This is a genomic window from Nonomuraea sp. KM90 (assembly GCF_052246675.1).
Lineage (GTDB): Bacteria > Actinomycetota > Actinomycetes > Streptosporangiales > Streptosporangiaceae > Nonomuraea.
Map to the genome: position 1 here is coordinate 167,976 of NZ_JBQQCB010000008.1, position 54,819 is coordinate 222,794.

The window sequence follows — 54,819 nt, forward strand, 5'->3', positions numbered from 1 at the left end:
GAGGTCAGCGTGACCAGCACGCTGGTGGTGAGATAGTCGCTGACGCCGCGGTTCCACGCCTTCTGGTAGTTCTCGAAGCTCCAGTGCAGGGGCAGCGCGAACGGGTCGCCGAACAGCTCGGCGTTGGTCTTGAACCCGTTGAGCGTCATCCACAGCAGGGGATAGAGCACGACCACCGCGAGGGCCAGCAGGAACGCCCACATGAAGACCCGGGCGATCACCCCGAGGAAGCTCAGGCGCGTCACCATTCCACCCTTCTCCTGCGGGTGACCCAGAGCTGCGCCACCGCGATGCCGAGCGTGATCACGAACAGGACGGTGGCGATGGCGGCGGCGTAGCCGAAGTTGTTGCGGACGAACCCGCTGCGGTACAACCAGGTGCCCAGCACCTGCGTCGAGTTGTTCGGCCCGCCGGCGGTCATCACCATGACCTCGTTGAACACCTGGAACGCGCCCGAGATCGTGACGATGGCCATGAGCCCGGTCATCTCCCGCACGAGCGGCACCGTCACGCCGAAGAAGCGGCGCACCGGGCCGACGCCGTCGATGGCGGCGGCCCCGTAGATCTCCGTGGGGATGCGCTGGATGGCGACCGCGAACAGCAGCGTGGAGTAGCCGAAGCCCTGCCACTGGCTCATCGCGATGATCGCCGACATGGCCGTGCTCTCCTGCCCCAGCCACGCCTGGGCCAGGTCGCCGAGGCCGGCCGCCTTGAGCGCGTGGTTGAGCGGGCCCAGGTTGGGCTCGTAGACGAAGTAGAACAGCAGGCCCGCCACGGTCAGCGAGATCGCCGACGGGATGAAGTAGACCGCCCGCAACACGCGCTGCCACCGCTCGCCGCGCACCCCCTCGATGATCGCGGCCAGCAGCAGCGCGCCGAACACCTGGAACACGATGGAGACCACCGCGTACAGCACGTTGTTGCCGAACGACGACCAGAAGACCGGGTCCTCGACGAGCTTCGTGTAGTTGGCCAGGCCGACGTACTCCTGGCTGCCGCTGTAGATGTCCCACTTGAGCGTGCTGAACTGCAGGTTCTGGACGAGCGGCAGGTAGACGAACGCTCCGACCAGCACGAGGGCGGGCAGGACCCACGCCAGGCCGAGGGTCCTTCGCAGGGTGGCGCGCACGGAGGGCCTCCCTACCTGGCCTCGGCCGAGGCCTGACGCACGCTTTCGAGCACCTTCTCGGCCGTCATGCCGCCGCTGATGATCGCCTCGCCGCCGGCCAGCCACGCGTCGGCCACCTCGGGCACGGTGACGGTGTCGAGCCAGATGGCCAGCTTGGGCGCCTTGTTGACGAGTTGCACGCCCTCGTAGACGGCCTTGCTGGAGGTCTCGGGCGTGACCGCGCCGACGACCGTGCTGGGCTGCCCGTACGGCGGGGAGGACAGGGTCTTGGCGTTGTCCAGGCTCGTGGCGAACTTCATGAAGTCCACGGCCAGCGCGACCCGGGGCGACCTGGCGTTGATCAGGTAGCCCTCGGGCGAGCCCTCCAGCACCGCCGGGTCACCCGCGGCGCCCTGCGGGACCGGGAGCTGGAAGATGCCGAAGTCGTCCGGCTTCACCCGGGCCGACGTGGCGTTGTCGAACTCCAGGATCTCCTGGTAGTACATGGCGGCCTTGCCGTTGGCGAACGCCTCCTGGGCGGAGCTGTAGAGCACGCCGTTCGTGCCGTCGCGGGTGTCGGTGCACTGGTCGACCAGGGTCCTGAACTGGCCGAGCGCCCTGACGTAGCCCGGGTCGTCGAGCTTGGCCGTGGCCGGGTCGAAGTCGGCCTGGAGGGTGGCCTCGGGCACGTTGTAGGCGAAGAGCTGCTGCAGGTAGTGCAGGGCGGGCCAGCCGTCCTTGTTGCCGAAGGCGATGGGCTCGTACCCGGCCTTGCGCAGGGGGCCGCAGGCGGCGATCAGCTCCTCGAACGTGCCGGGCACCTTGACCCCGGCCTTGTCGAAGGCGCTCTTGCTGTAGCCCATGAACTTGCCGTTGCCGTAGAGCGGGATCCCGTAGTTCTTGCCGTCGCGGGCGAAGGCGGCCAGCGAGCCCGGGCTGAAGGTCCGGCCCCATTCGGTGTCCGGGCCGATCACCTTGGTGAGGTCGGCCGCGCGGCCCCCGCGGATGTAGTTGTCCGCCCAGTTGCCGGTCCAGGTGAAGTAGACGTCGGGCAGCGCGTCGGAGGCGGTGAGCGTCTTGAGCTTGTCCTTGATGCTCTGGTCGGTCTCCTGGATGAGCTCGATCTTCACCTGCGGGTGCTGCTTCCGGTACGCGGCCGCGAGGTTCTCGAAATAGGGGCCCGTGGGCTCGCCGGCGAACTTGGTGAGGATGCTCAGCGTGCCGGAGAACTCCGGTTTGGCCGCGGCGTCGGCCGCCGGGGCCGGTGCGGCACCGCCGCCGCCTCCGGAGCAGGCGGCCAGCGTGAGGGTCCCGAGGAGTGCCGCGAACGTCGACAGTGCGCGAGGGCGCATGGGCTTCCTTTCTCTTCCAGGAGCCTTGGTGTTGGCCGACCATACAGCTCGTCTGATACCGGTACCAGACCCGTAAGCCAAGATCTTTCTTTCGTTAACCCCGCGTGACCTCGCAGAGCTCGAACAAATCCCTGCTCAGCTTAGGTGTGGAGGCGGGCGAGGTTGACGGCGCGCGGCGCGCTGTGCCAACGTGACTGCCGCGTGATACCGGTATCAGACCGCATGGACGGCGCCGGTCGCGGCATTTCCCCGGAAAGGATGCGATGATGCTCGGATTCGACGAGCCGGAATTTGTCTCCCAGGTGGCGAGCGCGGTGGCCCTGCGCCCTGAGATCGAGGAGCTGGTCGACCGGCTCGTGGACCGGGGGTTCGATCAGCTGCTCCTGGTCGGCGCGGGCGGCACATATGCCCAGATGTGGCCGTACGAGCACCTCGCCCGGCGGCTGTCCACGCTCGACGTGCGCGCCGCGATCGCGGCCGAGCTGATCGTCTCCGGTGACGCCCGGCTCGGCGAGCGCACGGTGGCGGTCTTCACCTCCGTCTCCGGCACCACCGACGACAGCGTCCGCGCCATCGAGTACTGCAGGTCCAAGGGCGCCTACACGATCGCCTTCACCGGCCACGCCGACTCGCCCATCGCCGAGAAGGTGGATGCGGCGCTCGTCTCCAAGCCCAAGACCTGGCCGTTCGACATGCAGCTGCTGCTGTTCACGGGCCGGCTGCTCGCCCGCAGGGGCGAGTTCGACGGTTACGGGAAGCTGGCCGACGAGCTGGCCGGGCTGCCCGGGATCCTGGTCGAGGTGGCCAGGCAGGCCGAGCCGGTGGCCGCCGCGTTCGCCGAGGCCCACAAGGACGCCGCCTACCACTTCCTCATCGGCGGCGGGAACCTGTGGGGCTTCACCTACCTCTACTCCATGTGCATCCTCGAGGAGATGCAGTGGCTGCGCACCACCAGGGTGCACAGCGCGGAGTTCTTCCACGGCTCACTGGAGCTGCTGGAGGAGGACACGAGCGTGATCGTCTTCCAGGGCGAGGACGAGACGCGGCCGCTCACCGACCGCGCCGAGGCGTTCGCCCGCCGCGTCTCCAAGGACGTCACCGTCTTCGACACGCGTGACTACCCGCTCACGGGGATCAGCACCGAGTTCCGCGGCCTGCTCGCGCCGCTCGTGCTCGACACCGTGATGAGCCGGGTCAGCAAGCATCTGGAGCGGGTCCGCGAGCACTCCCTCGACCTGCGCCGCTACTACCGGGTCATGGACTACTGAGCGATGAGAGTGCTCGGCTTCGGCGACAACATCGTCGACCGGTTCGGCGACCGGGGCATCGACTACCCGGGCGGCAACAGCGTCAACGTCGCCGTCTACGCCCGCCGCCTCGGCGCCGAGGCCGCCTACCTGGGCGTCTTCGGCAACGACGACCTGGGGCGCTTCCTGCGCGAGTCGATCGCCGCCGAAGGGGTGGCCGTGGAGCGCAGCGTCGTACGGGCGGGTGAGAGCGGCGTCTCGCACCTGCGCGTCGACGACGGCGACCGCGTCTTCCTCGGCTGGAACGGCGGCGGCGTCACCGTGCGCGAGCCTCTCGTGCTCGACGACGACCTGCTCTCCTACGTGCGCGGCTTCGACCTCGTGCATTCGAGCGTCTACTCCCGCAGCGAGCCCGAGCTGCCCAAGCTGGCCGCGCTCGGCACGCTGGTCAGCTTCGACCTGTCCAGCGAGGAGGACTACCGCGACGCCGGCTACCTCGACCGCGTCTGCCCGCACGCCGACCTGGTGCTGCTGTCCTGCTCCCACCTCGACGAGGAGGCCACCGCCGGCCTGCTCGCCGAGGCGGTACGTCGGGGCGCCCGGCTCGCGCTCGGCACCCGGGGCGTGCACGGCGCGCTCGCCCACGACGGCCGGGTCACCCTGTCGGCCCCGGCCCGCCTGGCCGAGGACATCGTGGACACGATGGGCTGCGGCGACGCCTTCCTCACCGGGTTCGCCGTCTCGCTGCTGCGCGACGGCTGGGCCGCCGGCTCCCCCGCGGGGCCCGCCATGATCGAGCGGGCCTTGCGGCAGGGCGCCGAGGCGGCCCGGGATCAGTGCTTCGTCGAGGGCGCCTTCGGCCATGGCCGGCGGGCTCCCGTGACTAGCATGTGATGGGCCGAACAGGAACGAGGGACGGGATCCATGCCAGCTGACCGTGGCCAGGCGGGGCCGACCATCTCCGAGGTGGCGGCGGAGGCCGGCGTGGGCCGCGCCACGGCGGCCCGGACGCTGGGCGGCTACGGATACGTCAGCCCCGAGCTGCGCGCGCGGGTGCTCGCGGCCGCCGAGAAGCTCGGTTACCGGGCCAACGCCCTGGCGCGGAGCATGTCCACGGGCGTGAGCCACACCCTGGGCGTGATCGTCGCCGACATCGGCAACCCGTTCTTCGCCGGGCTGCTGCGGGGAATCTCCGACACCTCGCGGGCGCGGGGGTTCGACGTGATCGTGCTGAGCACGTACGAGAACCTCCAGGAGGAGGTGGCGGCCACCGACGTGCTCATCGACAAGCGCGTGGACGGCATGATCGTCTCCTCGGCGGCCCTCGACCGCAACCAGGTCGCCCACCTCAGGGCCGCCATGGACCGAGGCATCCCGGTCGTGCTGGTCGACCGCGCGGTCGCCGCGCTCGACCTCGACGCGGTGGTCATCGAGAACCGGGAGGCGGCGCGCGAGGCGGTCGAGGTGCTCATCGCGGCCGGGCACCGCCGCATCGGGTTCGTCTGGGGGCCACCGGTCGCGAAGGTCCCCTCGACCAGGCGGGAGCTGCTGGCCGCCGCGAGCCACAACCTGTGGACGGACGGGGAGCGGCTGCGCGGATACCTCGACGCGCTCGACGACGCGCACATCCCGTTCGATCCGGAGCTGGTGATGGTGGGGCCCAAGACCGAGGAGCGGGTGGTGGGCGAGGTCGGCCGCATGCTCGCGCTGCCCGACCGGGTCACCGCCGTGTTCTGCACCGAGACCGACGGCATGACGGGCACGCTGCGCGCCCTGCGGAAGGCGGGGCTGTCCTATCCGGACGACGTGGCGCTGATCGGGTTCGACGACAGCGCGTGGGCCGCCGTCATGGAGCCACCGCTGACGATGATCGCCCAGCCGGTGCACGAGCTGGGCGCGAAGGCCGCGCAGGTGCTCCTCGACATCCTCGGCGGGGCCGCGCCCGCCCGCGAGATGCACACCCTGCGCTCACGCCTCATCCAGCGCGCCTCGGTGGCTGCTCCTCGGGAGGTCTGACCTGCCGGCGTGCTCGTTCTCCCGGCGGCCTCAGGTGGCGCGGGCCGCGGCCCTGCTGCTGGCGATCAGCTCGTGGTGCCGGACGACCTCGGCGATGATGAAGGTCAGGAACCGCTCGGCGAAGACCGGATCGAGCTTGGAGTCCTCGGCGAGCGCGCGAAGGCGGCGGATCTGGGCCGCCTCCCGCTCGGGGTCCGCCGGGGGGAGCTGATATTCGGCCTTGAGCCGGCCGACCTCCTGGGTGCACTTGAACCGCTCGGCCAGCAGGTGGACGAGGGCGGCGTCCAGGTTGTCGATGCTCGCTCGGAGCCGCTGCAGCTCTTTGCGGACGAATATCTCCTCATCAGGCCGATCTTCAGAGGCTTTCACCACAAAAATGTCCCCCTTGGGCGGTATATGGCCTTTGAAGGGGAAATGTTACCCGCCAGCCATCAGGTCGGCGAAGGCACGAGCCGCCGTGCCCGAGGCGAACAGCCGCTCCAGCCGCGCCCTGGCGAGCTCACGGCGGAACGGCCCGGCCAGCGTGGCGTCGCCGGACTCGTGCAGCATCTCGGTCATCCAGCGGGAGAACTCCTGGTGGTTCCAGACCCGCTTGAGACACGTGGCCGAGTACGCCGCCAGCCGCCCGTCGTCACCCTCGCGCAGCGCCGCGCGCAACGCGTGGGCCAGCACGTTCGCGTCGGCGATGGCCAGGTTCATGCCCTTGCCGCCCATCGGGGTGATGATGTGCGCGGCGTCGCCGACCAGGAAGAGCCGGCCGTGGCTCATCGGGTCGACGACGAAGCTGCGCATCTCCACGACCGCCTTCTCCGTGATCGGCCCCTCGGGCAGGCCCGCGTCACCGAGCCGGAGCCGCAACTGCGCCCAGATCCGCTCGTCGCCCCAGTCGTCGAGGGCGTCGTCGGGCGCGCATTCGAGATAGAAGCGGCTGGCCCCGGGCCCCCTGGGGAACTGGGCCGCGAAGCCCGCCGAATGCACCGCGAGGAGCGGGTGGCGCGGCGGCGGGACGTCGGCGAGCACCGTGAACCAGCCGATGCCGTGGTCATAGGTGTACGTGGTCAGCGCCCCCGCGGGCACGGCGGTGCGGCTGACACCGTGGTAGCCGTCACAGCCGGCGACGTAGGAGCAGGCGATCTCGCGTACGACGCCGTCCGGGCCCCGGTAGCTGACGACCGGGGAGGCGCCGTCGAGATCGTGCGGGCGCACCTCGCCCGCGTCGAACCGCAGGTCTCCCCCGCCCTCCAGGAAGGCCGCGACGAGCCGGCCGACGAGGACCTGCTGCGGCACGATCCGGCCCGCCCTGCCGTCGGCCAGGCCGGGGACGTCGAGGTAGCGCGGCTCGCCGTCCACGCGGATCTCCAGCATGCCGTCGCGCGGCGTGCCCGCCAGCACGCTGTCGGCCAGGCCCCAGTCCTCGAAGACGCGCGCGCCCGCGTGTTCCAGCACGCCCGCCCGCTGCCGCCGCTCCACGTAGGACCGGGTCTGCCGCTCCAGCACCACGCAGGCGACACCGGCCCGCTGGAGCAGGTTGGCCAGGGTCAGGCCGGCCGGGCCGGCTCCGATGACGACGACCTCGGTGCTCTCGCGCATGCCGGTCTCCTGGGGGGTGAGAGATCCCTACGGCTCGGCATCCGACACCAAGATCGACGCATCCGCAAGCCTGCCAGGTCACGAGGGGTCCGCGCCCTCCTCCCGCACCGCCGGCACGCCGCGGGCGAACTGCTGGAAGCGCTTTCCTACTTTTCACCCCGCCGCAGCGCACAGGAGTCGTTTCCGTATAAGGCGCCCGGGTAGCCCGCTCAGGAGGGCCCGCTCTTCCCGGGGTTCCGTGCCCCGGACCGGGGGGCGGGAGCCAGCCCGCCCCGTAGGCGGCGCTGTAGATCCTCGGTCAACACATCCACGCCACAGGGCGGACTCAGTCGTGTGGAGGAATCGTGCAACACGACGAATTCATCGGAAAAGTACAGGCACGCGCTCACCTCCGCGGCCGTGAGCAGGCCGAGCGGGCGAGCAGGGCGACACTGGAGACGCTCGGCGAGCGCATTCCCGAAGGGCTCGCCGAACATCTCGCCGCCCAGTTGCCGCACGAGATCGCCGAGAACCTCCGGCGTACCGAGGTCTTCGGCGGCCTCGGCACCGGGGAGCACTTCGGACGGGAGGAGTTCGTGCAGCGGGTCGCCGGCCGCGCCGGCGTCGACAAGCCGCAGGCCACCTACATCGCGCGGGTGGTGCTGGAGGTCACCGCGGAGGCGACGCAGGGCCATGTCATGGACAAGGTCTGCGACAGCCTCCCGCAGGACCTGCGCCCGCTCGTGACGGCCGGCAGCCGGGGCCACCTCTGACGGATCAGGCGCCCAGGTCCCGGACGATGTTGTCCAGCCGGTGGGCCAGGCCGTCGAGGGCCTGGTCCGTCGGGGCGTCGTCCGGGAGCTGGGCCAGCACCTCGTCCCGCCGCGCGATGACCAGCCCCTTGTGGGCGTCGTCCACCTCAGTGGCCGGCATGACCACGCACTCACCCCGCACGAACACCAGCGTGGCGTCCGGCTGCTGCGAGTCCAGCAGTTGGCGGACGCATTCTCTGTCGATCAGCGACATGGACATCTCAAGCTCCTCCGTCGGCTCCCGCCTGGCGTTTACCCAGCTGGGAGCTGTGAAACCTCAACCGAACGTGGGCGGGCCGCCGTTCGAGCGGGACCGCCGCACGCTGAAGGCGACCAGGTAGACGGCCGCGGCCAGCGCCACCACGGCGGGCGGGACGGCCAGCGCGGGCCGGGCGGCGAGCAGCGCCAGCACGGTCAGCACCACCCCGGCGAGCAGCACGAGGCCGGCGGCGAGCAGGCGCAGGCTCAGCTTGTTCGCGGGCGGCGGGGATTGCGGCCACTGCCCGTGACCGGCTCCGGGCACGCCCGGCACGCCGGTGTCGCTCACCGGCCCGTCCTTCGGGGGCGGCGGCTCCCGCAGCACCGGAGCGAAGAACTCGTCGCCGGGATCGTCCCACCGGTTCGTGCCGGGGTCGTCGGGCCGGTTCATGAGGCGCCCCTTGCCGCCCATTCGTCCCGCCAGCCGGGACGCAGGTGGTAGCCGGCCGCCAGGCACCGCAGCGTCGAGCAGGGCGACCCGGACGCGCACTCGGGGCAGTCCCGGCCGTGCTCGGCCAGCAGCGCCAGCTCGGCCGTGCAGCGCGCGACGACGTCGGCCGGGTCGTGCAGCGCGATGTGGATCGCCTCCACCGGCTGCAGGAGGTCATCGTCGTGGAAGCCGATCGCGGCCACGCCCCGCCGCTCGTCGAACTCCAGCCGGTTGCCCTTGTGGGCCGGCACGTACCGCCAGGCGCGCGCCCCCGCCGACTCGGCGGTCGCCTTGTCCGCCTCGATCTGCGTACGCAGCCACTCCGGCATCGGCCCCGCCTCCCCGCCGCCCTCCAGCTCCCGCACGAGCGGGGTGACCACGGCGTTCAGCTCCGCGATGAGCGCTTCGAGCGCGGCCTGGGCGTCGTCGAGGTTGGGCAGCCCGGAGGCCCGCGCCTTGGTGGGGGTGGGCAGGCGGTCGGCGGGCAGGGGCAGGCGCAGCTCCATCGTGGTCAGCGCGGTCGGCCGCTCGTACGGCGGCGCCGCGTACGTCCCGTCGTCCCCGTCCTGCCGCTGCCAGCTCACCCATCCGCCGGACAGCCGCACCGGCGCCGGCACGGCCAGCTCGACCACCGCCAGCAGGCCCCGCGCCTCCTCCGGCCGGTGGCAGGTGGCGTCCAGCACGCGGGCATGGCGGCGTACGTAGGGAGAGTCCGCCACCGGCCGGGTGGCCACCTCCCAGGCCCCCAGCGCGAAGTGCAGCGGATCCAGCGTGACGCCCTCCGCGGCCGGCTCGTCCTCCGTGGCCGCGAAGGCGTGCCGCCACTTGCGCAGCTGCTCGCCGTAGTGCTCCTGCGTGCCCGCGTGTGCGGCGTCGATCCAGAACGCCTGCGTTCCGGTGCCGGCCATGGCTCCCCCGAACTCATCCGATGTCCTCCGTCCGTGCCCCTCCTCTGCCCCGGGCCGGTGCGAATATTGCCCGCCCGGATCAGGTGGGGCGCCGGATCCGCGGGCCCGTGGCCGATGCCGCCGAGCAAGCCGGGCTGCGGCGTCGCGACCTCACTTGACCTGGGGGAACGCCATACCACGCCACCACGTTTTGTGCTCGGAATATTACTGAACGTAACCGTAGGGTGTGCTCAGTGGCCCCCGGTGGGCCCCGCAGCTATCGAGAGGATCGAGCATGGCGCAGGAACCGAGAATCGACGTCGAGACCAGGGCCGACGGGATCGAGCGCAGTCTGAGCTCCGAGCAGGTCGAGCGGATCGCCGACTCGCTCGGGCAGCAGGGGGTCTGGTTCGCCACCCCGCCGGAGCGCCGGGGCGAGGCCCGCCAGGCGGAGCAGACCTGGGACCTGGTGGGCGACCAGCCGCACCACGGCCGCATCGCCACCGGACGGGCGGCCGTGCACCTGGCCGACGGGCACGACGCGCTGACCAGGCCGCTGATCCTGGCCGACGGCTTCAACTACGGGCCGAGCGACCTGGACGAGCTGTGGCGGCACTTCAACCAGCCGTACCAGAAGGGCGCGCCCGGCTTCCTCGACCAGCTCAGGACGATGGGCATCGACGTCGTGCTGCTCGGGTTCGACCAGCGGCACATCTCCATCCAGGCCAACGCCGCCGTGGCGGTCACCTGCGTGCTGCGCGCGATCGAGGAGCGGCGGGGCGACAACCCGCTGGTCGTCGGCGGGGTCAGCATGGGCGGGATGATCACCAGGTACGCCCTGGCCCGCATGGAGAACGAGCGCATCGACCACCAGACCGACAAGTACTTCTCCTACGACACCCCGCACCTCGGCGCCTGGATCCCGCTGGTGCTCCAGCAGCTCGCCTACCTGCACGAGGCGCTGGAGCCGCGCTCCGACGGCCCCGGGCAGGCGGAGCTGATCCGCAGCCCGGCCGCGCAGCAGCTCCTGTGGGGCTGGGTCGAGAGCGCGGACTACTCGGGTCCGGTGACGAGCTCCAGCGCGCTGCGCCAGGAGTTCCTGGAGGACCTGCGCAGGGTGGGCTGGTTCCCGATGCGCCCGTACAAGCTGGGCCTGGCCAACGGCACCGGCAACGGCATCGGTCCCGACCTGGCTCCGGGGACGCCGGTCTTCGACCTGCAGCACGAAGCGCTGCAGCTCACGGCCCGGATCCAGCCGGACATGGGCGAGCTGCAGAACGTTGGCGTCGTGCGCTTCGGCGCGCCGGTGTGGACGAGCGCCACCTCGCACGTGGCCGCGTTCGACGGGGCGCCCGGCGGCACGCTGGAGTCCTGGGGCCGGCTCGCCGACGCGGTGGGGCTGCCGATCCAGGACCGGTTCAGGTGGAGCTGCTTCGTCCCGGCGGTCAGCGCGATCGCCCTGGCCAGGGACCCGTTCCAGTGGCAGTCGGACCTGTACCGCGACCTCAGCGACCTGCCGAAGGACGAGACGTTCCTGGACGCGTTCTGCTGCGACGTGGCCAACACCGAGCACAGCTCCGTGTCCAGGCCGCTGATCGAGTGGTTCCTGGAGCAGCTCGCCGGCTGGTGACCTGCCCCTGAGCACACGAGTGCCGGCCCGCGGACCGCGAGCCGGCACTTTCCATGTCCGCTAGCGGATGCCCCGGTGCACGCACAGGAGCTGGTCGCGGGTGGCGTTCTTGTCGCGGTAGGCGATGGCCGCCGGGCCCTCGGCGCTGTAGTGCTCGGGCAGCCGCTCGTCGGCGGTCCAGCCGGAGCCGTTGAAGCTGGTCCACCACAGGCTCTGGTCCGAGCCGCCGCGGTGCAGGCAGTAGAGCCGGTCCTTGTAGACGGTCAGGGCCGGGCCCTCCGTGGCGTGGTGGGCGGGCAGCTTCTGGTCGGGGCTCCACTTCGAGCCGTCCCAGCGCGTCCACCACAGCGCCGAGTCGTCGCCGGCGCCGCGGTGCACGCAGTAGAGGTGGCCCCGGTAGACCGCCAGCGCCGGGTTCGAGCGGCTGGCGTGGCCGGGCAGCTTCTGGTCCGGGCTCCACTTCGAGCCGTCCCAGCGCGTCCACCACAGCGCCGCGTCGCCGCCGGCGCCGCGGTGCACGCAGTAGAGCTGCCCGTCGTACGCGGCCAGCGCGGGAGCCGCCTCGCTGAAGTGCTGCGGCAGCTTCTCGTCGGCGCTCCAGCTCGACCCGTCCCAGCGGGCCCACCACAGCGCCGCGTCGCCGCCGGCGCCACGGTGCACGCAGTAGAGCTGCCCGTCGTACGCCGCCAGCGCCGGCCCCGCGTCGCTGAAGTGCTGCGGGAAGCGCTGGTCCTCGCTCCAGCCCTCCTCGGCGTCGTAGACCGCCCACCACAGGGCGGCGTCGCCGGCGTTGCCCCGATGGGCCAGGTAGAGCCGGTCCTGGAACTCGGCCAGCGCCGGGCTCGACGCGCTGAAGTGGTCGACGAACCGCTGGTCCCGGCTCCAGCCCTCCCCCGGCTCGTGCACCGCCCAGTACAGCGCGGCGTCCCCGGCGGGCCGGCCGTCCTGCCGGGCCGGTACGAGCATGCCGGGCGCGGTCCACGGCGAGACCAGCTTGACCCCGTACGGCCGGGCGACCGAGGCGATCCAGCCGGCCTTGGCCCGCACGGCGCGCTCGACGATCGGCGCCAGCCAGGGACCGAGCACGGTGCCCGCGGTCTCGCCGATGAGCTGCGGGATCTCGGCGGCCAGCAGCGCGGCCGACTCGTTGAGGTGGATCTCGTAGCCCCACCACCTGGCCACCGGCCAGACGTCGGCGCCCATGGTGCGCAGCTCACGCTGGAAACGGCGGACCCGCTCCTGGTCCTTGGAGGTGAGCTCGGCGATCTGGTGCTCGCTCTCCCGCCTGGCTTCGACCGCCTCGCGCGCCGGGGCATCTTCCAGCAGCTCGGTCTCGACCGCCGCGTCGACGGCGGCCGAGGCCACCGGGTCGTCCTGAGCGTGCAGCAGCGCGGCCTCCCCGCCGAGCGCCACCTCTTCCTCCGTGTCGATACTGATCTTGTCGGCCCGGGTCTCGTCAGTCATTCCAGCCCCCTGGAGTAATAGATGCGCGAACTTCGCCATCGTAACTTTGGGTAGTGATTCGATTACTCTAGGGCTGGATTGTTCCGGGTAAAGCCCGGCGAACGGCGTGCAACCGCCCGCCGAGCCTCACGGGCGCCGGCCCCCGAGACACCTCTCCGGGACGTGCCCGGCCGCCTGCTCGTCGGTGAACTGCGGCCGGTCCGGCGTGACGGCCGCCCCGGGCCCGGTGTTGCGGTCTCCGGCGAAGCGGCCCGCGCCCTCCCACGGGTCATCCTTCACGTGCGCCCAATTCCGGCAGAGCGGCAGCATCTGCACCGGCCCCACCCCCCACGGCCGGGCCCCCGGACTGCCCCCTCCCCTTTTGAAGACCCTCACCACCACTGTCCGCCCGCCCATCCCCAGAAGCCGGGGTGCAGGCGATCTTCGACGAGTACGCTCTTCCTCATATCGCCATATAGCCCGATATAGCCGATGACTCCCCCTTGTCCCTGGGAAGGCGCCACCGATGACCGAACGTCCGCTCGACACCGACATCCCGAGCCCCGCCCGCATCTACGACCTGTGGCTGGGCGGCAAGGACAACTACGAGATCGACCGCGTCGTGAGCGAGCAGATCCTCGCGGCCGTGCCCGAGTTGCCGGTGCTGGCACGTACCAACAGGGAGTTCCTCGGCCGGGCGGTGCGCTACATGGCCGGCGAGGCGGGCATCCGCCAGTTCCTGGACATCGGCACCGGCATCCCGACCGCGAACAACACCCACCAGGTGGCCCAGTCGGTGGCGCCGGACAGCCACGTCGTGTACGTCGACAACGACCCGATGGTCCTGGCCCACGCCCGCGCCCTGCTGCGCAGCGCCCCGGACGGGACGACCGCGTTCATCGACGCCGACCTGCGCGAACCCGACAAGATCCTGGCCGCCGTCCGCGACCTGCTCGACTTCGACCACCCCATCGGCCTGACCCTCCTCGGCGTCGTCGACTTCCTCCCCGACACCGGCGAGGCCGCCTCGATCATCCGCACCCTCCTGGCCCCCATGGCGCCGGGCAGCCACCTGGCCATCTCCCACGGCCTCGTCGGCACCCAACTCGACGAGGGCGTACGGCACTGGAACGAGAGCGGCGGCAGCCCGATGACCCTGCGCACCCTCGAAGAGGTCACCGGCTTCTTCGACGGCCTCGACCTCCTGGAGCCAGGCGTGGTCGCCCTCCCCCGCTGGCGCCCCGTCCCCGAAACCCTGTACGCCGACCGCGAGGCCGTCTATTACGCAGGCGTGGGCCGCAAGAGCTGACTGACAGGGGACCAGAATCGCCCGACCGACAGCGCCTGCGTCCTGACAGGATCCTGCTGCGCCACGCCGCCCTCTGCGACGAGTTCGCTATTCGGTGTCCTTGGGGTGTCGAGGCGACGCGTAGATCACCCAGACGGTACGCGTCGTGTCGTCGATGGCATAACGCACACGCCCGCCGCTCGTGACCTCGAACTCCCACTGTTCCAAGTCCTTGCCGTTGTGACGGTGAGTCGCGAGGTCACCCCGTAGACGATGTTGCCGATCGTGGCTGGAGCCCGAACGTGGATCAACCCGCAGCGTCTCGAAGCACCGACGTGTATTGGCCAGGGCATGACGGCACAGCTCCTCCCAGCCCCGGACCGCGTCGCTGGTGCCGAACCGCACATCCACTGGTCATCCGGAGGCGGCACCGTAACCCGGTCTCCGCGCTTCGGGCTCATGCCGAGACCTGCACCGGCCCGAAGTCACCGTTCGTGGGCCGGAGGGCCTCGGCGTGGTGCGCAGGGTCTGCCTTGATTCTGGCAGTGGCTCGCCAGCCCGCTATGACCTCCTGGGTAGTCGCATCGACGTCCAGTTCGGCCGCGTCGGAGAGCGCTTCGACCAGTTCCAGGGTGAACGCACGCAGCTCGTCCGAAGTCAGGTGGCGAACCCATGGGAAGACCTCCGGCATGGCCATGACCAGCGCACGCGCGGTGGGGTCGTGCTTGATCAAGGCGAGGAGCAACCGGGACGCGGTATTCAGCGTCCGTTCGCGCTCCTCTTCACGGTCAGCCGCGGTCAGGTAGAAGTCGGGGGCGTCTCGATGCGTGACACGCACCCGTCCCAGGCGAGCCGCCCGCTCGGCGACCGCGCGTGGGTTTCTCGACAAGTCGGAGAAGGTCACTGCGTCGGCATGGCTGTTGCTCACCCACCGAGCCTATGTCAGAACACGTTCTGATGTGCACGCCTATGATCTCGCGCCGGCCTCACCGTACGCGTGCATGCTCAAGATCCTCCGTAGATCAGTGCGCCGGATGGGACCGCAGGCGCGGACGGCGGCCCGTGGCTGTGGACCACGTCAGCTCGCCGTACTTCCGACGCCGAGACCTGCTCCGCTGCTCAGAGGCGGTCAAGCCGCGCTCATCGACTCACAGTCGATTCATAAGAAGCCATCATCAAACACTCATACAAGCACGTCATCGTCACGGCTATGCACACGACCAGCACGAACTTCCAGTCCGAGCCGGTGCACCGGCCCCACGGCAACTCGATCAACATCCTGGTGGTGGACGACGAGCCCCCGCTGACGGAGCTCCTGTCGATGGTCATGCGCCAGGAGTCGTGGGACGTGCGCTGCGCGCGCAACGGCGGCGAGGCCATCCGTGCGGCCCGGGGCCTGCGGCCCGACGCGATCGTCCTGGACGTCATGCTGCCCGACATGGACGGGATCCAGCTCCTGCCCAGGTTGCGCGCGGTGCTGCCGCGGGTGCCGATCCTGTGCCTGACCGCGCGGGGCTCGGTGCGGGACCGGCTCGTCGGGCTGCGGGCGGGGGCCGACGACTACGTCACGAAGCCGTTCAGCCTGGAGGAGGTCGTCATCAGGCTGCGGGGGCTGCTGCGCCGCTCGGGCGCGGAGCGGGCGCGGCCGGACTCCGGGCTCGCGGTCGGGGACCTCACGCTGGATCAGGAGACCCACGAGGTACGCCGGGCCGGCAAGGAGATCAGGCTGACGCCCACGGAGTTCGAGCTGCTGCGCTTCCTCATGCACAACCCGGGGCGGGTGCTCAGCAAGGCGCAGATCCTCGACCGCGTGTGGGCCTACGACTTCGGCGGCCAGAGCAACGTGGTCGAGCTGTACATCTCCTACCTGCGCCGCAAGATCGACGCCCAGCGCAAGCCGATGATCCACACCGTGCGCGGCGTGGGATACACCATCCGACCGGCCGTATGACGATGTCGCTGGAGACCGGGCGGGTCGGGGTGACCAGCGTCCCGGGGAGGCCGGAACCCCGGCCTCACCCGAGCAGGTCCCGGCGGGCGAAGGCGGCGCCGCCGACGGTCACGAACACGGCGGCGACCAGGGTGAACACGGCCGGAGCCACGAAGCCGGGTGAGATCGCGGGATGGCCGTAGCCGAACGGGGTGAGCAGGAACGCCGCCCTGCCGATCGTCCCGGCCTCCCACATCGCCACGCAGGCGGCCGACAGCGCGACCGTCACCCAGCCGGTGGGGGCGGCGAGGCGCGGGCGCAGGCCGTACGCGGCGATCGTGATGCCGGCGATCGCCCAGGTGGCGGGCGCGAACATCAGCGCCGTGCCGATCTGGGCGGCCGGCCGGCCGCTGCCGAGCCCGGTGCCGAGGCCGACGGCCAGCAGCATGGCGGTGGGCGCGGCCATCGAGAGCGCGACGTGCCCGGCCAGCCAGCGCGTCCTGCCGGTGGGCCGGGCCAGCAGGGGCTCCGCGCGGCCGCGGCTCTCCTCCGCGTACGGCCGCAGCGCCCCCGCCACGGCCAGGCAGGCCACGACCAGGCAGAAGACGTACGTGAAGATCTCCAGCAGGCTCTGCCCCGTGATCGTGCCGACCTCGAACGAGCCGGACACCCAGCCCACCCCCACCGAGACCGTGCCCAGGCTGACCGTCCACCCGGCCGCCTGCCCGCCGTACAACCGCCAGGCCAGCGCGACGGGGCTGCCCAGCCTGCCCCGCACCGGCCCGGTGCCGCCCGCGCGGTCCGGCAGCAGGCCCGCGCCGAGGTCACGGCGCCCCGAGACCGCGTACGCGACCAGGGTGAGCACCACCGCGAACCCCAGCGGCAGCAGCGGGACCCACCACTGCTCGGCCCCGTACGCACGGGCGATGCGCGGCCACCCGGCCGGGAAGATCCCGATCCGGTCCTCCGGCACCACGACGCCGGGCACGAGCCCCGCCACCAGCACGCCCACGCCGGCGCCGCGCGCGAGCGGCGCGCTCTGGGAGAGCTGCGCCGCGACGAGCCCGCAGGCGGCGAACACCGTGCCTCCCGCCCCGGCCGTCAGCCCGAACAGCAGCGACCCCCCGAAGGGATGGCCGAACCCGAGGGGCAGCACGACGGCGAGCAGCGCGGCGACGGCCACGTTCACGGCGGTGGCCACGGCCATGACGGCGCTGACGGAGGCGTACCTGCCGGCGGCTCCCGCCGCCACGAGCTCCCCGCGGCCCGCGTCCTCCTCGGCACGGGTGTGCCTGATGGCGAACAGCAGCCCCGCCAGACCCGTGATGAGCAGGCTCTGCACGCTCGACCGCCAGGCGACCAGCCCCGCGATGGAGGTGTCGTGGACCGGGCCGAGCAGCGCCGTGGCGATGGGGTTGGCGGTGCTGACCGCCACGAACGCTTCCCTGATCTGCTGGGTGGGCAGCAGCGCGCCCAGGGAGTAGGCGTTGAACGCCGGCACCGCGACGGCCGCGGCGATCCAGAGGGCGATGAGCAGCCGGTCGCGGCGCAGGATGAGGCGGACCAGCGTGCTCATGGGGTCGCCGCCACCTGGTAGTGGCGCAGGAACAGCTCCTCCAGCGTGGCCGGCTGGGCGGTGAGGTCGCGCAGGCCGAACGCGGTCAGCCGGGTGAGCACCTCACCGGCCTGACCGCTGTCGACGCGGAAGCTCACCTCAGTGCCGTGGACGCGCAGGTCGTGTACGCCGTCCAGCCGCTCCAGGGGCCGCTCCAGCCGGGCGGTGATCGAGGTCCAGGTGAGGTGGCGCAGCTCGGCCAGGGTGCCCGACTCGACGACGCTGCCCTGGCGGACGATGCTCACCCGGTCGCACAGGGCCTCCACCTCGGCCAGGATGTGGCTGGACAGCAGGATCGTGGTGCCCTGCGCGCGGCGCTCGGCCAGGCAGCGGCGGAACTCGGCCTCCATGAGCGGGTCGAGGCCGGAGGTGGGCTCGTCCAGCAGGAGCAGCTCGGCCTCGGCCGACAGCGCGGCGATCAGCGCGACCTTCTGCCGGTTGCCCTTGGAGTAGGTGCGCGCCTTCTTGCCGGAGTCCAGCCCGAACCGGTCGATCAGCTCCGCGCGCCGCCGCTCGTCCACCCGGCCGTGCAGCCGCCCGAGCAGGTCGATCGTCTCGCCGCCGGTCAGCTCGTCCCACAGGGTGACGTCGCCGGGCACGTACGCCAGGCGGCGGTGCAGGCGTACGGCGTCGTGCCAGGGATGCCCGCCCAGCAGCCGCACCTCGCCCGCGTCGGCGCGCAACATCCCCAGCAGCACGCGCAGGGTGGTCGTCTTCCCCGCGCCGTTGGGTCCGAGGTAGCCGTGGATCTCCCCGGCCGCCACGTGGAGGTCGAGCCCGTCCAGCGCGCGGACCCGCCCGTACGACTTGACGAGGCCGGACACCGCGATCACAGGGTCCATGGCTGGGACGCTACGCAAAACTTGCAGTTCTGTAAATATGCATCGGTTGCAATATCATGGCCGGCATGTCGTTGCGGGAGCGGAAGAAGCAGCGGACGCGGCAGGCGCTCATCGACGCCGCCGGGCGGCTGTTCGACGAGCAGGGGTACGAGGCCACGACCGTCGCGCAGATAGCCGCCGCGGCCGAGGTGTCCCCGCGCACGTTCTTCACCTACTTCCGGCACAAGGCGGACGTGCTGATCACCCACGGCGTGGAGCGGGTGGACGCGGGCGTGGCGGTGATCGGCACCCGCGCCCCCGGCGAGCCGCCCGCCGCGCTGCTGGCCAGGGCCTTCGACGAGATGCTGACGGAGAGCTGGGACCTGGGGATGACGCCCGGCCTGGTCGGGGAGGCGGTCAAGCTGCCGATCTTCTCGCCGCGAGCCTCCATCGACCGCTCGAACACCCGGCTGGAGCGGCTGGCCGCCGCGCTCGTGGACGCCTGCGAGATCGACCGGATGACCGCGTACGCGATGGTCGGGGCCGCGATCGGGGCCGTGAGCGCGACGGCGGCGGCCGCGATCGGCGAGGGCGGATCCGACGAGGAGACCCTCGCCGAGGCCCGCCGCGCCTGCCGCCGGGCACTGGCGGGCTTCTGACCGAACCCCTCGCTAGATCCGATCTAGCGGCCCACCTAGCGCCTTGAGGGTGGAAGGGGGTGACCACCATGCCGGGCGACGACGACCCGCTCCGCGTCGCGGTGATCATCGGCAGCACCCGGGTGGGGCGCGTGTGCGACACGCTCGGCGGCTGGTTCGCCGAGCGGGCCCGGCGCCGCGAGGACCTGTCCGTCGAGGTGCTCGACCTGGCCGGGTACGCCTTCCCCGCCTGCTACCCGGACGAGTCGACGCCGTCCATGCGGCACTTCACCGCGGCCGTCGGCGGCTCCGACGCCTTCGTCGTGGTCACCCCCGAGTACAACCGCAGTTTCCCCGCCCCGCTCAAGCAGGCCATCGACTTCGCCTACGACGAATGGCAGGCCAAGCCGGTCGGGATCGTGGCCTACGGCTCCGGCTCGTGCGGCCACTACGCCGTCGAACAGCTCCGCACGGTCTTCTCCGCCCTGCACGCCGTGACGATGCGCGACTGGGTAGGGCTCGACCTGCTCGGCGCGGGCGTCGACGAGTGCGGCCGGCCGCGCGACACCGACGACCTCCTGCGGGCCGTCGCGGCCCTGCTCGACCAGCTCACCTGGTGGGGCCGGACGCTCCGCGAGGGCCGCCGCAGGCAGCCGTACGCCTCATGACCTCATCTCGAAGGGAACACCCATGACAGATCTGGCGATACAGACCTCAGGCCTGGTCAAGGTCTTCGGCGACACGCGCGCCGTGGACGGCCTCGACCTCGCCGTGCCCGCCGGCGCCGTGTACGGCGTGCTCGGGCCCAACGGCGCCGGGAAGACGACCGCCGTACGCATGCTGGCCACGCTGCTGCGGCCCGACGGCGGCGAGGCGACCGTGTTCGGGCACGACGTCGTGCGCGAGGCGGACGCCGTACGCTCCCGGGTCAGCCTGACCGGCCAGTACGCCTCCGTGGACGAGGAGATGACCGGCGCCGAGAACCTGATCCTGCTCGGCCGCCTCCTCGGCCACCGCAAGCCGGCCGCGCGCGAGCGGGCCGCGGACCTGCTGGAGGCGTTCGGGCTGACGGAGGCGGCGGGGCGGCAGGTCAAGACGTACTCGGGGGGCATGCGGCGGCGGCTCGACATCGCGGCCAGCATCCTGAACACGCCCGACCTGCTCTTCCTCGACGAGCCCACGACCGGCCTGGACCCGCGCAGCCGCAACCAGGTCTGGGACATCGTCCGCATCGTCGTCGCCCACGGCACCACGGTGCTCCTGACCACCCAGTACCTGGAGGAGGCCGACCGGCTCGCCCAGCGCATCGCGGTCATCGACCACGGCCGGCTCATCGCCGAGGGCACGCCGGGCGAGCTGAAGTCGTCCGTCGGGTCCGGCTCGGTCCACGTACGGCTGCGCGACGCCGCCACCCGCCCCGACGCCGAGCGCGTGCTGGCCGAGACGCTGGACACGCCCGTCTACCTGGAGGCGGACCCGGTGGCGCTCACCGCCCGCATCACCGGCGGCGGCAACGAGGCCGAGCAGGCCTCCCGCGCGCTCGGCCGCCTGGCCGAGGCCGGCATCGTCGTCGACGACTTCTCCCTCGGCCAGCCCAGCCTGGACGAGGTCTTCCTCGCCCTCACCGACCACCCCGCCACCACCGAGGAGGCAGCAGCATGAGCACCACCACCGACAGCACCACCACGTACGCACCCGCGGCCGAGGCCCTGGCCACGGTCCTGGCACCCGGTGCCAGACCACCCCGGCCGAGCGCGTGGTCGGCGTCGATGACGTTCGGCTGGCGGGCGATGTTGAAGATCAAGCACGTGCCCGAGCAGCTCTTCGACGTGACGGCGTTCCCGCTGATGATGACGCTGCTGTTCACGTACCTGTTCGGCGGCGCGCTGGCCGGCTCCCCCACGGAATACCTGCAGTTCCTGTTGCCCGGCATCATGGTGACGAGCGTCGTGATGATCACCATGTACACCGGGGTGGAGGTCAACAAGGACATCGAGAAGGGCGTCTTCGATCGCTTCCGCACCCTGCCGATCTGGCGCCCGTCCACCATGGTCGGCTACCTGCTCGGTGACGTCCTGCGGTACACGATGGCCTCGACGGTCATCTTCCTGATCGGCCTGGTGCTCGGCTTCCGCCCGCAGGGCGGCCTCGCCGGGGCGGTGGCGGGGATCCTGCTGCTGCTGGTGTTCTCGTTCGCGTTCTCGTGGGTGTGGACCATGTTCGGCCTGCTGATGCGCAGCGAGAAGGCGGTGATGGGGGTCAGCATGCTGGTGCTGTTCCCGCTGACCTTCCTGAGCAACGTGTACGTCGATCCGGCGACGATGCCGGGCTGGCTGCGGGTGTTCGTGAACGCCAACCCGATCTCCCACCTGGTGACCTCGGTACGGTCACTGATGGGCGGGGCGCCCGACATGGGGGAGATCACCTGGGTGCTGGTGTCGGCGGCCCTGTTCGTCGCCATCTTCGGCACGCTGACGATGCGCCTGTACAACCGCAAGTAGGTCCAGGCGGCCCCGGGGCGGCGGTCCTGGCGCCGATGCCGACAACGCTCAGAGGCGGCGGCCGACGGTGAGCACGACATACCAGTGGCGGGTGAGCCGGCCGTCCGGGCGGGTGGCGAGGAGGCGGCGGATCTCCTGGTAGAGGTGCCGGCGCCGGTCCGGCTCCATGGCGATGTGGCCGGAGAACGTGTCGAGCAGGGCCAGGTATTCGTCGGCCGTGTAGCGCAGGGCCCACACGTAGAGCCGGGTCCCTGCCACCGTGAAGTGCCCGGAGGTCTCGAACTCGGTGGCGATGGGGTTGGGCTGCTCCTCGGGCGTCGGTCCCGGCCACGGGCCGTCGTGGCCTTCGCCGATCTCTTCGTAGACCTCCTGGATCTCGTCGAAGATCGGGTCGTAGCCGGCGGGCATCGCGTGCTCGGCGTTCCACACGGCCAGGTGGCCGCCCGGGGCGAGGAGGGCGGCCGCCTTGGCGTATTTGACGGCGGGGTCCAGCCACTTCCAGGCCGTGGCGGCGTACACGAGGTCGAACCGGTCGCCGGCCGACGGCTGCCAGCCCTCGAACGGCGAGGTGATCACCGAGACGCCGGCGAAGTCGGCGAGGCGGCGCCGGGCCTCCGCCGCGAGGGCCTGGCCGAGCTCGACCGCGGTGATCCGGAAGCCCATCCGCGCCAGCGGGAGCGTGGCCTTGCCCGGCCCGCAGCCGACTTCGAGCAGGTGCGCGGGCGGCGTGAGGCCGGTGATCCGGAGCAGGTCGGAATAGAGCTCGGCCGGGTAGTCGGGGCGGGCGTCCTGGTAGGTGGCGGCTGCACTGTCGAAGGTGGCCGACAGCCGGCGGTCGAAGGACATGGTCCCATCCTGGCGGTGCCGTGCGACGGGAGGCGAGCCGATTTATCGTGACCGTGAGGTGGGATCCCGACCGGTGAGGATCACGGATGACCGACGACCTTGGTTCCGAGCAGATCGCCGCCATCACCGCTTTCGTGGACACCGAGGCCCTTCCGCCCGACGGGCGGCCCACGGCGCTCATCCTCTTCGGCACCATGTACGTCCGCCCGCCCGTCGAGATCGCGGCCGAGCGGTACCACCGGGGGCTCGCGCCGCTCATCATCGCCACCGGCGGCGTCAATCGCTACGACGGCACCCGCGAGGCGCGTACGTTCCGCCGCCTCCTGCTCGAACGCGGCGTCCCGGACGACGCCATCCGGTGCGAGGACCGCTCGCTCAACACCTGGCAGAACGTCGAGCTCTCGCTGCCCTTCCTGCACGAGGCGCTGGCGTCGGGGCTCGCCGTCACGGCGGTCTGCAAGTGGTACCACCGGCGGGCGCTCCACATGCTGAAGACCCTCGTGCCCGGCCTCGGCCCCTTCCACGGCATCACCTGGGAGCCGCCCAGCGCCGGCCGGCCGATCACGCGCACGGACTGGCCCGCCATGCCCGGTGGCAGGAAGCGGGTGATGCGCGAATGGGAAGAGGTGTCGCGGCGCGTCGCCGACGGCAGCCTCCAGGACCTCGTGCTCACCGGCGGCGCGTGGCACTGACGGGGATCCCTGACGTTCTCCCTGACCCGCGCATGCACGTTCCGTTACCATGAGCCGACTCACGGTGCCGGACGGACGGAGGGTGCATGCGCGCGAAACCCGCCCTGGTGGTCGGCGCGGTCGTCCTGCTCGGCGCGGTCTGCTCCGTGCTGACCGGCGTCTACGTCAACTTCGCCACCGACGGCCGGCCGGAGCTCAACCCGGCCCACATCTGCCCGCCGTGCTCTTCGCCTGCCTGGCCTCCGCGTTCCCGCCGCTGGGCGAGGTCCTGCGCTCGCGGTGGGCCAACCGCACGGCGAGCGCGGCGGACCCGTTCAGCGCGCACGACCTGCCCACGTTCAAGCGGCTGCTCAAGGAGCTGCGCAAGCGGGCGGGCACGCCCCGCTTCGCCGAGCTGGAGACGCGCGCCGCCGCCCGCGGGCTGGCGTTCGGGCGGGCCGACCTGGAGCAGGTCACCGGCCGGCGCACCAGCTGGCTGAACGACGCCGGGCAGGCCGAGCCGGTCATCCGCGCCTTCCTCGCGGTGCATGACGTGCCGGGCGCCGCGGCGGACAAGTGGCTGCGGTCCTACCGCAGGCTGGCCGATCCCCAGCCGGAGGCACCCGGCCGCCGCGTCAAGCTGGTCGCCGTCGTGACAGTGCCGGTCGTGTGCGCGACCGCGGCCTTCCTGGGTTACGTGACGTACGCCGAAGCGCAGGTACGCGACTCGCTCAGGCGCTCGAACGTGACGATCCTCTCCCTGTACGTCCCCGGCCGCTACCTGGTCGTCAACAACTCGGCCCCCGCTCCCCCGCACGCCAGGCTGGGCGCCTCGATCGTCAACACGAGCCCCGGCCAGACCTACCGGTGGGACCTCGAACCGGACAAGCGCGGCGGCACGTACCTGCACCGGATCCGCAACCGCGCCACCCAGCGCTGCCTGACCCCGGAGGCCCGGCACCTCACCGAGGGGATCTACCTCACCGAGGCGGCCTGCGGCGACTCCGGCGACCAGCTCTGGCGGGTGTCCGACCGGTCCCTCGCCATCGCCTCGCCGCAGGGCGAGCTGTGCGCCGAGCCGAACATGGGCTCCACCATGGCCGGCACCCCGCTGATCCTGCGGGCCTGCGCCGGCGGGCGGCTCGTCCAGCGCTGGCTGGTCACCGACCGCCTGCCGGACCTGGGCAGCTCGCTGGCCAGCGCGGAGAACGGCGTGTGCCTGGACGCCGCGAACGACACCGACGTGATCACGTGGGAGTGCCACGGCCGCGCCAACCAGGCCTTCAGCTATCCGCGCGACGCCCGGGGCGACTACGCGATCAGGAGCATGGATCGCTGCCTGGCCGTCTCCGGCCCGCCGGGGCGGCAACGCCCGGTCCGCGAGCCCTGCTCCGGGGGCCCCGGCCAGCTGTGGCGCTTCACCTACCGCTCGCCCTTCCACGAGTGGCTCTACTGGGAGGTCAAGCATGTCGCCACCGGCCTGTGCCTGCAGCTGGAGCCGGACGGGCGGTCGCTGTCCATGACTCCCTGCGTGCGCTCGAACGTCCAGCAGTGGCGCACCCCCGACTGGCTGCACCCGCCGAACACGCCGGCCCACCCCTAGAGGCGCCACCCGATCTTGTCGTCGCCCGGCTGGTAGCGGCAGGTGGCGCCGGTGGAGACCGTCGCCCGCAGGTGGGCGGCCAGCTCGGGATGGGCGTGGTCGAGCTTGCGCAGCGTGTCGCGGATGCGCGCGGTGACGGTCTTGCGCGCCCGCTCCGCCTCGTCGCCCAGCCGCCGGGTGCGCCCGCCCAGGCCGGCCGCGGCCCGCAGCTCGGCCAGCAGCGCGGCCCGCTCCCGGTCGAACTCCGCCGCCCGCCCGTCGTCGCCCAGCTCGGCGGCCCGGTCGATCTCCTCGTCGAGCCGGGCCAGGCGGCGGCGGTATCGGGTCTTGGCCTCCTCGTCGAGCACGTCGTCACCGCCCATCCGGCGGGCCGCCACGACGAGCTCGCCGCCTTCGGGATCGAGCAGCAGCACGGCGGGCACGTCGTCACCGGGACGGCTCAGCAGCGTGTGCAGGTCGCGCAGACCCTTGGCGTCGGGCAGGTGGGCCACCCGGCCGTCGAACGCCAGCGACCAGACCGCTCCCTCCCGCCGGAACTCCCCGGCCGGGCTGCCCGAGCCCCCACGCCAGGCGTTGCCCGGCAGCGCCCGGGCGCCTTCCGGCACCGCGTGCCCGGCGGGCCGCGCATGGGGTGACTCGCCGGTGTGTCGCACGGGTTGCGGAACCTGCCGCATGCCCAGCTCCACCGCCTCCCGGTGCGCCTCCTCCAGCAGTGCCCGCGCGGCCTCGGCGTCGCCGGGCCCGGCCCGGGAGAGCAGCGTCTCGGCCAGACGTCCCCGGGCCAGCACCGACCACGGCCGCGCCCGCATCGCGTCGGCCGCGCGGTAGGCGGCGGTGAGCTCCGCGACGGCCTCCGCCCAGCGCTCCTCCGCCGCGTCCACCAGGCCGAGCCAGAGGTCGTAAGGACCGCCGATATCCCAGCCGAACAGCGACACCGCCCACCGCCCCCGATGCCGCGCCAGCCCGGCCCGCGCCCGGGCGCACAGCTCCGGGTCCTGCGTGGCCGCGGCCACCTCCGCCAGGAAGCGCAGCCAGATCGGCTGGACCATGCGGTCGTCCGGCTCCTCGTCGGTGAGCTGGCGCAGCGCCGCGTGGAGGTCGCCGGCGTGCAGGGCGGTCAGCCCCTCCAGCAGCGGCACGCACGGGTGGCCGGTGCCCCTGAGCGCGCGCAGCGCCTGCTCCTGCCCGTCGACCCGGCCCTGCAGCGCCATCAACGACCAGCGGTGGTGCATGAGCATGAAGGTGAACTGTTCGTGGCGGGCGTCGGGCTCGATGGCCGCGAGCAGGGACTCCGCCTCGGCGAAGCGGCCGGCGAGACCCGCGATGATGCTGGCGTCGACGTCGGCGGTCATCGCGAGGTGCGGGCGCTCGCCGCGCCGCGCCCTGGCGTCGTAGTCGTGGAACTCGTCGAGGTAGCGCGGGTCGCCCTGCTCGATCATGGCCACCCAGCGCAGGGCGCTGGCGAAGTGCTCGAGGTCGGCGTCGGAGGTGCGCCGGGCCACGGCGATCAGCTCGCCCGTCAGCACCACCCGCTCCCCGGCCGTGCCCGGCCCCCAGATGATGTCGTGGTGCGCCCACAGCCCGAACGCCAGCGCGTCGTCGTTGCCCTCCTGCCTGGCCAGGTTGATGAGGTGGAGGACCAGATCGGTCGCGAGCCGCTCGTCCGGCACCGAGCCGCCGACCAGCCGGCGATGGGCGTCCTTGAGCCGGTCGAGGGCCTTCTCCCGGCCGTAGAGGCTGTGGAAGAGCAGCGCGACCCGGGCGGGCAGCTCGGGGTCGTCGATGTCGCGGGCGATGGCGGCGGCCTCCTCGAACACCCGCCTGGCCTGCTCGGGCTCGCCGGTGTGGTGCAGCTCCCGGCCCAGGTCGAGCGCGATCAGGCCGCGCCGGCGCGGGCTGGAGGCGGCGCTCAGCTCGTACGCCCTGCGCAGGTGACCGACCTGCTCCTCCCCGGCGAGCCTGCCGCCGGCCTCGCGGGCCGCGTCGAGCAGGAGGTCGATGGCCTTCTCCGGGTCGAGCCGGTCACCAGCTAGGTAGGCGTGCCTGGCCAGGTCGCTGGGCGGCAGCTTGCCGGCCAGGCCCGGCGCGCTCTCCACCGCGGCGACCACGGCGGCGTGCCGGCCGGGCGGGTCGTCGAGGGAGTCGTAGAGGGTCTCGCGCACCAGGTCGTGCGCGAACGCGAACACGCCCCCGCCCCTGGTCACCACGAGCCTGGCCACCACGGCCAGGTCGAGCAGCCGGTCGACGTGCGCGACCGGCTGCGCGATGGTGGCGGCGAGCACCTGGCGGTGGAACTCCCGGCCCAGCACCGCCGCGGCCGGCAGCAGCTCGGACACCTGGCGCGGCAGCAGGGACAGCCGCCGCAGCAGCGCGTCGCGCACGCCGGGCGCGATCGCGCTGGCCGAGCCGCCGCTGCGCCACAGCCGGGCGGTCTGCTCGACGAAGAACGGGTTGCCGCCCGTGCGCAGGTGGACCTCCTCGACCAGCTCGGGCGGCGGGTCGAGGCCGGCGGTGCGGGCCATGAGCGCGCCGACGCCCGCCCGGTCGAGCCCGGTGAGCGTGATCGTGGTGGCCTTGGCCACGAGCGGTGACAGCAGGTCGCGCAGCGGGTGGTCGACGGGCTCCACCTCGGCGTCGCGGTAGGTGCCGATCAGCAGCAGCCGCTCGAACCAGGTCTGCTGCGCCGCGAACTCCAGCAGCCGCAGCGAGGCCGGGTCGGCTACGTGCAGGTCGTCGATGACGATCACCACCGGGCGCCGCTGCGAGAGCGCGACCAGGGCGGAGGTGACCGCGTCGAAGAGCTGGAAGCCGTCGGGCGTCGCCCCACCGCTCGGCAGCTCACCGAACTCGGGTGCCCTGCCCTTGGCGGCGTCACCGAGCTCGGTGCCCCTGCCCCTGGCATGCGCCTCGCCGAGCAGGGCGGTCAGGCTCGCGCCCGCCGCCTCCTCGGCCGCCGCCCACTCCTCGGGCTCGGCGGCCCGCCGCAGGGCCCTGATGACCTGCACCCACGGCCAGTAGCCGGGGGCGCTGCCGGAATCCCAGCACGCGCCGCCGACCACCAGCGCGCCGCGCCGCCTGGCCTCGCCCGCCGCGCTGGTGACGAGCGTGGTCTTGCCGATGCCCGCCTCGCCGGTGACCAGCACCAGGCCGCCGTGGCTGCCCACGACCCGGGTGATCTCGGCGCGCAGCAGCTCGGCCGGGTGCTCCCGGCCGATCAGCTCGTGGGCCGCGACGTCCATAGGCATGACGCTTGCACGTTATCCGCCCGAACCGACAATTTCCCAACGCCCTCCAGCGGTTCCGGCGGGCAGGATGCGGGTCCCCCGGGGGATCGGGCCGGCGTCGGTGACCCGATCTACCAGGCCACCTCCAGGGAGCTGAGCCCGTACACGATGGAGGACGTGCGGAAGCGCGGGGCGGTGTCCGTCACGCGCAGGTTCGGGAAGCGCCTGAGCAGCGCGGGGAAGGCGATCCGCAGCTCCATGCGGGCCAGCGGGGCGCCCAGGCAGTGGTGGACGCCGTGACCGAAGGCGACGTGGCCGGGCGCGCCGCGGGTGAGGTCGAACGCGTCCGCGTCCGGCAGGAACGACGGGTCCCGGTTGGCCACGGGCAGGGTGCAGATCAGCAGGTCGCCCGCCTCGATCCGCCGGCCGCCCACCTCGGTGTCCGCGGTCGCGACCTTGGTGGTGCCCGAATTGACGACGCTGAGCCAGCGCAGCAGCTCCTCCACCGCGGCGTCGATGCGCTCGGGCTCCTTCCGCAGCAGGTCGAGCTGCTCGGGGTGGCGCAGCAGGGCGAGCGTGCCCAGGGAGAGCATGTTGGAGGTGGTCTCGTGCCCGGCGAACAGCAGCAGGCCGCCGATCCCGACCAGCTCGTCGGTGGACAGGTCGTCGCCGTGCTCGCGGACGAGCATGCCGAGCAGCTCCTCGCCCGGGTCGGCCTGGATGCGGGTGACCAGGCCCTCCATGTACGCGCGCTGCTCGAACTGGAGCATCATGCGCTGCTCGCCGGGCACGGTCATGTCGAGCATCCTGGCGGTGCGCTCCTGGAAGCCCTCGCGCTCCTCGTACGGCACCCCGAGCAGCTCGCAGATCACCAGCGACGGGATCGGCAGCGCGAACGACGGCACCAGGTCGGCGGGCGAGCCCGCGGCCTCGATGGCGTCCAGGTGCTCCTCGACGATGCGCGTGATCCGCGGCTCCAGCCGGTTGATCCGGCGGATCGTGAACTCGGGGGTCAGCATCCTGCGCAGCCGCGTGTGCTCGGGCGGGTCCACGCCGAGCAGGTTGCCGGCGCGTACCTTGGCCTTCTGCTCCTCCGTCATCTCCGGCGCTCCGGGCAGCCGGGCGATGGTCTGTGGCGCGACCTTGAAGCGTTCGGCGTCGCCCAGCACCTCCCGCACGTCGGCGTAGCGCGTCACGAGCCAGGCGTCGGTGCCGAACGCCGTCGTGATCCGTTTGATCCGCTCCTGGTCCCGCGCGGCCGCCAGCTCCGGCGCCGGATCGAACTCCACCCGCCGCATGTGCAGCGGCATCGTCGAGGTCTCGCTCATGCAATCCCCTGGCTGATCCTGATTTTTGCGTAGAACGCTACTGATGCGGGCGATGCGGGCACTAGTGCGATCTTGAATCGTTGTGCGCTCGTACCTGAATCATGGCCGGGCGGCGGTGCGCGGCGCCCTTTGACGCGGGCCGGACGGCGCCAGGAATATACCTGCATCCCCTACGACAAAGAGGACGCCCATGGATCTGGCGCGGCAAGTCCCCGGCCCCGTGCCCCCGTCCGTGCCCGTGCTCGTCGCGGGAGGCGGGCCCGTCGGCCTGGCGACCGCCGTGGAGCTGGCCCACCACGGCGTTCGCTGCCTGGTGGTCGAGCCGCGCGAGTCGGTCTCGTGGCTGCGCCCGCGCGCCAAGACCACCTCGGCTCGCTCGATGGAGCTGCTGCGCAGGTGGGGGCTGGCGGAGACGTTACGGGCGCGGGCGCCGCTGGCGGTGTCGTGGTCGGACGCGGCGGTGTTCGTCAACAGCCTGCTCGGGCGCGAGATCACCAGGATCGGCGGCTGCTTCGGCCTCGACCTGGCCGGCTCCGACCTGGCCGCCGAACCCGGCCAGCAGGCGCCGCAACCGCTGGTGGAGGAGGTGCTGCGGGAGGCCGTCGGCGACGCGCTGCTGACGGGCCGGCAGGTGACCGGCCTCCGCGAGGACGCCGACGGGGTGACGGTGCGGATCGCCTCCGCCGATGGCGACGAGCACGAGGTACGCGCCCAGTACGTGGTGGGCTGCGACGGCCCGCGCAGCGTCACCAGGGCGGCCATCGGCGCCCGCTACGAGGGCCGCCAGGACGCCAGGCCCAACTTCAACATCGTCTTCCGCGCCCCCGGGCTGGCCGAGCGCATGCCGCACGGCCCCGCCGTGCATTACTGGGTGCTGAACCCGGCCCAGCCCGGCCTGGTCGGCCGCCTGGACCTGGAGGAGACCTGGTGGTGCATCGCGCAGGGCGTACGCGCGCGGGACGCCGACCCGGTGCGGCTGGTACGGAACCTGGCCGGGGCCGACATCGAGGTGGAGATCCTGGCCACCGACCCGTGGACCGCGCGGATGTTGCTGGCCGACCGGTACGGGAGCGGGCGCGTGTTCCTGGCGGGCGACGCGGCGCACCAGAACCCACCCTACGGAGGCCACGGGTTCAACACCGGCATCGGTGACGCGGTCAACATCGGCTGGAAGCTGGCCGCCGTACTGCAGGGGTGGGCTCCGGCCGAGCTGCTGGCCACGTACGAGAGCGAGCGCCGCCCCATCGCCGCCGACACCATCGAGGCCGCCGCCGCGAACATGGCCACCCTCGCCCCCGAACTCGCCGACCCGGCGCTGATGGGGGACGAGGCCGAGTTCGAGAAGGTACGGCCGGCCGTGGCGGAGGCGGTGCTCAGGACCAAGGACAGCGAGTTCCACAGCCTGGACCTGGTGCTCGGGTACACGTACGCGGGCTCGCCCGTCGTCGCCCCGGACGCCGGGGAGCGGCTGCCGCACCGCTGGCTCTCGCCCGGCGAGTCCCTGTACGACCGCCTGGGCCCCGCCTTCAGCCTCGTCGGGGACCAGGGGCTGCCCGGGGCCGCCGTGGTGGTGGCGGAGGCGCGGGAGCTGGGCGTACCGCTCCGGGTGGTGCACCTGCCCGGCGAGCCCTTGACGGTCGTCCGGCCGGACCAGCACGTGGCGTGGCGGGGTGCGGATCCGTCGGGCGCTCTGCGGATGGCACTCGGGCTCTCCTGACCGGGGGGCGTGGGTCGGTAGGTGGGCCCGGGGCCGCCCACCCGTTGCCCGATCACCAAGTGGCCGGCGGGTGCCCACCCCAAAGGTCTTCGCCCGGGGGCGCTTCGCGCCCGATGAGCTCAGGCGTTCCCCCTTCGACGCGCCTCCGGCACGACGACGCCTCCGGCGCCCATCGCGCGTTCACCTGTTACCCGGCTACACGGTGGGCCACGAACGCCCACCCCGACCCGCCACACCATTGGGCCCCTATTGTGCAGGGGACCAGACCGATGACTTCCACCACCTTGGGATGTCTCTCTTCCCAGAACCCTCAGAAGAAAGACGTCCGGAATGCCAGACATAAGCCCAAAATCCACCCGTCGCCGCCGTGACCCGGCCGCCATCTGGCCGCTGATCCACACCGAACGAGCGGCCCTGGCATCCGACCTCGCCACCCTGACAGAGGAACAGTGGGCCACCCCGTCCCTGTGCGAAGGTCTGACGGTGCGTGAGGTGCTCGCCCACCTCACGGCGGGGGCCAGCCTGAACCCGGTGCGGTGGCTGGCGGGCGTGATCCGCTGCCGGTTCGACTTCGACAAGCAGGTGGCCATGCGCCTGGCCGAGCACCTCGGCACCACCGGAGCCGAGACCCTGGAGAGGTTCGAGGCCGTCGTCACGAGCACCACCTCACCACCGCTCCCGGCCGTGGCGATGCTCGGGGAGACGATCGTGCACGGGGAGGACATCCGGCGCCCACTCGGCCTGAGCCGCGACTACCCGATCCCGACGCTCACCCGGCTGGCCGAGTACTACCGGGAATCGGACCTGGTCGTCCAGGCCAAGGGCCGGATCGACGGGTTGCGGCTCACCGCCACCGACGGCCCCTTCGAGGCCGGCACCGGACCGGCTCTCGTGTCGGGGCGGACGCTGTCGCTGATCATGGCGATGACGGGGCGGATTGCCTACTGCGACGAACTGGAAGGAGACGGGGTCCCGATCCTGCGCGACCGCTCCGAGACAGCCGGAGAGCGGGCGTAGCGGGGCCGATCGGGTCCGACGTCGGGTCCGCGTCTACGGGAACGCGGTGAACAGCACTTTCCAGGTCCCCGAGTACAGGCAGTTGGCGCTCGGCCTGGCGGACTTGGCCTCGCTGCACACCTTGAGCTCCACCTCGGTGACGTCCGACCTGCTGAAGAGGAGGCTGGGCGTCTCGTCGTCGAAGCAGTTGCGCAGGCGCTTGTGGGTGAGAGCGGGCTGTCCCTCGTCGTCGTAGTAGGTGATGCGGAAGACGGCCCACGCGCAGCGGAAGTCGCTGGGGGTTCGGTCGGCGAGCAGCACCCGGACGCGTACGTGCGCTACGGGCAGGTCGTCCTCGGGGTCGAGGCCGGTGGCCCGCAGCTCGCCGATGGCCTTGGCCTGGCGGCCCGGCGAGTAGACGGGACCCCAGCGGTCGAACGGGGCGACGGCAGCGGACGTACCGATCCCGGCGGACGCGACCGCTGAGGTCGCTGAGGCCGTGGACGCGGAGGCAGAGGCGGCTGAGGCTGGGGTGGCCGAGGCTGGGGTGGCCGAGGCTGGGGTGGCCGAGGCTGGGGTGGCGGGGAGTGCGGCTAAGGCGGCCAGCAGCACGCCGGCTGACAGGACATGGACGGTTCTCATCATTGCTCCTTCTTCTGCTGCAGGGTGTAGAGGCGGATCTCGATGCCGTCGGGATCGATCAGGCCGGCGACCAGCCAGCCGATGCTGCCCTCGGTGATGCCGGCGTGGGAGACGCCGAGGTCGTCGAGTCGGGCGACCCAGTCGCGGAGCGCGTCGAGCGTGGGCACCCCCAGCGCGACGGGGTCGAACCCGCCCAGAGCCCGTACGCGTTCCGGCTCCTCGCGTAACGCGATCATCAGCGTCTGCCCCGCGTCGCGCATGGCCACGCCACGGAGCACCCCCTCCTCGACGAACTCGATCGCCACGTCGAGGCCCAGCACCCGCCCGTACCACTCCGCGCTCTTGCGTACGTCGGACACAGGCAGCTTGATGTGGTGGAAACCCTTGAGGACGGTCACAACTGGCCCCCTTGTCGGCCAAAGATTTAAAGTGACACTTTAAAGTGGTACTCTAAGTTCATGGCGGACGTCAATACCAGGAATCGGCGATCAGCACCGACCAGGCGGCGCATCGTGGAGGCGGCGCACGGCCTGTTCGCCACGCGCGGCTACTCGGGCACCACCTTCCAGGAGGTGGCCGACGCGGCCGGGGTGTCCGTGCAGACGGTCTACTTCCATTACGGCAGCAAGAGCCAGCTGCTCAAGCACGTGGTGGACGTCGCCTCGGTGGGCGACGACGAGCCGATCCCGCTGCTGGAGCGCCCCTGGTTCGTGGAGTTGCGCGGCTCGACCGACCCGAGGAAGGCGATCGCGCTGTGGGTCCGCGAGAGCGGGGCCATCTTCGACCGGGTGGCGGCGATCCTGGCGGTGGTGCGCGACGCGGCGGCCGGGGATTCGGAGATGGCCGAGCAGTGGCAGGTCAACAGTGGGCAGCGGCGCACGGCGCACGAAACCTTCGTCGGCATCCTCGACGGACTCGATGCGCTGCGGCCCGGGATGGACGTCCAGCGGGCGACGGACGTCACTGTGGGGTTGCTGTCACCCGATCTGTTCCTGGTGCTGGAGCGGGAGTGCGGGTGGAGCACCTCGCAATGGGCGACCTGGGCGGGCGATCAGCTCGCCTATGCCCTGCTGGGGGCGGATGACCAGTGCTCTGACCGGTGACGTTCACCGGGTTGCGGTCGGAGGCGACAGACGGGCCGGTTGGTGAGCGGCGCGGATCAATCCGGATGCGACCCATGAGCTCGGCCTCATAGCCTCGGCCTCATGAACGACCGCGCCCTCGTCCCCGACGACTTCACCGTGCCCCTGTACCTGGCCACCCCGCAGTTCCGTCTGGAGCCCCTGGGGCCCCAGCACAACGTTGCCGACCACGCCGCCTGGACCAGCAGCATCGAGCACATTCGCGCGACCCCGGGCTTCCCGGACGGAGACTGGCCTCCCGTGGGCGGCATGACCCTGGAGGCAAACCTCGCCGACCTGCGGCGCCACGCGGACGACTTCGCCCAGCGCCGCGGATTCACCTACACCGTCCTCGATCCGGCCGGCGGCGAGGTGATCGGATGCGTCTACATCTATCCCTCCGCCAGCGACGACCACGCCACTGACGTGTCCTCCTGGGTCCGGGCCGACCGAGCCGAACTGGACGTGCCCTTGTATGAAGCCGTGACAGCCTGGCTGTCCACGCACTGGCCCCTTGGGACGCTCAACTATCACCCGCGCTGAGGTGTTGTCCACCGCCTGTGGACAACACCAAACCGACCCCCGCACCCCGCGCGAAGCGCCCCAGGCAAAGGCTTTCGTGCGCGAGGCGCCCCAGGACCCCGCGCTAAGCGCTCCGAGCGAAGCGTCCCAGGCGAAGACCCCTCGGAAGCCCCGTGCGCGAAGTACCCCCGGACCCTGCGCGAAGCGCCTCCGGGCGAAGCGCCCCAGGGACCCCCCGCGAAATGCCCCCGGGCGAAGACTCCTCCGCGCGAAGCGCCCCTGAGCGGAGGCGTCGCGTGCCGGAGGGCCCCAGGCGAAGGCCCTCGTGCGCGAAGCGCCCCAGGACCCCGCGCGAAGCGCCCCCGGGCGATGACCCCTCCGCGCGAAGCGCCCCCTGGGCGGAGGCGTCGCGTGCCGGAGGCGCGCGCCTGGAAGGCAGCCCGGGCGGCAGCGAGGTCCACTCGGGGCGGGCGTAGGGGGCCAAGCCGGTAACCAGCCCACGGGTGGGCGATGGGCGAGCGACAGCGAGCCGGGCCTTTCCCGGGCGGGCACAGGCGGGCGGAACCGGTAAACAGGCCACGGGTGGGCGGCGTCGCCGGGGCGGGTCTACGCTGGGCGCATGCGCGTAGTGGTCATCGGTGGTAGCGGTCACATCGGTACGTACCTCATCCCCAGGCTCGTCGAAGCCGGTCACGAGGTCGTCAACGTGAGCCGGGGCAAACGTGACCCCTACACCCCGCACGGCGCCTGGCAGCGGGTCAGCACCGTCATCGCCGATCGGGAGGCCGAGGAAGCGGACGGGGCAAACAGGGCCAATGGAGCTGACGGGGCGTTCGGGGCGTTCGGGCGGCGGATCGCCGAGCTCGAAGGTGACGTGGTCATCGATCTGATCTGCTTCAAGGAGAGCAGCGCGCGGGAGATCGCCGCCGCCCTCAGCGGGCGGGTGCGCCAGTTCCTGCACTGCGGCACCATCTGGGTGCACGGGCCGAGCGCGCAGGTGCCGACGACCGAGGATCGCCGGCGGACGCCCTTCGGCGAGTACGGCGTGCAGAAGGCCGCCATCGAGGCGTTCCTGCTCGACCGCGCCCGCCGCGACGGGTTCCCCGCGACGATCATCCATCCGGGGCACATCACCGGGCCGGGGTGGGTGCCGGTCAACCCGGCGGGCAACGTCAATCCCGCCGTCTACCAGGCGCTCGCCGACGGTGACGAGCTCGCGCTGCCCAATCTGGGCATGGAGACCGTCCAGCACGTGCACGCCGACGACGTGGCGCGGTTGTTCATGGACGCCATCGCCAGTCCCTCCGCCGCCATCGGGGAGAGCTTCCACTCCGTCGCCACCACCGCCCTGACGCTGCGCGGGTACGCCGAGGCGGTGGCGGGCTGGTTCGGGAGGGACGCGCGGCTGGCGTTCCTGCCGTGGGAGCAGTGGCGGGGCACGGTGTCCGAGGAGGACGCCCAGCTGACGTACGACCACATCGCGCACAGCCCGCACTGCAGCATGGCCAAGGCCGAGCGGCTGCTCGGGCACCGGCCCCGCTACACCTCGCTGGAGGCCGTCTCCGAGGCGGTCGACTGGCTGGTCCGGGCCGGGACGATCAAGCCCCAGCCCTGACCGGCCAGCCCCGAGCGGCCCCGTTCGTCAGCCCGTCAGCCCGTCAGCGGGCCGAACTCCTTGCGGGTGTCGATCACCTCGCCGAACAGCTCCCACCGCTCACCCTTGAACGTCATGAGCTGCATCGACTCGATCGGGAACCCGTCGCCCTGGGCGGTGTTCAGCGTCACCCCGGGCAGCAGCATGTCCACCTTTACGTCCTTCAGGTTGCGGACGGAGTCCCGCAGCCCCTCGCGGGTCGGGCACGCGGCCGCCTCCATGGCCCTGTGGAAGCTGGTCGCCGCCGCCCATCCGAACGTGTGGTACGGCACGTTCGGGTCGGCACCGGGCGCGTACTGCTTCATCTTCTCCTTGTAGAGCATCATCTCGGCGTCGTTCGCCCACGTCGGGTCGTTCGGGTCCTTGTAGTACGTGGCCGACACGACGCCCTGCACGTTCTCGAAGCCCACCGGCTTGAGCACGGTGATCGAGGCGGCGACGTTGTTGACGATGTGCAGCGGGTTCCACTTGGTGTTCTTGGCGTCGGCCGCCAGCGCCTGCGAGCCGAACTTGGGCGTGGTGATGTTGAGGAACACGTCCGCCTTGGAGTCGGCGAGGTTGCGCACCTGCGGGTCGATGCTGGGGTCGGAGACCTCGTAGCTCTGCTCGGCCACGACCTTGATCTGGGTGCCCTCCAGCGCCCGCTTGAACCCGCCCAGCAGGTCCTTGCCGAAGTCGTCGTTCTGGTAGAGGACGGCGACCTTGGCCTCCGGCTTCTCCTGCTTGAGGTAGGCCGCGTAGACGCGGGCCTCGGAGACGTAGTTGGGCTGCCAGCCGATGGTCCACGGGTGCGCGGCGTCGGTGCCCCACTTCGAGGCGCCGGTGGCGACGAAGATCTGCGGCACCTTGCGCTGGTTGGCGTAGTCCCAGGTAGCCGTGGTCGAGGGGGTGCCCAGCGTCTGGAACAGGGCGAACACCTGCTCCTGCTCCACCAGCCTGCGGGCCTCCTCGACGGCCTTGGGCGGCTGGTAGCCGTCGTCGCGTACGACGAACTCGACCTTGCGCCCGCCGATGCCGTTCTTCTCGGCGTTGATGTAGTCGAAGTACGCCTTGATGCCCTTGGGGATGTCCCCGTAGGCGGAGGCGGGGCCGGACAGCGGGTAGATGCCGCCCAGTTTGATGCTCTTGTCGGTGATGCCGGTCGTCTGCTGCCCCTGGCACTGGCCCGAGGCGGCCGTACCGGTGCCGCCGCCGCTGTCCCGCCCCCCGCAGGCGGCGACGGCAAGCAGGAGCAGCGCCGTGCAACCGATCGCAGAAACTCGCATCCCTCTTACTCCTTCCGGGGAATCTTCTTGATCAAGCGCCCGGCCAGCCCGGCGAGCCCCGTCGGGGCCACGTACATCACCACGATGATCAGCAGGCCGAAGATGACGCCGGGCGCGGCGTCGTTGACGTCCTGCGAGATGCTCGGCACGAACATCACGAACAGCCCGCCGAGCACAGGTCCGGACAGCGAGCCGAGTCCCCCGACGACCAGGCCGGCCAGCAGGGTGATCGACAGGTTCACCGTGAACGAGTCCGGTGACACGAACCCGATCACCCACGTGTAGACGCAGCCCGCCGCCCCCGCGAACATGGCGCTCCAGGCGAACGCGAGCGTCTTGTAGAACGACAGCCGCACACCCATGACCTCGGCGGCCGTCTCGTTGTCCCGGAGGGCGTGCAGCGCCCGGCCGACGCGCGACCGCAGCAGGCCGGCGACCAGCAGGAACGCGACCACGGCGACGGCCAGGGTGAGGAAGTACAGCCACTGGTCCTCGGCCAGGCCGCTCCACGCGGGCGGCGCGGGCTTGGGCAGGGTCAGGCCCATGGACCCGCCGGTCACCTCCTCGAACCGCTTGAGCAGCGGCACAAGGAAGATCGCGATGGCGAGCGTCACGAGCGCCAGGTACAGGCCGCGCAGCCGCATCGCCGGGATGCCGAGGGCCAGCCCGATCAGGAACGCCACCCCGGCCGCGAGGGGCAGGGTCAGCGGGTACGGGAGGTCCCAGCGGTCGAGCAGGATGGCTGCCGTGTACGCGCCGACGGCGAAGAAGGCGCCGTGACCGAGGGAGATCTGCCCGGCGTGCCCGACGAGCAGGTTGAGCCCGAGCAGCGCCACCGCGTACACCAGCACCATCGTGAGCTGGAAGACGTGGAAGGGGACGAGCTGGAAGGGCGCGTAGACGGCGGCGGCCAGCAGCAGGGCCGGCCCCGCCCACCGCCAGCGGGGGTCGAACGTCCGCCGCTGCCGTACGGGGGGCGGTGTCACCTTGGCACCGACCTGTGTGCTCATGCCCGCTCCACCACCGCTCGTCCGAACAGTCCTTGGGGCCGTAGCAGCAGGACGCCGAGGATGATCACCAGCGGCACCCCCACCTTCAGGTCGGAGCCGATGAAGCCGACGTAGGCGCCGGCGAGCGTCTCCGCGACGCCGACGACGAGCCCGCCGACGACCGCCCCGACCGGGCTGTCGAACCCGCCGAGCGTGGCGGCGGCGAAGGCGTAGATGAGGACGCCGCCCATCATGTTGGGCTCCAGGAACAGCAGCGGCGCCACCAGCACGCCCGACACGGCGCCCACGGTGGCGGCCAGCCCCCAGCCGAGCGCGAGCGTCCAGCCCACCCTGATGCCGACCAGCCGCGCCGAGGCGGGGTTGGTGGCCACCGCCCGCATCCCGAGGCCGATCTTGGTGTGCTGGAAGAGCAGGTAGAGCAGCCCCATGACCAGCGCCACCACCCCGAGCACGCCGAGCGTGGACAGGCTCACGCTGACCCCGGCGGCCTCCAGGGCACCGCCGGGGAAGGGGTTCGGGAAGTCCTTGATGAGGAACGTCCAGATCCAGCCGGCCGCCGCGTTGACGAAGATGAACAGCCCGACGGTGACGATCACGATCGTCAGCTCGGGCGCGCCCTCGACCGGCCGGATGATCACCCGTTCGATGAGCATCCCGCCGGCGAACGACACCACCAGCGTCACCGCCAGCGCCGCCCAGAACGGCAGCCCGGCGGCCACGCACTGCCAGGCGATGTACGTGGAGAACATGGCCAGCTCGCCCTGGGCGAAGTTCACGATCCCGGTGAACTGGTAGATCAGCACCAGGGCCAGCGCCAGGCTGGCGTAGATGGCGCCCGCGCCGATGCCCTCGACGAGTTGCTGCAGGAATCCGGCCATCGCGCTACACCCGGTACCCGAGGTAGGACTGCGCGACCTGCTCGTCGGCCCTGATGTCCTCGGCCGTGCCCGACAGCACGATCCGCCCGGTCTCCAGGACGTGCGCCTGCTGGGCGATGCCCAGGGCGAGGTGGGCGTTCTGCTCGACGACGACCACGGTGGTGCGCTCCTCTGCGTTGATGGCCTGCACGATGCGGAACAGCTCCCGGGTGACCAGCGGGGCCAGGCCGAGCGACGGCTCGTCGAGCAGCAGCAGCCGGGGGCGCAGCATGAGGGCGCGGCCGATGGCCAGCATCTGCTGCTCGCCGCCGCTGAGGCTGCCGGCCGTCTGCTTGAGGCGGGTCTTCAGGACCGGGAAGTAGGTGTGGATGCGGCCGAGGTCCTCCTCGACACTCGCCCGGCCACGCCGGACGAACGCGCCCAGCCGCAGGTTCTCCTCGACGGTCAGCGACATGAACGTGCCCCGTCCCTCGGGCACGTGCGCGATGCCCTGCCTGGCGAGCGCGTCGGGCGAGCGGCCGTCGAGCTCGGTGCCGCCCAGCGACACCTTGCCGCGCGCCTTGACCATGCCGGACAACGCCCGGAGCAACGTCGTCTTGCCCGCGCCGTTGGGCCCGAGGATCGCGCAGATCTCGCCCTCGCGTACGGTGAAGCGCACGCCGTGCAGCACCCGCGCGTCCCCGTAGCCGGCGACCAGGTCTTCCACCACCAAGTCGGTCATGCGGCCGTCCCCAGGTACGCCTCGATCACGGCGGGGTTCCGCTGGACCTCTTCCGGCGGGCCTTCGGCGATCTTGCGGCCGAAGTCCAGGCAGACGATGCGCTCGCAGATCCCCATGACGAACCCCATGTGGTGCTCGACCACGACCACCGTGAGGTCGTACTCGGAGCGGATCGCCGCCAGCGTGCCGGCGAACTCCTCCACCTCGGACGAGCTGAGCCCGTTCACCGGCTCGTCGAGCAGCAGCAGCCGGGGCCGGCCGACGAGCGCCCGGGCCAGCTCGACCCGTTTCAGGGTGCCGAACGGCAGCCCGGTCGCGGGATGCCCGGCCACCTCGGACAGGCCGAGCTGCCGCAGCACGGCGTCGGCGTCGGCCCGCAGGGCGCGCTCCTCGCGGCCCACGCCCGGCAGGCGCAGCGCGGCGGACAGGAATCCGGCGCGGCCCCGGTGGTGCGCGCCGACCAGCACGTTGTCACGGACGGACAGGCGGGGGAACAGGCCCAGGTTCTGGAACGTCCTGGCGATGCCGAGCCGCGCGATGGCGTGCGGCGCCACGGCGGTCAGGTCCGCGCCCTCGTACGCGATGGTCCCCGAGTCGGCGTCGTAGCGCCGGGTCAGGCAGTTGAACAAGGTGGTCTTGCCGGCACCGTTCGGCCCGATGAGCCCCACCATCTCGCCGCCCGCCACCTCGAACCCCACGCCGTCCAGCGCGGTGATGCCGCCGAAGCGAACGGTAAGATCGTGTACCTCCAGCATCCGGCCTCCTGGAGAACAATGTTCTAAGTTGGGCTCAGCGTAGGATCCGCCGCGAGAAGGCCGCATTGGGCACGGTGACCCAAGATGTTTCAGGCGAGTTGTCCTCTGAGCACAGCGTGGGTCTCGGAGCGGTTACGACCCGTTGACCGCCCGGCCACGGCCATGGATCATCCCGGGCATGTCCACCGGTTCGAGCACCGTGGAAGCCGCCGTCCGCGCGGAACGCACTCGCATCCTGTCCGAGCTGCTCAACGACCTCCAGGAACTGGCCGGCGTCGCGGTCGCGACGATGCGCGAGGAGATCCCCGCCTACGAGGCGCAGGGGCCGGCCTTCCACGCTGACGTGCGGGACCAGGTGGTCAAGCACTACGGGGCCAAGCTGGGCGTGCTGCTGGAGGAGCGCACGGTGACGTTCGAGGACATCGCGTTCACCCGGCGGGCCGCGATGCGCCGGGCCCGGGCTGGGGTGGCGCTGGCCGACTACATCAACGCCTTCCGGGTCGGGCAGCAGGTGTTCTGGGAGGCCGTGGTCGAGCGGGCCGGGCACGCGTACGCGGGCCGCGAGGCGGCGCTGTCGCTGGCGGCGCCGCTGATGCGCTACTGCGACTTCGCCAGCACGCACGCGGCGAACGCGTACATGGAGTTCCAGCAGTACGCGGCGGCCGAGGCCGTCCGGGAGAGCCGGGACCTGCTGGAGACGCTGCTGGCGGGCGGCGTGCCGACGCGCGGCAGGGAGCTGGCCGCCGCGCAGGCGCACGGCCTGGGCCCTGACGCGCGCACGCCGCTGCTCGTGGTGATCGCGGTGCTCGCCGGGCCGCCCACCTCCGTGACGGGTCCCGACCAGGGCACCGACGCCCGGCACGCGGCCTGCGCGGCGATCGCCAGGACCGGCGGGAACGGCACGCGCACGCTGTCGGTCGTCCGCCAGTCGGAGATCGTGGCCATCCCCGCGCTCGGCCCCGGCACCGGCCCCGAGGAGTTGTGCGACCGGCTGCAGGGGGTGCTGGAGAGCCTGGCCGCCGAGGGCATCAGGCTGGCCATGGGCATCAGCACCGTCTCGACGGGCACCGCGCAGATCCCCCAGGCCTACCAGGAGGCCAGGGCCGTGCTGGACTTCGTGCCCGAGGAGGGCGGCGTCGCGGCGCTGCCCAGGATCACGCCGTTCCAGTATCTGGCGCTGAAGGCCGACGACACCGCCCGCCACCTGGTGGACCCGCGCATCACGTCGCTGCTGGCCGAGGATCGGGCGCGCGGCGGCGTGCTGACGGCCACGATCAGGGAGTTCGCCGCCGCCGACCTGAACCTGCGGGCCGCCGCCGAGCGGTTGCAGATCCACCCCAACACCGCTCAGTACCGGCTGCGCCGGATCCAGGAGCGCACCGGGCGGAGCCTGCGCTCGATCAACGATCTCGTCGAGCTGCTCGTCGCGATCGCTCTCCAGGACACTCTTCCCACCAATACTGGGCGGGAAAGACTGGCCACCGCGACCAATGAGGGGCGTGCGAGAGCCGACGTACGGTCTTTCCATGAACCTCGCTGACCGGCTCCACGCCGCCGCCGCCCGGCTCGGCGGCAGGGCGGTTCTCACGCTGGACGAGGCGGAGCTCACCTACGGCGCGCTCGACGGGCTCAGCGCCCGCCTCGCGGGCCTGCTGCGGTGCCGCGGGGTCGGCCCCGGCGACCGGGTCGCGATCATGCTGCCGAACGTGCCCGAGTTCGGCGTCGTCTACTACGGGGTGCTGCGGCTCGGGGCCGTGGTGGTGCCGCTCGATCCGCTGCTGAAGCGGCGGGAGATCGCCGCGTACCTGGGGAACTGCGGGGCCCGGCTGCTGATCGCCTGGCACGCGTTCGCGGAGGCGGCGGAGGCGGGCTCGGCCGGCACGAAGGCGGACTGCTTCTTCGTGGTGCCCGGGGAGTTCCGGCGGCTGCTGCGCGGCGTCGCGGCCGAGCCCGAGATCGCCTCGATGGCGGGCGGCGACACCGCGGTCATCCACTACACCTCCGGCACGACGGGGCGGCCCAAGGGCATCGAGCTGACCCACGCGAACCTGGGCGGCAACGCCGCCACCGTGGCCCGCATGCACGCGCTCGGGGTGGACGACGTGGTGCTGGGCGCGCTGCCGCTCTACCACACGTTCGGGCAGACCTGCTCGCTCAACGCGACCGTGCACGCGGGCGCGCGGCTGACGCTGCTGCGCCGCTTCGAGGCGGGGCCGGCGCTGGAGGTCATCAGGCGCGACGGGGTGACGGTCTTCCAGGGCGTGCCGACGATGTTCATCGCGCTGCTCGACCATCCGGGCGCCTCCGACCTGTCGATGTTGCGGGTCTGCGCCTCGGGCGGCGCGGCGCTGCCGCTGGACGTGCTGCGCGCGTACGACGCCAGGTTCGGCTGCGAGATCATCGAGGGGTACGGCCTCAGCGAGACCTCCCCCGTGACCGCGACCAACCGGGGCGGCCACCTCCGCCGGCCGGGCTCGATCGGCTGGCCCATCAGGGGCGTCGAGATGAAGGTCGTCGGCGAGGACGGCCACGAGGTGCCCAGCGGCGAGATCGGCGAGATCGTGGTCCGGGGCCCCAATGTCATGAAGGGCTACTGGAACGACCCCGAGGCCACGGCGGAGGCCGTCCGCGACGGCTGGTTCCACACCGGCGACCTCGGCCGGGTGGACGAGGACGGCTACTTCTTCCTGGTGGACCGCCGTCGCGACGTGATCATCCGGGGCGGCTACACGGTCTACCCGCGCGAGGTGGAGGAGGTCCTGTACGAGCACCCGGCGGTGCGGCAGGCGGCCGTCCTCGGGGTGCCGCACCCGGAGCTGGGCGAGGAGATCGAGGCCGTGGTGGCCCTGCGCGCCCCGGTGACCGGCGACGAGCTGCGCGACTTCGTACGGGAGCGGGTGGCCGCGTACAAGTATCCCCGCCGCGTGTCGTTCGTGGACGAGCTGCCGATGAGCCCCACGGGCAAGATCCTCAAACGCGCTCTCACGTCGAGGACCTAGGTCCCTACCGGGCGGGCGCGGACAGCGCATAGCGTGGAGGCATGATACGCGTGTTCCTCCTCGACGATCATGAAGTCGTCCGCCGCGGCGTGGCCGCCCTGCTGGACTCGGAGGACGACATCGAGGTCATCGGCGAGGCCGGCACGGCCGAGTCGGCGATCGCGCGCATCCCCGCACTGATGCCCGACGTGGCGGTGCTCGACGTGCGGCTGCCCGACGGCAACGGCGTTGACGTGTGCCGCGAGGTGCGCTCCCGGGTGCCGGGGCTGGCGTGCCTGATGCTGACGTCGTTCGCCGACGACGACGCGCTGTTCGACGCGGTGATGGCGGGGGCCTCGGGCTACGTGCTCAAGCAGATCCACGGCTCCGACCTGGTGGGCGCGGTGCGCACGGTGGCGTCCGGGCAGTCGCTGCTCGACCCGCAGACCACCGCCGCCATGCTCCAGCGCCTGCGCGACCAGTCCGCCAGGAAGGACCCGCTGGCGGCGCTGTCGGAGCAGGAGCGGCACATCCTCGACCTGATCGGCGAGGGGCTGACCAACCGGCAGATCGGCGAGCGCATGTTCCTGGCCGAGAAGACGGTCAAGAACTACGTGTCCAACCTGCTGTCCAAGCTCAACATGCAGCGGCGCACCCAGGCGGCCGCGCTGTCGGCCCGCCTGCACGCCGACCGGCGCGAATGACCTGACCACGACCGCCGGCGCCGGACGCGGTCACAGGGGCACCGTCCAGTTCAGCGCCGTGCCGCCGCCCTCGGCCGGGACCGCCTCGAAGGTGCCGCCGAGACCGGCGGCCCGCTCCTCGAGGTTGCGCAGCCCGCTGCGCCGCCCCTCTTCGGGCAGCCCCACCCCGTTGTCCCGCACGGCGAGCGTGAGCCGGTCGCCGGTCACCTCCACCGACACCTCCGCCTTGGTGGCCTTGGCGTGCCGGACCACGTTGGACAGCGCCTCGCGCAGGACGGCCAGCACCTGCTCGGCGAGGTCATCGGAGATCAGGTTGTCGAGCTGGCCCTCCATGCGCAGGCCCGGCATGAAGCCGAGGTGGCCGCGCGCGCCCTCCACCAGGCCCACGACCCGCGCCCGCAGGCTGGGGCCGGCCGTCTCCCTGACGTTCTGCAGGGCGAAGATCGTGGAGCGGATCTGGCGGATCGTCTCGTCCAGCTCGTCGATGGCGTGCTGCAGGCGGTTGGACGCCTCGGGCCGCTCCACCAGCCGGACCGTGCTCATCAGGGTCATGGCGGTGGCGAACAGGCGCTGGATGACCACGTCGTGCAGGTCCTTGGCGATCCGGTCGCGGTCCTCCAGCAGGCCCAGGCGCTCGGCGTCGCGGCGCGTGTCGGCCAGCTCCAGCGCGATCGCGGCCTGGCCGGCGAACGCCTCCAGCATGCGCAGGTCGGCGCCGCTGAACGGCAGCCGGCCCGACCGCTTGGCCAGGGCCAGCACGCCGCGTACGGAGCGGCCGGCGCCCAGCGGCATGAGCAGCTCGGGCCCGAGGCCGAGCGGGCGCAGCGGGGAGTCCTCGTCGAGCAGGTTGCCCGCCGACACCGCCCGCCCCTCGGTGAACACCCCGCCGGCCGCCGTGGAGGTCAGCTCGAACATCAGGTCCGACACCTCCTGGCCCACGTCGCCCTGCGCGCACTCCACCCGCAGGTGGTCGCCGCCGTCGTCGGGCAGCAGGATCTGTACGAGGTCCGCGTCGGTCATCTGCCGGGCCCGGGTCGCCACAATGCTCAGCACCTGGCCGGTGTCAGCCCCGGACAGCAGGCTGGTCGTCACTTCCGACGACGCCTCCAGCCAGGTCTCGCGCCTGCGCGTCTCCTCATAGAGGCGGGCGTTCTCCACCGCGACGCCGGCGGCCGTGGCCAGCGCGATCACGATGGCCTCGTCCTCCTCGTCGAAGTCGCCGCCGCCGCGCTTCTCCGTCAGGTAGAGGTTGCCGAACACCTCGTCGCGCACCCGGATCGGCACCCCGAGGAACGTGCCCATCGGCGGGTGGCCGGGCGGGAACCCGTACGACTCGGGGTGGTCGGAGATGCGGCCGAGCCGCAGCGGGCGCGCGTCCTTGATCAGCAGCCCGAGCAGGCCGAGCCCGTGCGGCCAGTGCTCGATCTTGGCGATCTCCTCGTCCGTCAGCCCCACGGGGATGAACTGGACGAGCGTCTGCTCCTGCCCGACCACGCCGAGCGCGCCGTAGCTGGCGTCCACCAGCCTGGTCGCGGTCTCCACGATGCGCCGCAGCACGGTCTCCAGGTCAAGGTCACTGCCGACGGACACGACCGCCTCCAGCAGCGCGTGCACGCGGTCCCTGGTGGCCAGCACGGCGTTGAGCCGGACCTGAAGCTCGGCCAGCAGCTCGTCGAGCCGCATGTTGGGCATCAACGGAGGGTGCTCTCCATCCACCATGGGCTCAGTTTCGCACCTTTGGGCAACCAACGGAGCGGCCGGTACGGGTTGTCGCGACGAGATCACCCTCCTCCCCGGTCACGCTCGGGGCAGGAAACGTTCGCGCAGGTCGGGGCGGAGCCAGGCGGCCGGGGAGGCGATCGACAACCCGCCGTCCACGGGCAGGACGACACCGGTGACGAACGCCGCCTGCGGCGAGGCCAGGAACGCCACCGCCCCGGCCACGTCCTCCGGGGTCCCGGTGCGGCCGAGGGGGTAGCCCTCGGTGGCGCCCGCCAGGTCCTCGCCGCCGATCAGGCCCGGGGCCACCGAGTTGACGCGGATGCCCGCGGGGCCGTACTCGAGGGCGAGCTGGCGGACGAAGGCGTCCAGACCGCCCTTGGCGGCGGCGTACGCGGGCAGGCCCGGGGCGGCCAGGAAGGAGTTGACCGACCCGACGGCCACCACCGCACCGCCCCTGGGCATCTTGGGCAGGGCGGACCTGCACAGGTGGAAGGCCACGTCCAGGGTGGCCCCCAGCGCGGCCCGCCACTGCTCGTCCGTGGTGGCCACGACGGGGGCGACGGGCATCACGGCGGTGGCCAGCACCAGCACGTCCAGACCGCCGGCCAGCTCCGCCGCCTCCTCCACCGCCACGGCGGCCTCGGCGGGGTCGGCGCAGTCGCGGGTGAGGAAACCGGTGTAGGCGGGGTCGTCGCACGGCTCCAGCCCGATGCCGACGACGCGGTCGCCCCGCGCGGCGAAGGTCGCGGCGACGGCCCGCCCGATGGGCGAGTTGCCGCCGGCCAGCAGCACGCCCCGGGCGTCCGGCCGGGTCACCACAGGTCCGCCATGACGTGCTCCAGCAGGGCGCGGCTGGCCGCGTCGAGGGGCCGGGCCGGGGAGCGGACCGCCGCCGAGGCGATCAGCCCGCGCCGGACCAGCACCTCCTTGTGCACCGCCCACGCCAGTCCGGGCTGCATCCCCGAGCGGATCAGCGGCAGCAGCCGGGCGTGCCCGGCGCGCGCCTCCCCGGTACGTCCCGCCGCCCAGTCGGCCAGCACCGGCGCGAGCAGGTCCGTGAACTCGCAGGCCGGCATCGTCCCGACCGCCCCGAGGGCGTACTCCTCCAGGCAGAACAGCGCGTTCTGCCCCCCGAACACCGCGAACCCGTCGGCCACCCCCGCCACCACGGCGGCGACCTTGGGCGCCGTCGGCGGCGCCTCCACCTTGACGGAGGTCACCCCGTCGAGCTTGCTGAGCTCCACGATGAGCGGCTCGGGCATGCTCACCCCGGTCGCGCCCGGCGCGTCCTGCACCATGACGTCCACGCCGGTCCGGGCCGCGATCTCGCCGTAGAAGTCCACGAGTTGCCCGCCCGTGGGCTTGACCAGGTACGGCGGCAGCACCATGAGCGCATCCGCGCCCCCGTCCCTGGCGGCCACGGCCTGCTCCAGCGCGCTCGCCGTGCTGGTGGAGCCCACTCCGGCCACCACGGGAGCCGGGCCGGCCACGGCGCGCACCTCGGCCAGGATCCGCGCGCGGTCCCCGGTCGTCAGGGCGAAGCCCTCGCTCGCCATGCCGAACACGGCCACGCCGTCCGCCCCCGACGCGAGCTGCCATTCGGTCAGCCGCCGCAGGCTCGGCAGGTCCAGCTCGCCCTCGTCCGTGAACGGGGTGGCGAGGATGGGGATCAGTCCAGACAGAACCAACGAAACTTCTCCAATCACAGTGCTGACAATGCGGAAGGGTCGACGTCCACGCCGAGCCCCGGCCCGGACGGCACGGGGAAACCGGTGGCGTCGCCGGGCAGCGGGGCCCGCAGGATCGCGCCGGCGACCTCACAAGTGGTGGGCTGGTACTCGAAGAAGGCCAGGTTGCCCAGGGCCGCGCTGACGTGGACGCCGGCGGCCAGCGCGACGCCGAGGCCGGTGGAGTGGTGCGGCGCCACCCGTACGTGCTGCGCCGCCGCCAGCTCAGCGATCGAGACCAGCTCCGTGATCCCGGTACGCCCCACGTCCGGCTGCGCGAGCCCGAGCGCGCGCCGGCCCAGCCAGTGGCCGAACTCGTACCGGTTGCGCAGCGTCTCCCCCACCGCGATCGGCAGGTCGGCCCGCCGCACCAGGTCCCGGTGGCCTTCCACGTCCTCGGGCGCGAGCGGCGCCTCCAGGAACAGCGCGCCCCGCTCGGCCAGCCCGCGCGCCAGCCGTACGGCCTGCGGCACGTCGTAGACCCAGTGCGCGTCCACCGCCACCTTCAGCCCCGAGGCGGCGACCGCGTCCACGGTGGCGAGGTCCTCCTCCACCCCATGCCCGAGGTGCAGCTTCACCATGGTGGCGCCCTTGGCCGCCCACTGGCGGGCCAGCTCGGAGCGCTCGGCGTCGGTCGGCCTGGGCAGGCCGCTGACGTAGACGGGGACGGTCTGCCGGAACGCGCCGCCGAGCAGCTCGGCGACCGAGCGGCCGGTGAGGCGGCCGGTCAGGTCCCACAGCGCGATGTCCACGGCGGCCAGCGCGTCGGCCTGGTGGCCGGTGAGGTGGCCGCGCTCCCGCATGAGGCCACTCAGCTTCTCCCACAGCGGGCGCACGCGCGTCGGGTCCTCGCCGATCAGCGCGGGCGCGAGCAGCCGCTCGACGATCGCGGCGGGCACCTCGGGGGCGACCGGCGCCAGCGCCTCGCCCCAGCCGGTCGTGCCGTCGTCGGTCGTGATGCTCACCAGCAGGGTCTCGAAGCGGGCCGAGTAGAGGCTGCGCCAGGGCGGGCGGACGAAATAGCCCTCCTCCTGGGCGGGCGTGCCCAGGTAGGCGTCCTCGTGCCGGATCTTCACCGGGAAACATCGCACTTGACGAATTTGCGGCATGTGCGTGACGATCCCACATAGTGCAAGCCAATTGCAATGGAGACAGGGTGGCTTCCGACCAGAGCAACAATCAGAGCGTAGAACGGGCTATCTCCGTCCTGCGGGCGTTCCTGACGGGCCGGCCAGAGCTGCGCGTGTCGGACGTCGCCAAGGCCACCGGGCTCGGCACCTCGACCGCCTCCCGGCTGCTGGCCACGCTGGAGACGCTGGAGTTCGTCGAGCGGGACGAGGTGAGCGGCCTCTACCGGCTGGGCACCGCCCCCATCACGCTCGGCGGCGTCGCGCTGAACCAGAACCCGGTGCACCGCGAGGCCCGCCAGATCGCCCAGGACCTGGCCGGCGCGCTCGGCCTGGGCGTCAACGTGGCCGTCAGGCGCGCGGAGTCGATGTTCTACCTGCTGAACTTCGAGGGCAGGCTGGCCCCCAGGTCGTTCGTGCTGACCGGGCAGCGCAAGCCGCTCTACGCGACCGGGATCGGCAAGTGCCTGCTGCTCGCCCTCACCCCCGAGGAGCGGCGCGAGCTGCTCCCCGAGATGCGGCCGTTCACGTCCCGGACGATCGTCACGCACGAGGCGCTGGACCAGGAGCTGGCCGCCACGACCGGCCGGGGCTACGCGACCGAGGTGGAGGAGCTGGCGTTCGGCCGCGCGTGCGTGGCGGCGCCGATCCGCGACATGTCGGGCACGATCGTGGCCGCGATCTCGATCTCCGGGCCGCTGTCGGCGATCGACCTGGAGGCGCGCGAGGCCGAGCTGGCCCGCACGATCATCGAGACCGCCGACTCCATCAGCATCGGGCTCGGATACGTCGGCCCGGTCCACGCCGTCGCCGCCTCGGGCCGGCCATGAGGGGACGCAAGCTCTCCGACGGCCAGTTCGCCTGGTTGCTGATGGTGCCGGGGCTGGCGCTGTTCCTCGCGATCATCGCGTACCCGCTGGTGTCCGCGCTGGTCACGGGCTTCTTCGAGCAGAGCCTCGTGCGACCCGGCCGCTCCTTCGTCGGCCTGGCCAACTTCGCGGACCTGCTCGGCGGCGACTTCTGGCCGGTGCTGCGCAACACGCTGGTGTTCACGTTCGGTGCCACGATCGCCCCCTTCCTGATCGGGTACGCGCTGGCGCTCGCGCTCAACGCCGGGCTGCCCGGCTGGCTGCGCGGCCTGTTCCTGTTCCCGTGGGTGATCCCCGGCGTGGTGGTCTCCTTCCTCTGGCTGTGGATCTTCAACGCCAACTACGGCGTGCTCAACGGCCTGCTCGGCACGCACATCAGCTGGCTCGGCGAGCCGACGACGGCGATGATCGCGGTGATCGTCACCAAGACGTGGGCCAGCTTCCCCTGGATGATGGTCATGCTGCTGGCCGGCCTGCAGACGATGCCCAAGGAGCTGCACGAGGCCGCCTCGGTGGACGGCGCGGGGGCGATCCGCCGCTTCAGGTCCGTGACCGTGCCGCACATGCGGGCCATCGCCGGGATCGCGTTCCTGCTGGAGTTCATCTGGAACTTCCAGCACTTCGACACCATCTACGTCCTGACCGGCGGCGGTCCGGCGGGCGCGACCAAGACGTTCGCCGTGGCCGTGTACGACACCGCGTTCAAGGGCTTCGACCTGGGCCACGCCACCGCGCTCGGCGGCCTGTGGATGCTCCTGCTGCTCGTGCTGATGGCCTTCTACCTGCGCAAGGAGAACGCATGACGGCCACGCTCACCCGTACGGTCCCGCTCGCGAGCGCCCCGAGGAGGCGCCGGCCGCGCTCCCGGGTGGCCGCCTGGATCGCCGTGGCGGTGATCGGGGTGTTCGGGCTGGCGCCGATCTACTGGCTGGTCGTCACCGCGTTCACGCCGGACGACAAGGCGTTCAGCTTCCCGCCCGCGCTGTTCCCCACCGAGATCACCTTCGACCACTTCACCAAGCTGGCCGAGAACGAGCAGCTCTTCGGCTACCTGGTCAACAGCGTGATCGTCTCGGTCGTGACGGCCTTCCTCAGCGTGCTGGTGTCGGCGTACATGGCCTACGCCTTCTCCAAGTTCCGCTACCGGGGCCGCAAGTCGCTGATGCACCTCGTCCTGGCCTCGCAGCTCTTCCCGCAGGCGGTGCTGCTGATCACCCTGTACGCCGTCTTCAGCGCGACCGGCCTGCTGGGCAGCTACGCCGCGCTGATCCTGTCGTTCACCACGTTCACGCTGCCGCTGTGCGTGTGGATGCTGAAGGGGATCTTCGACACGGTCCCGAGCACCCTCATGGAGGCTGCCGCCATCGACGGCGCCTCGCGCTGGCGCACGCTGCACCAGATCGCGCTGCCGCTGGCCGCGCCCGGGCTGGTGGCGGCCGGGCTGTTCGCGTTCGTACGGGCGTGGAACGACTTCATCTTCGCGCTCACCCTCACCGACCCGGCCCGGCAGACGCTGCCGCCGGGCCTGGTGCACACCTATCTCGGGGAGTTCCAAACCGCCTGGCCAGACCTGATGGCCGCGTCCTTCGTCGTCTCGCTCCCGGTCATCGCCGCGTTCATGTTCCTGCAGCGGTACCTGGTCGGCGGGCTCACGGCGGGCGCGGTCAAGGGCTGACCTCCATCCCCCTTCTTCAGGAGAATCATGAACACGCTCAACCGCCGCGACGCCTTCCGCCTGCTCGGCCTGGGGGCGCTCGGGGCAGCCGTGGCCGCCTGCGCCCCCGACGCCTCCTCCGGAGGGGCGCCGAAGGGTGACGCGGGCGCGAAGACGTTCGGCTTCACGTCCTGGTCGCTGAACGAGGAGGCGCAGAAGGGCGCGGTGCAGGCGATCGTGGACGCCTACGCCGGGGCCAAGCAGGTGAAGATCAGCACCGCGTCGTTCCCGTACAACGAGTACCTCAACCAGGTGACGCTCAAGCTGCGCGGCGGCCAGCTCACCGGCGCGATCCAGCTCGACATCTCCTGGCTGGCCGCGCTGGCCGCCATGGGCAAGCTCAAGGACCTCGGCGCGCAGGGGGCCAAGGGCGGCTACACGGACGTGGCGCTGAGCAGCGGCCAGTTCGGCGGCAAGCAGCTCGGGCTGCCGTGGACGACCGGCTCGATCGGGCTGGTCGCCAACACCGAGATCCTGAAGAAGGCCGGGGTGGAGGAGCTGCCGGCCACGATCGAGGAGTTCGAGGCGGCGCTGCGGGCGGTGGCGAAGCTGGGCGGCGGCATCACGCCGTACGCGGCCGCGACCAAGGCGGCCCAGCTCAAGGACATCCTGCCGTGGATGCGCACGTTCGGCAGCCCGCTGCTGGAGGGCGACACGATCACCGTGGGCGACGACGCGTCGGTGGCGGCGGTCGAGTGGTACAAGAAGCTCTACGACGCCGAGCTCATCGCGCCCGACGTGGACCGCTTCGACGCCCGCGCGCTGTTCGCCCAGGGCAAGGCGGCCTTCTACGACGACGCGATCATCACCCGCGGGGTGGTGGCCGCGCAGTCGCCGGACAAGGCGCTGACCGGGAAGATGGCGCCGCTGGCCAGGCCGGTGCTGAAGGCAGGTGACACGCCGCAGGCACTGCTGTGGGGGCACGTGATCGTGGTCGTGGAGGGTGAGGGCTCGGACGCCGCCGCCGACTTCGCCGCGTACGCGACCTCCGACACCGCCACCGTGGCCTCGTTCTTCGAGAAGGTGAAGCTGCCGCCCACCACCACGGCGGGCCTGGCCGACCCGAAGGTCTCCGGCGACACGTTCACCACCGAGTGGACCGAGAAGATCACCAAGACCGCGACCGCGAACCCGTTCTGGCGCTACGCCGGATACGCCCAGATCGAGACCGCGATCGCCGAGCAGGTGCAGGCCGTGCTGGTCGGCCAGTCCCCGGCCAAGGAGGCCCTGGCCAAGGCGGCCGAGACGGCCAAGCCGCTGCAGAAGTAGGACAACCGCCCGGCAGGGGACCCGGTTCGGGGGGAACGCCCATTCCCCCCGGGGCCCTCCCACCGGGCGGCTTCCGTACACACCCGTGCCCTTCACGACAGAGGTGGTTCCCTCATGCTCGCACGGACGCGCATCCCCCATGTCTTATCCGCCCTCGCGGTCCTGCTGCCGCTCGTCCTCACGATCGGGCCGCCCGCCCTGGCCGCGCCCGGTCCCGTGCAGGCCGTCGTCACCACGCGCGACGCCGCCTACCGCGAGACCGGTGCGTGGACGCAGGCCCAGCGCACCGGTTACCTCGCCGGCACGACCCGCTTCACCAGGGAGGTGGGCGCCACCGCCACCTGGACGCTCACCGCGCCGCTCGACGGCGAGTTCTCCCTGGACGTCTGGATCCCCGCCTCCTCCGACGTCAACGATCCCGCCGTCCTCTACTCCTGGGGGCAGACCCAGGTCCGCGCGAACCAGGCCGCCTTCGGCGACGCCTGGCATCCCCTGGCCACGCTGCGGCTGGCCAAGGGTGACGCCCTGGCCCTGACCGTCACGGCCGCCACCGCGGGCAAGGTCACCAGGGCCGACGCCGTACGCCTGCGCTCGACCGCGCCCCACCAGGACGTGCTCGTCAACCAGAGCGGCTACGACCTGACCGGCCCCAAGCGCCTCACCGCCCCCGGCGCGGCGGACGGCACCCCGTTCACGATCACGCGGGACGGCTCGACGGTGTTCAGCGGCACGGTCAAGGGCGGCGTCGGCGACTTCACCGCCTTCCGCCCCGCCTCCGCCGGCCCGTACGTGGCCACCGTGAACGGCGGCACCTCGCACCCGTTCGGGATCGGCCCCTACTGGACCTACCGGGTGGCCGTCCAGCGGGCGGTGGACTTCATGGTGCAGACCCGCTGCGCCCACGGCGACGCGGGCAAGCTCGTCTTCACCGACCCCAAGGGGCCGCACTGCAACCGCGGCAACACCGGGGTGGCCTGGCGCGACGACCACCAGTTCTCGTTCTCGCTGCAGAGCCTGATCGAGCTCTACCTGTCCAACCCGGACGCCCTCACCCGCTCTCCCGGCACCGGCCGCTACGACGGGCTGGCCGTCCCGGCCGCGCCCGACGCCCCCGAGATCGTGAAGCTGATCAACTGGGGAGTGGACCTCTACCTCCAGGGCCGGGTCAACCACGACCTGCTCAAGGAGCAGCTGGCCTGGTTCGTGCACGCGTACCCGCATCTGGAGCGGTGGATCCCGCGCGAGCAGTACCTCAAGGCCCGCGACCACCTGACGGCCACCTGGGGCGACCCGGCGCGCGACCGGTGGAACTGGTACGACATCCCGCACAGCGCCGACCTGTTCCAGACGTACACGGTCATCGGCACCGGCAAGGGCATGTTCCCGCCCGGTCACTCGATCGTGCCGAACCTCATGATGTACGACGTCGCCCGGCGCGACGGGCTGCCCGAGCCGCAGCGCTACCTCGACGCCGCCCGCGCCCAGGTGGACTGGATCGTGGGCAACCTGGACTGGACCGACCCGGCCACCACCAAGGGCCAGCGGATGAGCGAGCACGTCACGATGGAGTCGCTGGCCTACTACGCCGCCAGGTATCCGTCGGCGGCCCTGCGTACCAAGATCGAGCAGTGGGCCGACGTGGTGATCGCCCGCTCGGAGAACATGTGGGATTTCCGGAAATATTCGGACTCCTTGTGGATCATTCCCGAGTTCAACGAGCCGGGGAACGTCGCGGGCCTGCCCGCCGCGGCCCTCGCCGCCGCCCGCGTGCTCGACGACCCCGTCCGCGAGACCGCGCTGCGCAGGATCGCGGCCGGTCAGATCGACCACGTCTTCGGCCGCAACCCGGCCGACGCCCACTTCTCGCACGACGCCGCCACCCCCGCCGGGTTCGAGGGCGTGGAGCGCGGCTGGCCCAAGGAGTATCCGCCCGGCCATGGCGCGGGCGAGCTCGAAGAGGTGCAGGGAGTGCTCGACGGCTCCCCCAAGGAGGCGTCCTACCCCTACGTGCCCGACGCCGACCTCGGCTACACGGAGGGCTGGGTGGCCTTCAACACGGCGTGGAACGCCAGCCTCGCCCAGCTCGCCGTGGACCGGACGAGCATCCGGCACTCCACCCCGCGCCCGGGCGGTCCGCTCACCGTACGGCTGCGCGCCCCGCTCAACCTCGACGCCACCGCCCGCGAGACCGGCACATTGCGGGCCACCTCG

General features: G+C 71.9%; 54 protein-coding genes (2 of these 54 running past the window's edge). 26 read left to right on the forward strand and 28 right to left on the reverse strand.

What is annotated here, in order from left to right:
* The 3 genes in view from ACTWPW_RS12380 to ACTWPW_RS12390 are tightly spaced (at most 11 nt apart) and all read right to left on the reverse strand, a layout consistent with a single transcriptional unit that may run on beyond the window.
* Positions 1-248: the 5' end (the start) of a carbohydrate ABC transporter permease gene (locus tag ACTWPW_RS12380; RefSeq protein ID WP_443168773.1), read on the reverse strand. It extends 589 nt beyond the left edge of the window; the window shows 248 of its 837 coding nt (coding positions 1-248); its start codon is at positions 246-248; its stop codon lies beyond the left edge, outside the window.
* Positions 242-1,129 (reverse strand): carbohydrate ABC transporter permease, encoded by an 888-nt coding sequence (locus ACTWPW_RS12385; RefSeq protein WP_375110882.1) that lies wholly within the window; start codon positions 1,127-1,129, stop codon positions 242-244. Before ACTWPW_RS12385 ends, ACTWPW_RS12380 begins: the two co-directional genes overlap by 7 nt.
* A gap of 11 nt (positions 1,130-1,140) precedes the next feature.
* Positions 1,141-2,460, reverse strand: coding sequence for an ABC transporter substrate-binding protein (locus ACTWPW_RS12390; protein ID WP_443168774.1), 1,320 nt, complete (start codon positions 2,458-2,460; stop codon positions 1,141-1,143).
* A gap of 263 nt (positions 2,461-2,723) precedes the next feature.
* On the opposite strand from ACTWPW_RS12390, the gene ACTWPW_RS12395 reads away from it, so the two are divergent.
* Genes ACTWPW_RS12395 through ACTWPW_RS12405 form a run of 3 tightly spaced genes read left to right on the forward strand, consistent with a single transcriptional unit; the run spans position 2,724 to position 5,723 of the window.
* Positions 2,724-3,728 carry an SIS domain-containing protein gene (locus ACTWPW_RS12395; protein WP_443168775.1) on the forward strand — a complete coding sequence of 335 codons (1,005 nt, stop codon included), beginning with the start codon at positions 2,724-2,726 and terminating at the stop codon, positions 3,726-3,728.
* Positions 3,729-3,731: 3 nt separating this feature from the next.
* Complete coding sequence (locus ACTWPW_RS12400; protein ID WP_443168776.1) at positions 3,732-4,601, forward strand: PfkB family carbohydrate kinase; 870 nt, start codon at positions 3,732-3,734, stop codon at positions 4,599-4,601.
* 30 nt (positions 4,602-4,631) lie between these two features.
* Positions 4,632-5,723, forward strand: a complete 1,092-nt coding sequence (locus ACTWPW_RS12405; RefSeq protein ID WP_443168777.1) for a LacI family DNA-binding transcriptional regulator — start codon at positions 4,632-4,634, stop codon at positions 5,721-5,723.
* A gap of 30 nt (positions 5,724-5,753) precedes the next feature.
* On the opposite strand, the gene ACTWPW_RS12410 is transcribed toward ACTWPW_RS12405, so the two are convergent.
* Positions 5,754-6,092 (reverse strand): chorismate mutase, encoded by a 339-nt coding sequence (locus ACTWPW_RS12410; RefSeq protein ID WP_364122992.1) that lies wholly within the window; start codon positions 6,090-6,092, stop codon positions 5,754-5,756.
* A gap of 48 nt (positions 6,093-6,140) precedes the next feature.
* Positions 6,141-7,313 (reverse strand): 4-hydroxybenzoate 3-monooxygenase, encoded by a 1,173-nt coding sequence (locus ACTWPW_RS12415; RefSeq protein ID WP_443168778.1) that lies wholly within the window; start codon positions 7,311-7,313, stop codon positions 6,141-6,143.
* A 344-nt stretch (positions 7,314-7,657) separates the two neighbouring features.
* On the opposite strand from ACTWPW_RS12415, the gene ACTWPW_RS12420 reads away from it, so the two are divergent.
* Positions 7,658-8,065 (forward strand): DUF2267 domain-containing protein, encoded by a 408-nt coding sequence (locus ACTWPW_RS12420; protein WP_364122996.1) that lies wholly within the window; start codon positions 7,658-7,660, stop codon positions 8,063-8,065.
* A 4-nt stretch (positions 8,066-8,069) separates the two neighbouring features.
* Here the strand turns inward: ACTWPW_RS12420 and ACTWPW_RS12425 are convergent, their stop codons facing one another.
* From ACTWPW_RS12425 to ACTWPW_RS12435, 3 genes are read right to left on the reverse strand one after another with little or no spacing between them, the layout of a single operon-like run.
* On the reverse strand, positions 8,070-8,324 hold the full coding sequence (locus ACTWPW_RS12425) for a hypothetical protein (RefSeq protein WP_375110874.1): 255 nt from the start codon (positions 8,322-8,324) through the stop codon (positions 8,070-8,072).
* 57 nt (positions 8,325-8,381) lie between these two features.
* Positions 8,382-8,753, reverse strand: coding sequence for a hypothetical protein (locus ACTWPW_RS12430; protein ID WP_443168779.1), 372 nt, complete (start codon positions 8,751-8,753; stop codon positions 8,382-8,384).
* Complete coding sequence (locus ACTWPW_RS12435; protein WP_443168780.1) at positions 8,750-9,700, reverse strand: DUF6221 family protein; 951 nt, start codon at positions 9,698-9,700, stop codon at positions 8,750-8,752. Before ACTWPW_RS12435 ends, ACTWPW_RS12430 begins: the two co-directional genes overlap by 4 nt.
* A gap of 274 nt (positions 9,701-9,974) precedes the next feature.
* Here ACTWPW_RS12435 and ACTWPW_RS12440 point away from each other — a divergent pair, with 274 nt between their 5' ends.
* A complete protein-coding gene (locus tag ACTWPW_RS12440) occupies positions 9,975-11,309 on the forward strand; it encodes a hypothetical protein (protein WP_375110868.1) in 1,335 nt (444 codons plus the stop codon).
* 60 nt (positions 11,310-11,369) lie between these two features.
* On the opposite strand, the gene ACTWPW_RS12445 is transcribed toward ACTWPW_RS12440, so the two are convergent.
* Positions 11,370-12,773: a hypothetical protein gene (locus ACTWPW_RS12445; protein ID WP_443168781.1), complete on the reverse strand. Its 1,404-nt coding sequence runs from the start codon at positions 12,771-12,773 to the stop codon at positions 11,370-11,372.
* A gap of 126 nt (positions 12,774-12,899) precedes the next feature.
* Positions 12,900-13,052, reverse strand: coding sequence for a hypothetical protein (locus tag ACTWPW_RS12450; protein ID WP_443168782.1), 153 nt, complete (start codon positions 13,050-13,052; stop codon positions 12,900-12,902).
* Between the two features lie 226 nt (positions 13,053-13,278).
* Between ACTWPW_RS12450 and ACTWPW_RS12455 the strand changes: the two genes are divergently transcribed.
* Positions 13,279-14,061 (forward strand): SAM-dependent methyltransferase, encoded by a 783-nt coding sequence (locus ACTWPW_RS12455; RefSeq protein WP_443168783.1) that lies wholly within the window; start codon positions 13,279-13,281, stop codon positions 14,059-14,061.
* 87 nt (positions 14,062-14,148) lie between these two features.
* Here the strand turns inward: ACTWPW_RS12455 and ACTWPW_RS12460 are convergent, their stop codons facing one another.
* Together ACTWPW_RS12460 and ACTWPW_RS12465 are read right to left on the reverse strand one after the other, a co-directional pair.
* Positions 14,149-14,451, reverse strand: coding sequence for a hypothetical protein (locus ACTWPW_RS12460; protein ID WP_375110864.1), 303 nt, complete (start codon positions 14,449-14,451; stop codon positions 14,149-14,151).
* 46 nt (positions 14,452-14,497) lie between these two features.
* The gene (locus tag ACTWPW_RS12465; protein WP_443168784.1) at positions 14,498-14,968 is read right to left on the reverse strand and encodes a hypothetical protein; all 471 of its coding nucleotides are present in this window, start codon (positions 14,966-14,968) and stop codon (positions 14,498-14,500) included.
* A gap of 282 nt (positions 14,969-15,250) precedes the next feature.
* Here ACTWPW_RS12465 and ACTWPW_RS12470 point away from each other — a divergent pair, with 282 nt between their 5' ends.
* A complete protein-coding gene (locus tag ACTWPW_RS12470) occupies positions 15,251-15,991 on the forward strand; it encodes a response regulator transcription factor (protein WP_443168785.1) in 741 nt (246 codons plus the stop codon).
* Between the two features lie 64 nt (positions 15,992-16,055).
* Here the strand turns inward: ACTWPW_RS12470 and ACTWPW_RS12475 are convergent, their stop codons facing one another.
* Entirely contained in the window at positions 16,056-17,546 is a 1,491-nt protein-coding gene (locus tag ACTWPW_RS12475) for a hypothetical protein (RefSeq protein ID WP_375110861.1), read from the reverse strand.
* Complete coding sequence (locus tag ACTWPW_RS12480; RefSeq protein WP_443168786.1) at positions 17,543-18,427, reverse strand: ABC transporter ATP-binding protein; 885 nt, start codon at positions 18,425-18,427, stop codon at positions 17,543-17,545. Before ACTWPW_RS12480 ends, ACTWPW_RS12475 begins: the two co-directional genes overlap by 4 nt.
* Positions 18,428-18,492: 65 nt before the next feature.
* Between ACTWPW_RS12480 and ACTWPW_RS12485 the strand changes: the two genes are divergently transcribed.
* The 4 genes from ACTWPW_RS12485 (at position 18,493) to ACTWPW_RS12500 (ending at position 21,545) form a co-directional block, all read left to right on the forward strand.
* Entirely contained in the window at positions 18,493-19,065 is a 573-nt protein-coding gene (locus tag ACTWPW_RS12485; protein ID WP_375110858.1) for a TetR/AcrR family transcriptional regulator, read from the forward strand.
* A gap of 68 nt (positions 19,066-19,133) precedes the next feature.
* A complete protein-coding gene (locus tag ACTWPW_RS12490) occupies positions 19,134-19,712 on the forward strand; it encodes an NADPH-dependent FMN reductase (protein WP_375110945.1) in 579 nt (192 codons plus the stop codon).
* Between the two features lie 22 nt (positions 19,713-19,734).
* Entirely contained in the window at positions 19,735-20,706 is a 972-nt protein-coding gene (locus ACTWPW_RS12495; RefSeq protein ID WP_375110857.1) for an ATP-binding cassette domain-containing protein, read from the forward strand.
* On the forward strand, positions 20,703-21,545 hold the full coding sequence (locus ACTWPW_RS12500) for an ABC transporter permease (RefSeq protein WP_443168787.1): 843 nt from the start codon (positions 20,703-20,705) through the stop codon (positions 21,543-21,545). The genes ACTWPW_RS12495 and ACTWPW_RS12500 overlap by 4 nt, the downstream gene beginning before the upstream one ends.
* Before the next feature lie 48 nt (positions 21,546-21,593).
* On the opposite strand, the gene ACTWPW_RS12505 is transcribed toward ACTWPW_RS12500, so the two are convergent.
* A complete protein-coding gene (locus ACTWPW_RS12505) occupies positions 21,594-22,391 on the reverse strand; it encodes a class I SAM-dependent methyltransferase (RefSeq protein ID WP_443168788.1) in 798 nt (265 codons plus the stop codon).
* 86 nt (positions 22,392-22,477) lie between these two features.
* Between ACTWPW_RS12505 and ACTWPW_RS12510 the strand changes: the two genes are divergently transcribed.
* Both ACTWPW_RS12510 and ACTWPW_RS12515 read left to right on the forward strand, forming a co-directional pair.
* Positions 22,478-23,083, forward strand: a complete 606-nt coding sequence (locus tag ACTWPW_RS12510; RefSeq protein WP_443168789.1) for a YdcF family protein — start codon at positions 22,478-22,480, stop codon at positions 23,081-23,083.
* Positions 23,084-23,303: 220 nt separating this feature from the next.
* Positions 23,304-24,665: an RICIN domain-containing protein gene (locus ACTWPW_RS12515; protein WP_443168790.1), complete on the forward strand. Its 1,362-nt coding sequence runs from the start codon at positions 23,304-23,306 to the stop codon at positions 24,663-24,665.
* Here ACTWPW_RS12515 and ACTWPW_RS12520 read toward each other — a convergent pair.
* Both ACTWPW_RS12520 and ACTWPW_RS12525 read right to left on the reverse strand, forming a co-directional pair.
* On the reverse strand, positions 24,662-27,904 hold the full coding sequence (locus ACTWPW_RS12520) for an ATP-binding protein (protein WP_443168791.1): 3,243 nt from the start codon (positions 27,902-27,904) through the stop codon (positions 24,662-24,664). The two genes, ACTWPW_RS12515 and ACTWPW_RS12520, sit on opposite strands and share 4 nt — an antisense overlap.
* Positions 27,905-28,020: 116 nt before the next feature.
* Positions 28,021-29,217, reverse strand: coding sequence for a cytochrome P450 (locus ACTWPW_RS12525; protein WP_375110850.1), 1,197 nt, complete (start codon positions 29,215-29,217; stop codon positions 28,021-28,023).
* Positions 29,218-29,407: 190 nt separating this feature from the next.
* Between ACTWPW_RS12525 and ACTWPW_RS12530 the strand changes: the two genes are divergently transcribed.
* Both ACTWPW_RS12530 and ACTWPW_RS12535 read left to right on the forward strand, forming a co-directional pair.
* Positions 29,408-30,934, forward strand: a complete 1,527-nt coding sequence (locus tag ACTWPW_RS12530) for an FAD-dependent monooxygenase (protein WP_443168792.1) — start codon at positions 29,408-29,410, stop codon at positions 30,932-30,934.
* Positions 30,935-31,264: 330 nt separating this feature from the next.
* The gene (locus tag ACTWPW_RS12535; RefSeq protein WP_443168793.1) at positions 31,265-31,951 is read left to right on the forward strand and encodes a maleylpyruvate isomerase family mycothiol-dependent enzyme; all 687 of its coding nucleotides are present in this window, start codon (positions 31,265-31,267) and stop codon (positions 31,949-31,951) included.
* A 33-nt stretch (positions 31,952-31,984) separates the two neighbouring features.
* Here the strand turns inward: ACTWPW_RS12535 and ACTWPW_RS12540 are convergent, their stop codons facing one another.
* Together ACTWPW_RS12540 and ACTWPW_RS12545 are read right to left on the reverse strand one after the other, a co-directional pair.
* Positions 31,985-32,575 carry a hypothetical protein gene (locus ACTWPW_RS12540; protein ID WP_443168794.1) on the reverse strand — a complete coding sequence of 197 codons (591 nt, stop codon included), beginning with the start codon at positions 32,573-32,575 and terminating at the stop codon, positions 31,985-31,987.
* Positions 32,572-32,970 carry a VOC family protein gene (locus ACTWPW_RS12545; protein ID WP_375110846.1) on the reverse strand — a complete coding sequence of 133 codons (399 nt, stop codon included), beginning with the start codon at positions 32,968-32,970 and terminating at the stop codon, positions 32,572-32,574. The genes ACTWPW_RS12540 and ACTWPW_RS12545 overlap by 4 nt, the downstream gene beginning before the upstream one ends.
* A 60-nt stretch (positions 32,971-33,030) precedes the next feature.
* Here ACTWPW_RS12545 and ACTWPW_RS12550 point away from each other — a divergent pair, with 60 nt between their 5' ends.
* From ACTWPW_RS12550 to ACTWPW_RS12560, 3 genes are all read left to right on the forward strand, one after another.
* Positions 33,031-33,675 carry a TetR/AcrR family transcriptional regulator gene (locus tag ACTWPW_RS12550; protein ID WP_443168795.1) on the forward strand — a complete coding sequence of 215 codons (645 nt, stop codon included), beginning with the start codon at positions 33,031-33,033 and terminating at the stop codon, positions 33,673-33,675.
* 102 nt (positions 33,676-33,777) lie between these two features.
* Positions 33,778-34,236, forward strand: coding sequence for a GNAT family N-acetyltransferase (locus ACTWPW_RS12555; protein WP_443168796.1), 459 nt, complete (start codon positions 33,778-33,780; stop codon positions 34,234-34,236).
* 598 nt (positions 34,237-34,834) lie between these two features.
* Positions 34,835-35,830, forward strand: coding sequence for an NAD-dependent epimerase/dehydratase family protein (locus ACTWPW_RS12560; protein ID WP_443168797.1), 996 nt, complete (start codon positions 34,835-34,837; stop codon positions 35,828-35,830).
* Between the two features lie 35 nt (positions 35,831-35,865).
* Here the strand turns inward: ACTWPW_RS12560 and ACTWPW_RS12565 are convergent, their stop codons facing one another.
* Genes ACTWPW_RS12565 through ACTWPW_RS12585 form a run of 5 tightly spaced genes read right to left on the reverse strand, consistent with a single transcriptional unit; the run spans position 35,866 to position 40,498 of the window.
* Positions 35,866-37,134 (reverse strand): ABC transporter substrate-binding protein, encoded by a 1,269-nt coding sequence (locus ACTWPW_RS12565; RefSeq protein WP_375110842.1) that lies wholly within the window; start codon positions 37,132-37,134, stop codon positions 35,866-35,868.
* Between the two features lie 5 nt (positions 37,135-37,139).
* On the reverse strand, positions 37,140-38,144 hold the full coding sequence (locus ACTWPW_RS12570) for a branched-chain amino acid ABC transporter permease (protein WP_443168798.1): 1,005 nt from the start codon (positions 38,142-38,144) through the stop codon (positions 37,140-37,142).
* The gene (locus tag ACTWPW_RS12575) at positions 38,141-39,022 is read right to left on the reverse strand and encodes a branched-chain amino acid ABC transporter permease (RefSeq protein WP_443168799.1); all 882 of its coding nucleotides are present in this window, start codon (positions 39,020-39,022) and stop codon (positions 38,141-38,143) included. Before ACTWPW_RS12575 ends, ACTWPW_RS12570 begins: the two co-directional genes overlap by 4 nt.
* A 4-nt stretch (positions 39,023-39,026) precedes the next feature.
* Positions 39,027-39,743, reverse strand: coding sequence for an ABC transporter ATP-binding protein (locus ACTWPW_RS12580; protein ID WP_443168800.1), 717 nt, complete (start codon positions 39,741-39,743; stop codon positions 39,027-39,029).
* Positions 39,740-40,498, reverse strand: a complete 759-nt coding sequence (locus tag ACTWPW_RS12585) for an ABC transporter ATP-binding protein (protein ID WP_375110840.1) — start codon at positions 40,496-40,498, stop codon at positions 39,740-39,742. The genes ACTWPW_RS12580 and ACTWPW_RS12585 overlap by 4 nt, the downstream gene beginning before the upstream one ends.
* 178 nt (positions 40,499-40,676) lie before the next feature.
* Here ACTWPW_RS12585 and ACTWPW_RS12590 point away from each other — a divergent pair, with 178 nt between their 5' ends.
* The 3 genes from ACTWPW_RS12590 to ACTWPW_RS12600 are packed head-to-tail and all read left to right on the forward strand — an operon-like array spanning position 40,677 to position 44,180.
* Positions 40,677-42,038 carry a PucR family transcriptional regulator gene (locus ACTWPW_RS12590; RefSeq protein WP_375110839.1) on the forward strand — a complete coding sequence of 454 codons (1,362 nt, stop codon included), beginning with the start codon at positions 40,677-40,679 and terminating at the stop codon, positions 42,036-42,038.
* On the forward strand, positions 42,025-43,497 hold the full coding sequence (locus tag ACTWPW_RS12595) for a long-chain-fatty-acid--CoA ligase (protein ID WP_443168801.1): 1,473 nt from the start codon (positions 42,025-42,027) through the stop codon (positions 43,495-43,497). Before ACTWPW_RS12590 ends, ACTWPW_RS12595 begins: the two co-directional genes overlap by 14 nt.
* Before the next feature lie 41 nt (positions 43,498-43,538).
* Positions 43,539-44,180 (forward strand): response regulator, encoded by a 642-nt coding sequence (locus ACTWPW_RS12600; RefSeq protein WP_375110837.1) that lies wholly within the window; start codon positions 43,539-43,541, stop codon positions 44,178-44,180.
* Positions 44,181-44,210: 30 nt separating this feature from the next.
* Here ACTWPW_RS12600 and ACTWPW_RS12605 read toward each other — a convergent pair whose 3' ends face one another.
* The 4 genes from ACTWPW_RS12605 to ACTWPW_RS12620 form a co-directional block, all read right to left on the reverse strand.
* Positions 44,211-45,899 carry a sensor histidine kinase gene (locus tag ACTWPW_RS12605; protein ID WP_375110836.1) on the reverse strand — a complete coding sequence of 563 codons (1,689 nt, stop codon included), beginning with the start codon at positions 45,897-45,899 and terminating at the stop codon, positions 44,211-44,213.
* A 78-nt stretch (positions 45,900-45,977) separates the two neighbouring features.
* Positions 45,978-46,718, reverse strand: coding sequence for an SDR family NAD(P)-dependent oxidoreductase (locus ACTWPW_RS12610; protein ID WP_443168802.1), 741 nt, complete (start codon positions 46,716-46,718; stop codon positions 45,978-45,980).
* The gene (locus ACTWPW_RS12615) at positions 46,715-47,590 is read right to left on the reverse strand and encodes a dihydrodipicolinate synthase family protein (RefSeq protein ID WP_443168803.1); all 876 of its coding nucleotides are present in this window, start codon (positions 47,588-47,590) and stop codon (positions 46,715-46,717) included. Before ACTWPW_RS12615 ends, ACTWPW_RS12610 begins: the two co-directional genes overlap by 4 nt.
* A gap of 14 nt (positions 47,591-47,604) precedes the next feature.
* Entirely contained in the window at positions 47,605-48,705 is a 1,101-nt protein-coding gene (locus tag ACTWPW_RS12620; protein WP_375110833.1) for a mandelate racemase/muconate lactonizing enzyme family protein, read from the reverse strand.
* Between the two features lie 80 nt (positions 48,706-48,785).
* On the opposite strand from ACTWPW_RS12620, the gene ACTWPW_RS12625 reads away from it, so the two are divergent.
* The 5 genes from ACTWPW_RS12625 to ACTWPW_RS12645 all read left to right on the forward strand — a co-directional run.
* Positions 48,786-49,586: an IclR family transcriptional regulator gene (locus tag ACTWPW_RS12625; protein ID WP_375110832.1), complete on the forward strand. Its 801-nt coding sequence runs from the start codon at positions 48,786-48,788 to the stop codon at positions 49,584-49,586.
* The gene (locus ACTWPW_RS12630) at positions 49,583-50,428 is read left to right on the forward strand and encodes a carbohydrate ABC transporter permease (protein WP_443168804.1); all 846 of its coding nucleotides are present in this window, start codon (positions 49,583-49,585) and stop codon (positions 50,426-50,428) included. The genes ACTWPW_RS12625 and ACTWPW_RS12630 overlap by 4 nt, the downstream gene beginning before the upstream one ends.
* Entirely contained in the window at positions 50,425-51,300 is an 876-nt protein-coding gene (locus tag ACTWPW_RS12635; protein WP_375110831.1) for a carbohydrate ABC transporter permease, read from the forward strand. The genes ACTWPW_RS12630 and ACTWPW_RS12635 overlap by 4 nt, the downstream gene beginning before the upstream one ends.
* Positions 51,301-51,327: 27 nt before the next feature.
* Positions 51,328-52,608: an ABC transporter substrate-binding protein gene (locus ACTWPW_RS12640; protein WP_375110830.1), complete on the forward strand. Its 1,281-nt coding sequence runs from the start codon at positions 51,328-51,330 to the stop codon at positions 52,606-52,608.
* 114 nt (positions 52,609-52,722) lie between these two features.
* Positions 52,723-54,819, forward strand: the 5' portion of a protein-coding gene (locus tag ACTWPW_RS12645; RefSeq protein WP_375110829.1) for a golvesin C-terminal-like domain-containing protein. 186 nt of this gene lie beyond the right edge of the window; only the first 2,097 of its 2,283 coding nucleotides appear in the window; it begins with the start codon at positions 52,723-52,725; the stop codon falls past the right edge of the window.

Bases quoted from the DNA above. Each gene is read 5' to 3' on its own strand.
- ACTWPW_RS12390 (WP_443168774.1), bottom strand. From the start codon at position 2,460: ATGCGCCCTCGCGCACTGTCGACGTTCGCGGCACTCCTCGGGACCCTC.
- ACTWPW_RS12395 (WP_443168775.1), top strand. From the start codon at position 2,724: ATGATGCTCGGATTCGACGAGCCGGAATTTGTCTCCCAGGTGGCGAGC.
- ACTWPW_RS12400 (WP_443168776.1), top strand. From the start codon at position 3,732: ATGAGAGTGCTCGGCTTCGGCGACAACATCGTCGACCGGTTCGGCGAC.
- ACTWPW_RS12405 (WP_443168777.1), top strand. From the start codon at position 4,632: ATGCCAGCTGACCGTGGCCAGGCGGGGCCGACCATCTCCGAGGTGGCG.
- ACTWPW_RS12415 (WP_443168778.1), bottom strand. From the start codon at position 7,313: ATGCGCGAGAGCACCGAGGTCGTCGTCATCGGAGCCGGCCCGGCCGGC.
- ACTWPW_RS12425 (WP_375110874.1), bottom strand. From the start codon at position 8,324: ATGTCCATGTCGCTGATCGACAGAGAATGCGTCCGCCAACTGCTGGAC.
- ACTWPW_RS12430 (WP_443168779.1), bottom strand. From the start codon at position 8,753: ATGAACCGGCCCGACGACCCCGGCACGAACCGGTGGGACGATCCCGGC.
- ACTWPW_RS12435 (WP_443168780.1), bottom strand. From the start codon at position 9,700: ATGGCCGGCACCGGAACGCAGGCGTTCTGGATCGACGCCGCACACGCG.
- ACTWPW_RS12440 (WP_375110868.1), top strand. From the start codon at position 9,975: ATGGCGCAGGAACCGAGAATCGACGTCGAGACCAGGGCCGACGGGATC.
- ACTWPW_RS12445 (WP_443168781.1), bottom strand. From the start codon at position 12,773: ATGACTGACGAGACCCGGGCCGACAAGATCAGTATCGACACGGAGGAA.
- ACTWPW_RS12455 (WP_443168783.1), top strand. From the start codon at position 13,279: ATGACCGAACGTCCGCTCGACACCGACATCCCGAGCCCCGCCCGCATC.
- ACTWPW_RS12470 (WP_443168785.1), top strand. From the start codon at position 15,251: ATGCACACGACCAGCACGAACTTCCAGTCCGAGCCGGTGCACCGGCCC.
- ACTWPW_RS12475 (WP_375110861.1), bottom strand. From the start codon at position 17,546: ATGAGCACGCTGGTCCGCCTCATCCTGCGCCGCGACCGGCTGCTCATC.
- ACTWPW_RS12480 (WP_443168786.1), bottom strand. From the start codon at position 18,427: ATGGACCCTGTGATCGCGGTGTCCGGCCTCGTCAAGTCGTACGGGCGG.
- ACTWPW_RS12485 (WP_375110858.1), top strand. From the start codon at position 18,493: ATGTCGTTGCGGGAGCGGAAGAAGCAGCGGACGCGGCAGGCGCTCATC.
- ACTWPW_RS12490 (WP_375110945.1), top strand. From the start codon at position 19,134: ATGCCGGGCGACGACGACCCGCTCCGCGTCGCGGTGATCATCGGCAGC.
- ACTWPW_RS12495 (WP_375110857.1), top strand. From the start codon at position 19,735: ATGACAGATCTGGCGATACAGACCTCAGGCCTGGTCAAGGTCTTCGGC.
- ACTWPW_RS12500 (WP_443168787.1), top strand. From the start codon at position 20,703: ATGAGCACCACCACCGACAGCACCACCACGTACGCACCCGCGGCCGAG.
- ACTWPW_RS12505 (WP_443168788.1), bottom strand. From the start codon at position 22,391: ATGTCCTTCGACCGCCGGCTGTCGGCCACCTTCGACAGTGCAGCCGCC.
- ACTWPW_RS12510 (WP_443168789.1), top strand. From the start codon at position 22,478: ATGACCGACGACCTTGGTTCCGAGCAGATCGCCGCCATCACCGCTTTC.
- ACTWPW_RS12520 (WP_443168791.1), bottom strand. From the start codon at position 27,904: ATGGACGTCGCGGCCCACGAGCTGATCGGCCGGGAGCACCCGGCCGAG.
- ACTWPW_RS12525 (WP_375110850.1), bottom strand. From the start codon at position 29,217: ATGAGCGAGACCTCGACGATGCCGCTGCACATGCGGCGGGTGGAGTTC.
- ACTWPW_RS12530 (WP_443168792.1), top strand. From the start codon at position 29,408: ATGGATCTGGCGCGGCAAGTCCCCGGCCCCGTGCCCCCGTCCGTGCCC.
- ACTWPW_RS12535 (WP_443168793.1), top strand. From the start codon at position 31,265: ATGCCAGACATAAGCCCAAAATCCACCCGTCGCCGCCGTGACCCGGCC.
- ACTWPW_RS12540 (WP_443168794.1), bottom strand. From the start codon at position 32,575: ATGATGAGAACCGTCCATGTCCTGTCAGCCGGCGTGCTGCTGGCCGCC.
- ACTWPW_RS12550 (WP_443168795.1), top strand. From the start codon at position 33,031: ATGGCGGACGTCAATACCAGGAATCGGCGATCAGCACCGACCAGGCGG.
- ACTWPW_RS12555 (WP_443168796.1), top strand. From the start codon at position 33,778: ATGAACGACCGCGCCCTCGTCCCCGACGACTTCACCGTGCCCCTGTAC.
- ACTWPW_RS12560 (WP_443168797.1), top strand. From the start codon at position 34,835: ATGCGCGTAGTGGTCATCGGTGGTAGCGGTCACATCGGTACGTACCTC.
- ACTWPW_RS12565 (WP_375110842.1), bottom strand. From the start codon at position 37,134: ATGCGAGTTTCTGCGATCGGTTGCACGGCGCTGCTCCTGCTTGCCGTC.
- ACTWPW_RS12570 (WP_443168798.1), bottom strand. From the start codon at position 38,144: ATGAGCACACAGGTCGGTGCCAAGGTGACACCGCCCCCCGTACGGCAG.
- ACTWPW_RS12575 (WP_443168799.1), bottom strand. From the start codon at position 39,022: ATGGCCGGATTCCTGCAGCAACTCGTCGAGGGCATCGGCGCGGGCGCC.
- ACTWPW_RS12580 (WP_443168800.1), bottom strand. From the start codon at position 39,743: ATGACCGACTTGGTGGTGGAAGACCTGGTCGCCGGCTACGGGGACGCG.
- ACTWPW_RS12585 (WP_375110840.1), bottom strand. From the start codon at position 40,498: ATGCTGGAGGTACACGATCTTACCGTTCGCTTCGGCGGCATCACCGCG.
- ACTWPW_RS12590 (WP_375110839.1), top strand. From the start codon at position 40,677: ATGTCCACCGGTTCGAGCACCGTGGAAGCCGCCGTCCGCGCGGAACGC.
- ACTWPW_RS12595 (WP_443168801.1), top strand. From the start codon at position 42,025: ATGAACCTCGCTGACCGGCTCCACGCCGCCGCCGCCCGGCTCGGCGGC.
- ACTWPW_RS12600 (WP_375110837.1), top strand. From the start codon at position 43,539: ATGATACGCGTGTTCCTCCTCGACGATCATGAAGTCGTCCGCCGCGGC.
- ACTWPW_RS12605 (WP_375110836.1), bottom strand. From the start codon at position 45,899: ATGGTGGATGGAGAGCACCCTCCGTTGATGCCCAACATGCGGCTCGAC.
- ACTWPW_RS12630 (WP_443168804.1), top strand. From the start codon at position 49,583: ATGAGGGGACGCAAGCTCTCCGACGGCCAGTTCGCCTGGTTGCTGATG.
- ACTWPW_RS12635 (WP_375110831.1), top strand. From the start codon at position 50,425: ATGACGGCCACGCTCACCCGTACGGTCCCGCTCGCGAGCGCCCCGAGG.
- ACTWPW_RS12640 (WP_375110830.1), top strand. From the start codon at position 51,328: ATGAACACGCTCAACCGCCGCGACGCCTTCCGCCTGCTCGGCCTGGGG.